53 protein-coding genes, 4 tRNA genes and 1 riboswitch (1 of these 58 running past the window's edge) are annotated in these 56,351 nt (G+C 61.6%); of the genes, 38 read left to right on the top strand and 19 right to left on the bottom strand.

Translation table 11 applies throughout. The annotated features are described in order from the left end of the window. The 4 genes from ACE3SE_RS17340 to ACE3SE_RS17325 form a co-directional block, all read left to right on the top strand. Positions 1-1,212 carry the 3' portion of a heavy metal translocating P-type ATPase gene (locus ACE3SE_RS17340; RefSeq protein WP_374557134.1) on the top strand. 705 nt of this gene lie to the left of the window's left edge, so only the last 1,212 of its 1,917 coding nucleotides appear in the window; the start codon falls outside the window, past its left edge; it ends in the stop codon at positions 1,210-1,212. A gap of 124 nt (positions 1,213-1,336) precedes the next feature. Then, entirely contained in the window at positions 1,337-1,966 is a 630-nt protein-coding gene (locus ACE3SE_RS17335) for a MarC family protein (protein ID WP_045846072.1), read from the top strand. 201 nt (positions 1,967-2,167) lie between these two features. Beyond that, positions 2,168-3,508 (top strand): cytochrome c oxidase accessory protein CcoG, encoded by a 1,341-nt coding sequence (gene ccoG / locus ACE3SE_RS17330; protein WP_374557132.1) that lies wholly within the window; start codon positions 2,168-2,170, stop codon positions 3,506-3,508. Further along, positions 3,505-4,914, top strand: coding sequence for an aminotransferase-like domain-containing protein (locus ACE3SE_RS17325; RefSeq protein WP_374557130.1), 1,410 nt, complete (start codon positions 3,505-3,507; stop codon positions 4,912-4,914). Before ccoG ends, ACE3SE_RS17325 begins: the two co-directional genes overlap by 4 nt. Positions 4,915-4,932: 18 nt before the next feature. Here ACE3SE_RS17325 and recR read toward each other — a convergent pair whose 3' ends face one another. From recR to hrcA, 6 genes are all read right to left on the bottom strand, one after another. Beyond that, positions 4,933-5,562: a recombination mediator RecR gene (recR, locus tag ACE3SE_RS17320; protein ID WP_089085972.1), complete on the bottom strand. Its 630-nt coding sequence runs from the start codon at positions 5,560-5,562 to the stop codon at positions 4,933-4,935. A gap of 45 nt (positions 5,563-5,607) precedes the next feature. Continuing rightward, positions 5,608-6,012 (bottom strand): GFA family protein, encoded by a 405-nt coding sequence (locus tag ACE3SE_RS17315; RefSeq protein ID WP_131359050.1) that lies wholly within the window; start codon positions 6,010-6,012, stop codon positions 5,608-5,610. Positions 6,013-6,186: 174 nt separating this feature from the next. After that, positions 6,187-6,525, bottom strand: coding sequence for a YbaB/EbfC family nucleoid-associated protein (locus tag ACE3SE_RS17310; protein WP_045846077.1), 339 nt, complete (start codon positions 6,523-6,525; stop codon positions 6,187-6,189). Between the two features lies 1 nt (position 6,526). Beyond that, positions 6,527-8,479: a DNA polymerase III subunit gamma/tau gene (dnaX, locus tag ACE3SE_RS17305; RefSeq protein WP_374557127.1), complete on the bottom strand. Its 1,953-nt coding sequence runs from the start codon at positions 8,477-8,479 to the stop codon at positions 6,527-6,529. Positions 8,480-8,554: 75 nt separating this feature from the next. Next, complete coding sequence (gene mltB, locus ACE3SE_RS17300) at positions 8,555-9,598, bottom strand: lytic murein transglycosylase B (RefSeq protein ID WP_045846079.1); 1,044 nt, start codon at positions 9,596-9,598, stop codon at positions 8,555-8,557. A gap of 31 nt (positions 9,599-9,629) precedes the next feature. Beyond that, positions 9,630-10,646 carry a heat-inducible transcriptional repressor HrcA gene (gene hrcA, locus ACE3SE_RS17295; protein ID WP_045846080.1) on the bottom strand — a complete coding sequence of 339 codons (1,017 nt, stop codon included), beginning with the start codon at positions 10,644-10,646 and terminating at the stop codon, positions 9,630-9,632. Between the two features lie 160 nt (positions 10,647-10,806). Between hrcA and recA the strand changes: the two genes are divergently transcribed. The 19 genes from recA to ACE3SE_RS17200 all read left to right on the top strand — a co-directional run bounded on the left by recA (position 10,807) and on the right by ACE3SE_RS17200 (position 29,739). Continuing rightward, the gene (recA, locus tag ACE3SE_RS17290; RefSeq protein ID WP_045846081.1) at positions 10,807-11,853 is read left to right on the top strand and encodes a recombinase RecA; all 1,047 of its coding nucleotides are present in this window, start codon (positions 10,807-10,809) and stop codon (positions 11,851-11,853) included. 15 nt (positions 11,854-11,868) lie between these two features. Beyond that, entirely contained in the window at positions 11,869-12,327 is a 459-nt protein-coding gene (gene recX / locus ACE3SE_RS17285) for a recombination regulator RecX (protein WP_374557124.1), read from the top strand. A gap of 135 nt (positions 12,328-12,462) precedes the next feature. Then, positions 12,463-15,096, top strand: coding sequence for an alanine--tRNA ligase (gene alaS, locus ACE3SE_RS17280; protein WP_374557122.1), 2,634 nt, complete (start codon positions 12,463-12,465; stop codon positions 15,094-15,096). Between the two features lie 96 nt (positions 15,097-15,192). Continuing rightward, positions 15,193-15,933 (top strand): substrate-binding periplasmic protein, encoded by a 741-nt coding sequence (locus ACE3SE_RS17275; RefSeq protein WP_374557120.1) that lies wholly within the window; start codon positions 15,193-15,195, stop codon positions 15,931-15,933. Positions 15,934-16,264: 331 nt separating this feature from the next. Continuing rightward, positions 16,265-17,032 (top strand): MBL fold metallo-hydrolase, encoded by a 768-nt coding sequence (locus ACE3SE_RS17270; RefSeq protein WP_045846084.1) that lies wholly within the window; start codon positions 16,265-16,267, stop codon positions 17,030-17,032. 11 nt (positions 17,033-17,043) lie between these two features. Next, positions 17,044-18,573: a hypothetical protein gene (locus tag ACE3SE_RS17265; protein ID WP_374557118.1), complete on the top strand. Its 1,530-nt coding sequence runs from the start codon at positions 17,044-17,046 to the stop codon at positions 18,571-18,573. Between the two features lie 12 nt (positions 18,574-18,585). Further along, positions 18,586-20,037: a hypothetical protein gene (locus ACE3SE_RS17260; protein WP_374557116.1), complete on the top strand. Its 1,452-nt coding sequence runs from the start codon at positions 18,586-18,588 to the stop codon at positions 20,035-20,037. A gap of 18 nt (positions 20,038-20,055) precedes the next feature. Beyond that, a complete protein-coding gene (locus tag ACE3SE_RS17255; protein ID WP_045846087.1) occupies positions 20,056-20,598 on the top strand; it encodes a GTP-binding protein in 543 nt (180 codons plus the stop codon). Further along, positions 20,598-21,233: a peptidase M23 gene (locus tag ACE3SE_RS17250; protein WP_231588835.1), complete on the top strand. Its 636-nt coding sequence runs from the start codon at positions 20,598-20,600 to the stop codon at positions 21,231-21,233. Before ACE3SE_RS17255 ends, ACE3SE_RS17250 begins: the two co-directional genes overlap by 1 nt. Positions 21,234-21,282: 49 nt before the next feature. After that, a complete protein-coding gene (locus tag ACE3SE_RS17245) occupies positions 21,283-21,645 on the top strand; it encodes a roadblock/LC7 domain-containing protein (RefSeq protein WP_045846088.1) in 363 nt (120 codons plus the stop codon). A gap of 359 nt (positions 21,646-22,004) precedes the next feature. Continuing rightward, complete coding sequence (locus ACE3SE_RS17240; protein WP_131359021.1) at positions 22,005-23,450, top strand: circularly permuted type 2 ATP-grasp protein; 1,446 nt, start codon at positions 22,005-22,007, stop codon at positions 23,448-23,450. Then, the gene (locus ACE3SE_RS17235; RefSeq protein ID WP_374557113.1) at positions 23,444-24,376 is read left to right on the top strand and encodes an alpha-E domain-containing protein; all 933 of its coding nucleotides are present in this window, start codon (positions 23,444-23,446) and stop codon (positions 24,374-24,376) included. Before ACE3SE_RS17240 ends, ACE3SE_RS17235 begins: the two co-directional genes overlap by 7 nt. 37 nt (positions 24,377-24,413) lie before the next feature. Further along, the gene (locus ACE3SE_RS17230) at positions 24,414-25,202 is read left to right on the top strand and encodes a transglutaminase family protein (RefSeq protein ID WP_131359014.1); all 789 of its coding nucleotides are present in this window, start codon (positions 24,414-24,416) and stop codon (positions 25,200-25,202) included. 64 nt (positions 25,203-25,266) lie between these two features. Next, positions 25,267-25,983, top strand: coding sequence for a peptidase (locus tag ACE3SE_RS17225; protein ID WP_374557111.1), 717 nt, complete (start codon positions 25,267-25,269; stop codon positions 25,981-25,983). Positions 25,984-26,054: 71 nt separating this feature from the next. After that, positions 26,055-26,678 (top strand): YecA/YgfB family protein, encoded by a 624-nt coding sequence (locus tag ACE3SE_RS17220; RefSeq protein ID WP_045846093.1) that lies wholly within the window; start codon positions 26,055-26,057, stop codon positions 26,676-26,678. Between the two features lie 112 nt (positions 26,679-26,790). Further along, positions 26,791-27,861 (top strand): alginate lyase family protein, encoded by a 1,071-nt coding sequence (locus tag ACE3SE_RS17215; RefSeq protein ID WP_374557107.1) that lies wholly within the window; start codon positions 26,791-26,793, stop codon positions 27,859-27,861. Positions 27,862-27,913: 52 nt separating this feature from the next. Beyond that, the gene (locus ACE3SE_RS17210; protein ID WP_045846094.1) at positions 27,914-28,741 is read left to right on the top strand and encodes an undecaprenyl-diphosphate phosphatase; all 828 of its coding nucleotides are present in this window, start codon (positions 27,914-27,916) and stop codon (positions 28,739-28,741) included. Between the two features lie 161 nt (positions 28,742-28,902). Continuing rightward, a complete protein-coding gene (locus tag ACE3SE_RS17205) occupies positions 28,903-29,376 on the top strand; it encodes an NUDIX hydrolase (RefSeq protein WP_131359005.1) in 474 nt (157 codons plus the stop codon). Positions 29,377-29,382: 6 nt separating this feature from the next. Next, positions 29,383-29,739 carry a thioredoxin family protein gene (locus tag ACE3SE_RS17200; RefSeq protein ID WP_374557104.1) on the top strand — a complete coding sequence of 119 codons (357 nt, stop codon included), beginning with the start codon at positions 29,383-29,385 and terminating at the stop codon, positions 29,737-29,739. 251 nt (positions 29,740-29,990) lie between these two features. Here ACE3SE_RS17200 and ACE3SE_RS17195 read toward each other — a convergent pair whose 3' ends face one another. The 3 genes from ACE3SE_RS17195 to folD form a co-directional block, all read right to left on the bottom strand. Then, entirely contained in the window at positions 29,991-30,596 is a 606-nt protein-coding gene (locus ACE3SE_RS17195) for a hypothetical protein (protein WP_374557102.1), read from the bottom strand. 9 nt (positions 30,597-30,605) lie between these two features. Then, a complete protein-coding gene (gene purU, locus ACE3SE_RS17190; RefSeq protein WP_062789409.1) occupies positions 30,606-31,469 on the bottom strand; it encodes a formyltetrahydrofolate deformylase in 864 nt (287 codons plus the stop codon). 156 nt (positions 31,470-31,625) lie between these two features. Further along, positions 31,626-32,477, bottom strand: coding sequence for a bifunctional methylenetetrahydrofolate dehydrogenase/methenyltetrahydrofolate cyclohydrolase FolD (gene folD, locus ACE3SE_RS17185; RefSeq protein ID WP_045846097.1), 852 nt, complete (start codon positions 32,475-32,477; stop codon positions 31,626-31,628). A 261-nt stretch (positions 32,478-32,738) separates the two neighbouring features. Here folD and ACE3SE_RS17180 point away from each other — a divergent pair. The 5 genes from ACE3SE_RS17180 to ACE3SE_RS17160 all read left to right on the top strand — a co-directional run bounded on the left by ACE3SE_RS17180 (position 32,739) and on the right by ACE3SE_RS17160 (position 34,004). After that, positions 32,739-32,815 (top strand) — tRNA-Pro (locus ACE3SE_RS17180). A 19-nt stretch (positions 32,816-32,834) separates the two neighbouring features. Then, positions 32,835-32,911: transfer RNA gene (locus tag ACE3SE_RS17175), tRNA-Arg, on the top strand. A 53-nt stretch (positions 32,912-32,964) separates the two neighbouring features. Beyond that, a tRNA-His gene (locus tag ACE3SE_RS17170) sits at positions 32,965-33,040 on the top strand. 50 nt (positions 33,041-33,090) lie between these two features. Beyond that, positions 33,091-33,166: transfer RNA gene (locus ACE3SE_RS17165), tRNA-His, on the top strand. A gap of 166 nt (positions 33,167-33,332) precedes the next feature. Continuing rightward, complete coding sequence (locus ACE3SE_RS17160; protein WP_062789410.1) at positions 33,333-34,004, top strand: GntR family transcriptional regulator; 672 nt, start codon at positions 33,333-33,335, stop codon at positions 34,002-34,004. A 54-nt stretch (positions 34,005-34,058) separates the two neighbouring features. Here ACE3SE_RS17160 and ACE3SE_RS17155 read toward each other — a convergent pair whose 3' ends face one another. Next, entirely contained in the window at positions 34,059-34,979 is a 921-nt protein-coding gene (locus ACE3SE_RS17155; protein WP_374557098.1) for a LysR family transcriptional regulator, read from the bottom strand. 125 nt (positions 34,980-35,104) lie between these two features. Between ACE3SE_RS17155 and ACE3SE_RS17150 the strand changes: the two genes are divergently transcribed. Beyond that, positions 35,105-35,959, top strand: a complete 855-nt coding sequence (locus ACE3SE_RS17150; protein WP_131358997.1) for a pirin family protein — start codon at positions 35,105-35,107, stop codon at positions 35,957-35,959. A 63-nt stretch (positions 35,960-36,022) separates the two neighbouring features. Next, positions 36,023-36,898, top strand: coding sequence for a pirin family protein (locus tag ACE3SE_RS17145; protein ID WP_374557096.1), 876 nt, complete (start codon positions 36,023-36,025; stop codon positions 36,896-36,898). Between the two features lie 5 nt (positions 36,899-36,903). Here the strand turns inward: ACE3SE_RS17145 and ACE3SE_RS17140 are convergent, their stop codons facing one another. Continuing rightward, on the bottom strand, positions 36,904-38,085 hold the full coding sequence (locus ACE3SE_RS17140; RefSeq protein ID WP_374557093.1) for an ABC transporter substrate-binding protein: 1,182 nt from the start codon (positions 38,083-38,085) through the stop codon (positions 36,904-36,906). A 210-nt stretch (positions 38,086-38,295) separates the two neighbouring features. Between ACE3SE_RS17140 and ACE3SE_RS17135 the strand changes: the two genes are divergently transcribed. Continuing rightward, positions 38,296-40,941, top strand: a complete 2,646-nt coding sequence (locus tag ACE3SE_RS17135) for a PAS domain S-box protein (RefSeq protein ID WP_374557091.1) — start codon at positions 38,296-38,298, stop codon at positions 40,939-40,941. Beyond that, a complete protein-coding gene (locus tag ACE3SE_RS17130) occupies positions 40,938-41,546 on the top strand; it encodes a response regulator transcription factor (protein WP_131358983.1) in 609 nt (202 codons plus the stop codon). The genes ACE3SE_RS17135 and ACE3SE_RS17130 overlap by 4 nt, the downstream gene beginning before the upstream one ends. A 231-nt stretch (positions 41,547-41,777) precedes the next feature. Here ACE3SE_RS17130 and ACE3SE_RS17125 read toward each other — a convergent pair whose 3' ends face one another. From ACE3SE_RS17125 to ACE3SE_RS17115, 3 genes are all read right to left on the bottom strand, one after another. Beyond that, on the bottom strand, positions 41,778-42,269 hold the full coding sequence (locus ACE3SE_RS17125) for a hypothetical protein (protein WP_374557089.1): 492 nt from the start codon (positions 42,267-42,269) through the stop codon (positions 41,778-41,780). Between the two features lie 227 nt (positions 42,270-42,496). Further along, positions 42,497-43,564: an alanine racemase gene (gene alr, locus ACE3SE_RS17120; RefSeq protein WP_374557087.1), complete on the bottom strand. Its 1,068-nt coding sequence runs from the start codon at positions 43,562-43,564 to the stop codon at positions 42,497-42,499. Between the two features lie 4 nt (positions 43,565-43,568). After that, on the bottom strand, positions 43,569-44,879 hold the full coding sequence (locus tag ACE3SE_RS17115) for a D-amino acid dehydrogenase (RefSeq protein ID WP_089084616.1): 1,311 nt from the start codon (positions 44,877-44,879) through the stop codon (positions 43,569-43,571). 135 nt (positions 44,880-45,014) lie between these two features. Between ACE3SE_RS17115 and ACE3SE_RS17110 the strand changes: the two genes are divergently transcribed. The 3 genes from ACE3SE_RS17110 to ACE3SE_RS17100 all read left to right on the top strand — a co-directional run bounded on the left by ACE3SE_RS17110 (position 45,015) and on the right by ACE3SE_RS17100 (position 47,485). Next, on the top strand, positions 45,015-45,503 hold the full coding sequence (locus ACE3SE_RS17110) for an Lrp/AsnC ligand binding domain-containing protein (protein WP_045846107.1): 489 nt from the start codon (positions 45,015-45,017) through the stop codon (positions 45,501-45,503). A 245-nt stretch (positions 45,504-45,748) separates the two neighbouring features. Next, on the top strand, positions 45,749-46,873 hold the full coding sequence (locus ACE3SE_RS17105) for a methyl-accepting chemotaxis protein (protein WP_374557085.1): 1,125 nt from the start codon (positions 45,749-45,751) through the stop codon (positions 46,871-46,873). A gap of 102 nt (positions 46,874-46,975) precedes the next feature. Beyond that, positions 46,976-47,485 (top strand): YbaK/EbsC family protein, encoded by a 510-nt coding sequence (locus tag ACE3SE_RS17100; RefSeq protein ID WP_374557083.1) that lies wholly within the window; start codon positions 46,976-46,978, stop codon positions 47,483-47,485. Positions 47,486-47,492: 7 nt separating this feature from the next. Here ACE3SE_RS17100 and ACE3SE_RS17095 read toward each other — a convergent pair whose 3' ends face one another. Genes ACE3SE_RS17095 through ACE3SE_RS17080 form a run of 4 tightly spaced genes read right to left on the bottom strand, consistent with a single transcriptional unit; the run spans position 47,493 to position 51,568 of the window. Next, the gene (locus tag ACE3SE_RS17095; protein ID WP_374557081.1) at positions 47,493-48,446 is read right to left on the bottom strand and encodes an ABC transporter ATP-binding protein; all 954 of its coding nucleotides are present in this window, start codon (positions 48,444-48,446) and stop codon (positions 47,493-47,495) included. A gap of 1 nt (position 48,447) precedes the next feature. Next, positions 48,448-49,995, bottom strand: a complete 1,548-nt coding sequence (locus ACE3SE_RS17090) for an ABC transporter permease (RefSeq protein WP_374557079.1) — start codon at positions 49,993-49,995, stop codon at positions 48,448-48,450. Beyond that, a complete protein-coding gene (locus ACE3SE_RS17085; protein ID WP_374557077.1) occupies positions 49,992-50,561 on the bottom strand; it encodes a GNAT family N-acetyltransferase in 570 nt (189 codons plus the stop codon). Before ACE3SE_RS17085 ends, ACE3SE_RS17090 begins: the two co-directional genes overlap by 4 nt. After that, entirely contained in the window at positions 50,561-51,568 is a 1,008-nt protein-coding gene (locus tag ACE3SE_RS17080) for a thiamine ABC transporter substrate-binding protein (RefSeq protein WP_374557075.1), read from the bottom strand. The genes ACE3SE_RS17085 and ACE3SE_RS17080 overlap by 1 nt, the downstream gene beginning before the upstream one ends. Before the next feature lie 56 nt (positions 51,569-51,624). Continuing rightward, positions 51,625-51,716: riboswitch (TPP riboswitch) on the bottom strand. Positions 51,717-51,895: 179 nt separating this feature from the next. Between ACE3SE_RS17080 and ACE3SE_RS17075 the strand changes: the two genes are divergently transcribed. From ACE3SE_RS17075 to ACE3SE_RS17065, 3 genes are all read left to right on the top strand, one after another. Beyond that, a complete protein-coding gene (locus tag ACE3SE_RS17075) occupies positions 51,896-52,231 on the top strand; it encodes a hypothetical protein (protein WP_374557073.1) in 336 nt (111 codons plus the stop codon). 108 nt (positions 52,232-52,339) lie between these two features. Continuing rightward, entirely contained in the window at positions 52,340-53,782 is a 1,443-nt protein-coding gene (locus ACE3SE_RS17070; protein WP_374557071.1) for a DUF1800 domain-containing protein, read from the top strand. A 21-nt stretch (positions 53,783-53,803) separates the two neighbouring features. Beyond that, complete coding sequence (locus tag ACE3SE_RS17065; protein WP_374557069.1) at positions 53,804-54,991, top strand: DUF1501 domain-containing protein; 1,188 nt, start codon at positions 53,804-53,806, stop codon at positions 54,989-54,991. On the opposite strand, the gene ACE3SE_RS17060 is transcribed toward ACE3SE_RS17065, so the two are convergent. Continuing rightward, complete coding sequence (locus ACE3SE_RS17060) at positions 54,988-55,656, bottom strand: hypothetical protein (RefSeq protein WP_374557067.1); 669 nt, start codon at positions 55,654-55,656, stop codon at positions 54,988-54,990. The genes ACE3SE_RS17065 and ACE3SE_RS17060 overlap by 4 nt on opposite strands. Positions 55,657-56,351: the final 695 nt, after the last annotated feature.

Genomic DNA, 56,351 nt, shown 5'->3' with positions numbered 1-56,351 from the left:
CAACAGGCCGAACAAGCCAAGCCGCCAGTCACCCGGCTGGTGGAGAGTCATGCGGCGTCCTATATGGGGCTGGTGCTGGCCATTGCCGCACTGTGCTGGTTTGTCAGCCACGACAGCCAGGCCATGCTGGCCGTGCTGGTGGCGGCCTGCCCCTGCGCGCTGGTATTGGCCGCTCCCTCCACTGCCGTGGCCGGGGTGGCGGTGGCTGCGCGCCATGGCGTGCTGATTCGCGGCGCAGCCTTTCTGGAAGAGCTGGCCGATGTCAACGCACTGGTCATCGACAAGACCGGCACCCTCACCAGCGGCCAGCTGGCAGTGCAGTCGGTGGACACGCTGGTGAACGACAGCCCAGTGGAAGCAGTCTGGCTGGCTGCCGGGCTGGCCGCCTGCAGCACCCACCCGGTCAGCCGCGCGCTGGCCGCCCTCGCCACCGACCAACCCGCGCCCGCCTTGCGTAATGTGCAGGAACTGCCCGGCATGGGCATGCAGGCCGACAGTGACTGGGGACAGGTGCTGCTGGGCCGCCCTGCCCTGTTGCAGCAAATGGGCGTGCCTGGTGAACGGCCTGCACGCAGCACTGCATCGCTGACTGGACTAGCGCTGGATGGCCGCCTGCTGGCCTGGTTCCATCTGGCCGACAGCCCGCGCGCCGAGGCCGCCGAGGCCATGCAGCAACTACGCCGACTGGGCCTGCAACGGCAAATGCTGCTGACCGGCGACCACCGGCAGGCCGCGGAGCCGGTAGGCCAGGCACTGGCCATGGACCGTGTGGTGGCGCAGGTGCTGCCCGCCGGCAAACTCAAGGAAGTACAAGCAGAAATCAGCGCCGGTTACCGCCCACTGGTGGTGGGAGATGGCATCAACGACTCGCTGGCGCTGAAGGCCGGTGCGGTTGGCGTGGCCATGGGAGCCAGCGCAGCCGATATTGCCGTGGCCGCTGCCGATGTGGTGCTGATCAGCCATGATTTGCGCCGCCTGGCCACCGCCATCAGGCTCAGCCGCCTGTGCCGCCGGGTACTGGCACAAAACGTGGTGCTGGGGCTCGGCTGGGCGGTGGCACTCACCCTGCTGGCCGCCTTTGGCCTGCTGGGCAGTGCCGGCCTGCTGCTGGCGGCTGTGCTGCACAATCTGAGCACCCTGCTGGTGATGGCCAATGCCGGACGCCTGCTGCGCTTTCACGAGCCCTTGTCCGCCGTCACGCACGAGGGCTGAGCGGCAATGCAGCGCGGCAAGGGCTATGCTGCATGCATTGTCCGCCAGCGCTGGCGCAAGCCTGCAGCTTTGTGTCCCGCCGCTGAATGTCAGCCCCACGGCTTTGCCCTAGCATGGATGCACCATGGAACTCGAAATCGCCAAAATCTTTGTCGCCCTGCTGGTGCTGGTCAACCCGCTGGGGGCCATTCCCATCTTCATCAGCCTGACTCCCACTTCCAGTCAGCTGGAACGCAAGCGCATTGCCAAGACCACCACACTGGCGGTGGCGGTGGTGCTGTGCCTGTTTGCCGTGGTGGGCGAAACCCTGCTGCGCTTTCTCGGTATCAGCATCGGTTCCTTCCAGGTTGGCGGCGGCTTGCTGGTGATGCTGATTGCCATTGCGCTGATGAATGCCAAGCCGGCTCCTACCAAGACCACCAAGGAAGAGCAGTCCGAGGCCGAGGCCAAAACCAATATCGCTGTAGTGCCGATGGCCATTCCGCTGCTCACCGGCCCCGGCACCATTTCCACCGTCATCATTTATGCTTCCACCGCCCACTCCTGGGTGCAGGTGGTGTATCTGCTGATCAGCAGCCTGCTGGTAGCCGTTACCTGCTATGGCGCGCTGGTGCTGGCCTCCCCCATCAGCCGCCTGCTGGGCCAGACCGGCATCAATATCGTCAACCGGGTGATGGGCATGCTGCTGGCGGCGGTGTCTGTCGAGATCATCGTCGATGGCCTGTACCGGTTGTTTCCGCAGCTGACGCGCTAAGCCAGCGGTTTGATCTGGCGCAAACAGCTGTACCGAAACTGTATGCATCAGCGGCAGCGCCACCCGGATTCAATACAAATCAAGCCTTTGTTTTTATAGATAAAATAAAAATCTGTACTGATAAAACCAGCTTGATCTGTGCATTGTCTGTCATGGTGACAGCGCCTAAAAAGAGCGGGTTATCCTTCCGGAGCCCGCAGCATGAGCCAGCCCGTCCCCATCAAGATTTACCCCCGCCTGACCAGTGGCCGTTTCAACAACATCCGCGTGGCACTGGTCATCCTCACCCAGCTGGTTTTCCTCGGCCTGCCATGGCTGCAGTGGAATCATCGCCAGGCGGTGCTGTTTGATCTGGAACGCCACCAGTTCTTCGTATTCGGTGCCAGCTTCTGGCCGGAGGACTTTGTCTATCTGGCCGCCCTGCTGGTGGTCAGCGCACTGGGCCTGTTCTGGTGGACCACGCTGGCCGGGCGGCTGTGGTGCGGTTATTCCTGTCCACAAACGGTGTACACCCAGATCATGCTGTGGATCGAGCGGCTGGTGCTGGGCGACCACAAGGCCAGACGCAAGCTGGATGCCGCCCCCAACCGCGCCGGCAAGCTGCTGAAAAAGGGGCTGGCCCACAGCCTGATGCTGCTGTTTTCGCTGTGGACCGGCTTTTCGCTGGTGGCCTACTTTGCCCCGGCAGGCGAGTTGGCAAGCAATCTGTGGCAGGGTCAGGCCGGGCCGTGGGAAGTGTTCTGGATATTGTTCTACGCAGCCTTCACCTATTTGCTAGCCGCGCTGTTACGGGAAAAAGTGTGCAGCCATATGTGCCCTTATGCCCGTTTTCAGGGTGCGATGTTCGACCGTGACACGCTGATCATTTCCTATGATGCCCGCCGTGGCGAACCACGCGGCAAGCAGGCCGACAAATCCGCCGGTGGCTGCATCGACTGCGGCATCTGCGTGCAGGTTTGCCCTACCGGCATCGACATCCGCAACGGCCTGCAATACGAGTGCATCGGCTGCGCGGCCTGCATCGACGCCTGCGACCAAGTGATGGACCAGCTGCACGCCCCGCGCGGGCTGATCCGCTACACCAGCGAGGCGGCACTGGAAGGCAGGCAACACAGCAAACCGGCATGGCAGCGGCCACGCGTGCTGTTTTACAGCAGCCTGTTGCTGGGCATCATCAGCCTGTCGGTATTCAGCTTTACCCAGCGCCTGCCATTCAAGGCCGACATCCTGCGCGACCGCGCCAGCCTGGTGCGGGAAACCGACGATGGCTGGCTGGAAAACAGCTATAGTGTGCGGCTGATCAACAGCAGCGAATCCGCCCAGCGCCTGGCCATCAGCGTGGAAGGCCTGCCCGGCATCCGGCTGGTAGCGGCCACGCCGACAGTCAGCCTGGCCGCCACCGCCACCGAGACCATCGGCGTGCGGGTGCAGGTAGCACCTGAAAACGCAGCCCGCGGGGCCAATGACATCCGTTTTGTCATTCGCTCGCTGGCGCAACCGGCACATGTGCTGCAGGAAAAAAGCAGCTTTATCGGCGAATGAGCACCCCATCCGCGAGTAATCAGTCCATGAGCAAAACCCAGCAACTGGCGCAATTGTTCCGCCACGCCATCGAACAGGGCCAGCTGCGCGCCGGTGACCGCATGCCCTCCTTGCGCCAGCTGTGCCAGGACCATGGCGTCAGCCTGACCACCGCCCAGCGCGCTTATGCCGAGCTGGAGCGGCAGGGATTGCTGCAGGCGCTGCCGCGCTCCGGCTTCCGCGTGTGTCCACCGGCAACACGCGCAGCACCGGCCGAAACCGCAGCGCCGCAAACCCTGCGCATGGAACACCTGACCACCGCCCTGCCCATGCCCTGGGGCTGCCCCTTCATCAACCCGGCGCTGATCAACACCACACCGATGAACCGGGCGCTGGGCCGCGCCTTGCAGGACTACCGCGATGCCCTGTCCAGCACACCGCTGGAAGGTTTTGACGGCCTGCGCCGCGAGCTGGGCCTGCATTACCTGAGTCAGGGCATTGCGCTGGCGGGGGACGAGCTGCTGATTACCTGCGGTGGCATGGAAGCACTCACCCTGGCCATGCGCGCGGCAGTCAGCGCCTCCGGCAGCCAGAGCATGATAGTGGTGACGCCAGCCTTCCCGGCGGCGCTGGAACAACTGCGCCATCTGGGCATTGCCATCCTGCCTGCCGCTCTGTCCGTGCAAGGCAGCCTGGACCTGGCCGCAGTGGAAGAAACGCTGCGCGAGCAACGCCCGGCCGGCATCGTGCTGATGGCCAACTTCCAGCACCCCACCGGCCTGGTGATGCCGGAGGCGCAAAAGCGCGCGCTGGTGGCACTGGCCGAGCAATACCGGGTATGCATCATCGAGGACGACACCTACCGCGAGCTGTACTTCGGCAAACAGGGGGCCAGCCCGCTCAAGGCCTACGACCGTAGTGGCACGGTGCTGCACTGCTCATCGTTCAGCAAATCACTGGCACCGGGCTACCGGGTAGGCTGGATTGCAGCCGGTCGCTTGAGCGACACGGTGCGCGGGCTGAAGCTGTGCAGCTCGCTGGGCACCCCCCTGCCCAGCCAGATGGCGCTGGCACGGCTGCTGGCCACCGGCCAGCACGGCGACATGCTGACCCGGCTGCGTGCCAGCCTGCGGCAGCGGCGCGATGCCATGGTGCAGCAAATCATGGAGAGTTTTCCGGCGGGCAGCCGTTTGCTGCGCGCCGAGGGCGGCTATTTCCAGTGGGTGGTGTTGCCGGAAGGGCTGGACTGTGCGGCCTTGCTGCCACTGGCCATCGAACAGGGCATACATTACGCACCGGCCACGCTGTTCTACCCGCACCCGGTAGCGGCCAATGCCTTGCGGCTTAACTTCAGCTTTTTCGACCCGCTACACCAGCGCGAGGGCGTTGCCCTGTTAGGCGCACTGCTGCGGCAAGCCATGGAGTGACAGCGCTTGCCGTAACGCTCAGCCCGGCGGGGTGGACGGGTCGGACTGGGCGGTCAGCGATTTGCGTTCGTACACCGCCTGCGCCAGCGTGCTCAGGTCGACATATTCCAGCTCGCCGCCCACCGGCAGTCCGCGCGCAATGCGCGACACCTTGGGGCCACGGCCCTTGAGCAGCTCGGCAATCATGTGGGCGGTGACTTCGCCCTCGGCAGTAAAATTGGTGGCAATCACCACCTCCTCCACCACCTCGTCCAGCGCCCGCACCATCAGCTTGTCCAGGTTCACTTCCTTGGGGCCGATATTGTCCAGCGGCGAAATACGCCCCATCAGCACGAAATACAGGCCCTGATAGCATTTGGCCTGCTCCAGCGTCATCAGATCGGCCGGCATTTCCACCACGCACAGCTGGTCTGGCCTGCGCTCCGGGTCGGCACAGATGCTGCACAACGGGGTTTCGCTGAAGGTATTACAGCGTTCGCAATGGGTGAGATGGTTCAGCGCCCGATCCAGCGCCCGCGCCAGCTTGTCCGCCCCGGTCTTGTCCCGTTGCAGCAAATGGAAAGCCATGCGCTGGGCGGTTTTGGGGCCGACACCGGGCAGCACTTTCAGGGCAGCAATCAGTTGTTCAAGCGCGGGTGGGTTTTTCATCGGCAATCCGGAATACGGGTTTGGCAAAGGGGAACAGGCAAGGCATCAGTCGTCCGGCGCGCCCTGCGGGTAACGCGGCAGGTCGTCGTCCAGGTGAAACCAGGGAATGGCACTGGACGTCCATTCATGACAGTCAGGCCGCAATACCGCTGGCGTTTCCAGCGTGGGAATGGTGATTTCCACCCGCCCGCTGCCATCGGTGCATTCATAAAACAGGGTGGAACCGCACTGCCCGCAAAAATGTCGCAGGCCGAGCGCCGAGGAGCGGTAAGCGGTGGTGCTGCCTTGCCAGCGCACGGCACCGGCGGGGTATAGCGCCCCCAGGTACACCGGCGCGCCGCTGGCCAGCTGGCAGGTCTTGCAATAGCAGTAAGTCACGCTCAAGGGGCGGCCATGGCATTGATAGCGCACCGCCCCACACAGACAACGTCCCTGCAATACCTGCTCCATGCCGACTCCCACTCCCACGGGCTGTCAATCATTGGCGGGCCCCGCCAGTTGCAAGGGGCTTGGAGCCGCTAACAAAACCTCGTAGAGCACCCGAGTCAAGGCGCGCCGACGCAGACAGTACAGTGAGTACGGCAAGTCGGCGCAACGCAGAATCGGGGTTTTTATGAGCGGGTCTTAGAACGGCAGTTTCATGCCGGCCGGCAGATTCAGGCCGTTGGTAAAGCCGGACATCTTTTCCTGGGAAGTGGCTTCCACCTTGCGTACCGCGTCGTTGACGGCAGCGGCAATCAGGTCTTCCAGCATTTCCTTGTCTTCCTTGGCATCGTCCAGCAGGCTGTCGTCGATGGACACGCGCTTCACATCGTGAGCACAAGTCATGACGATTTTCACCAGACCGGCACCGGACTGGCCTTCCACTTCCACGGTGGCCAGTTCTTCCTGGGCCTTCTTCATGTTTTCCTGCATTTGCTGGGCTTGCTTCATCAGACCAGCGATACCGTTTTTACCGAACATGTCACAACTCCTGCAAAGGTTGAATCGTTTCCGCCACCAGCGTGGCGCCCATTTCGCGCACCAGTTGCTGGATGACCGGATCGTTTTCCAGGCATTGTCGGGCCTGGGCCAGTTGTTCCTGACGATGACGGGCACCCTGCATGGCCGGTGTTTCCAGCCCCAGTTCCTCGATTGTCACCACCAGTTCGACCGGCTGACCGAATTGCTCGGTCAGCGCAGCCTTGAGTTTTTCCTGATAGTCGCGGGTAGCCATGTGACGGAAGCTGTCCGGCACGGCCAGCTCCAGTCGCGACTGGCTCCAGTTTTTCAGCACGGCATTGTGTGCCAGCATGCGGGCGGCTCCCAGACGGGTACCCAGCAAGCCCACCAGCGCACTCCAGTCGCCATCAAACTGATAGGCCACCGTTTCCGCCAGCTCGGCTTCTTCGGCCATGGCATAGGCAGGCAAGGCATCGTCGGCATCGTCCCACGGCGCCGCGGTTTCCAGTTCGCTGTCTTGCTCGCTGGCCTGGTCTTCAGCTTCAGGCGTCTCTTCAGCAGGCGCGGATGCAGCAACCGGCGCTAGCACAGCAGGCGCAACTTGCGGTTTGGCTACCGCCTCCACCGGCGCGGGTGGCGGTGCGACAGGCTCAGGCCGGGGTGCAGGTTCCGGGTCGGCGTCGGCCGCCGGGGAAGCCTGCTGCTCGGCCAGACGGCTGGCCGGCTTGCGATTGGCCAGGCCTGCCAGCAAGGCACGGGCAGCGGCAGAACCGTCGGTGCCGGGCTCGGCCGCAGTTACCGCCGCCGGCGCACTGGCCGGGGCCTGCGCCGGGCGATGTGCGGCAGGCGCGGCATTGCTGCGCGGCGCGGCTGCACTCTCAGGCTGGGCGTTGACCGGATGGAAGGCCAGCATGCGCAGCAAGCTCATGTTGAAACCGGCATGTTCGTCCGGTGCCAGCGCCAGATCCTTGCGGCCATGAATGGCAATCTGGTAGTACAGCTGCACGTCTTGCGGGGCAATCAGGCTGGCCAGCGCAAACAATGCTTCGCGTTCGGGTTCGTCGTCGGCAATGGCCGTGGGCACGGTCTGTGCCATGGCCAGTTGCTGCAACAGTACGGCCATTTCGGCCAGCACACTGTCAAAACCGATGCCACGCTGCGCCAGCTGTTCGGCTTCGGCCATCAGGCGCGGGCCATCACCGGCGGCCAGTGCGTCCAGCAACACGAACAGGTAGCGGCGGTCCACCGCGCCCAGCATGGCGCGCACGCCGTCTTCCTTCACCTCGCCCATGCCATAGGCAATTGCCTGATCCAGCAGCGACAGCGCATCACGCATGGAACCTGCTGCAGCACGGCCCAGCAGGGCCAGTGCGGCGCTTTCATGCGGCACGTTTTCCACTTGCAGCACATGGGCCAGATGGCCTGCCACCTGCTGTGGCGTCATGTTGCGCAGCGAAAACTGCAGGCAGCGCGACAGCACCGTGACCGGCACTTTTTGCGGATCGGTAGTGGCCAGGATGAACTTGACGTGGGACGGCGGTTCTTCCAGCGTCTTGAGCATGGCGTTGAAGGCACTCTTGGACAGCATGTGCACTTCGTCGATGATGTACACCTTGAAGCGGCCGGAAGTGGGCGCGTACTGCGCGTTTTCCAGTACTTCGCGGATATTGTCGATGCCGGTATTGGAGGCGGCGTCGATTTCCAGCAGGTCGACAAAGCGGCCTGCGTCGATCTGGCGACAGGCAGAACATTCACCGCAAGGCTCGGCCGTGGTGCCGGTTTCGCAGTTCAGGCTCTTGGCCAGAATGCGTGCGATGGTGGTCTTGCCCACCCCGCGGGTGCCGGTCAGCAGATAGGCGTGATGCAGCCGCTCTTCTTTCAGGGCATTGGAGAGGGCGCGTACCACGTGCTCCTGGCCGACAAGGTCGGCAAAGCGTTTGGGGCGCCACTTGCGGGCAAGGACTTGATAGCTCATGGGGGCGGATTTTAATGGCAATCGGCCGGCAAGGCGACTTCTTTTGTCAGTTGCCGCCTGCCGGTCTGGCTGGCCTTACTGGGCCGGATTCGCGCTGTCGGCAGCGGGCTGTGCTGCTGACTGGGCCTGGGCATTCAGGTAGCGCAGGCGCAGCTCGGCTGCCAGCTCTTGCGCCACCTTGGCATACAGGGTGCTCTTGTTGTAGCGGGTAATCACATAGAAATTGTTCAGCCCCAGCCAGTATTCCGTCACCCCCGGCGCAGTTTCCAGCGGCACCAGCACCGCCTGCACGTTGTCGGCCACCTGGGCTTGTGGCAGCACACCGCGTGCCTTGAGTTCGCCCACTGTCAGGTGCAGGTTGAATTTGTCGGCCACCAGGCTGCTCAGATCCACGCCAGGTTGTACTGCTGCCGGGATGACGATGTCGTCGCCATGGCGCCAGCCTTGCAGCTGGAAGTAATGCGCCACGCTGCCGATGGCATCGTCGACGTTATTCCAGATATCGCGGTGGCCGCTGCCGTCAAAATCCACCGCCCACTTGCGGAAGCTGGACGGCATGAACTGCGGCAGGCCCATCGCCCCGGCATAAGAGCCTTTCAGCGTCAGCGGGTCGATGCCCTCTTCCTTGGACAGCTTGAGGAATTCGGTCAGCTCGCCACGGAAGTACTCGGCACGGCGCGGGTAGTTGAAGGCAATGGTGGTCAGCGCATCAGCCAGGCGGAAGCTGCCGGTGTTGCGGCCGTAATTGGTTTCAATGCCCAGAATGGCCACTACCATTTCCGGCGGCACGCCATACACCTGCTCGGCACGCTGCAAGGTGGCGGCATGCTGCTGCCAGAAAGCCACGCCGTTTTTCAGCAGGCGCTCGTTGTAAAAGCTGCCGCGAAACTGATACCAGGGCCGGGATGTCGCCGGCTTGTCCAGAATGGCGATGATATTGGGCTTGAGTTCCACATTGGCAAACACCGCCTCCAGCTCGGGCCGGTTGAAGCTGCCACTGGCCACCTGCTCGTCGATATAGCGCTGTACGTCTGCCCGGCCCAGCAAGGCGGCATCGGCTTGCGCCACAGAAGACACCACGCCACCGGCAAGGGCAGCGGCCATCAAGAATCGTTTCATCGGAAATTCCGTGTATTGCCGCCAGTGCGGCTTAATAAGAGAGCGCGCTGGAAACCAGCCGCGCAGTAATGTCGACAATGGGAATGACCCGTTCGTAGGCCATGCGGGTGGGGCCGACCACGCCCAGCGTGCCCACCACCATGCCGTTGATGCTGTAGGGCGCGGTCACCACCGAGCATTCGTCCAGCGTCATCACGCCGGATTCCTCACCGATGAAAATATTGACGCCCTGGGCATCCTGCCCCTGGTTCAGCAGTTTCAGCAGTTCGGTCTTGCGCTCGAAAGTGGCAAACAGTTCGCGCAGTCGTGACAGGTCTTCGGACAAGTCGCGCACATTCAGCAGATTCATGCCGCCGGCAATCACCACCGCGTCGCTGGGGCTGCCCAGCGAACTCTGGCCAAAGCGCACTGCGGCCGACATCAGTTCGGTGATGTTACCCTGCAGTTCGCGCAACTCCACCGCCACACGGCTGGCAATGGCGCTCAGGCCCTGGCCGGCATAATGCTGGTTGATGAAATTGCCGGCTTCCACCAGTTCGCTCGGGCTGTAATCGCGTTCGGTGGTGAGCAAGTGGTTTTGCACATCACCATCCAGCGTCACCAGAATCATCAGGATGCGCCGCTCGGACAGGCGCAGGAATTCGATCTGGCGAAAAGCGACATCAGAGCGCTGCGGTGTCACCACCACCCCGGCAAAGTGGGTGAGATCGGACAGCAAGGTGGATGCTGCCTGCGCAATGCGCTGCGGGCTGTCCGGCTGCAGGCTGCTTTCCAGCTCGCGCATGGCCAGCTCTTCCAGCGGCTGGATGGTGAGCAGGTGGTCGACAAACAGGCGATAGCCCTTGGCCGTCGGCACGCGTCCGGCCGAGGTATGCGGCGAGGCAATCAGCCCCATGCCCTCCAGGTCGGCCAGGATGTTGCGGATGGATGCAGATGACAGTTCCATGCCGGACAGCATGGACAGGGTTTTCGATCCCACTGGCTGACCATCGGCAATATAGCGTTCGATCAGCGTTTTCAGCAGACGTTGTGCGCGCTCGTTCATCATGCTCTCATTTTACCTGACCGGGCGATTCCGGCCAGCCTCTCCATCAATACCATGTTGCGTGTATTGGTGTCATTTCAAGCCGTCTTTCGCATTTGTCGGCTCTTGCCTTTGTGCGATAATCCCCCATCTATCGATTCCACTACACGCAATTGGAGACAGCATGGCGTCAGAAGACAAGAGCCGCGCATTGGCGGCAGCCCTTGCCCAGATCGAAAAGCAGTTCGGCAAGGGTTCGATCATGCGGATGAGCGACAACCAGATCAACGAAAACCTGCAAGTGGTATCCACCGGTTCGCTGGGCCTGGACCTGGCACTGGGTGTTGGCGGTCTGCCGCGCGGCCGTGTCGTGGAAATCTACGGCCCGGAATCTTCCGGTAAAACCACCCTGTGTCTGCAGGCCGTGGCCGAAGCCCAGAAACTGGGTGGCACCTGCGCCTACATCGACGCAGAAAACGCACTGGACCCGATCTACGCCCAGAAACTGGGTGTCAACGTGGAAGACCTGCTGATTTCCCAGCCGGACACCGGCGAACAGGCGCTGGAAATCTGCGACATGCTGGTGCGTTCCAGCGGTGTTGACGTCATCGTGATCGACTCGGTGGCCGCCCTGGTACCCAAGGCCGAAATCGAAGGCGAAATGGGTGATAGCCACGTTGGCCTGCAAGCCCGCCTGATGAGTCAGGCACTGCGCAAGCTGACCGCCAACATCAAGCGCACCAACACCCTGGTGATCTTCATCAACCAGATCCGCATGAAGATCGGCGTGATGTTCGGCAACCCGGAAACCACCACCGGCGGTAACGCATTGAAGTTCTACGCCTCCGTGCGTCTGGACATCCGTCGCGTCGGCGGCATCAAGAAGGGTGACGAGGTGATCGGTAACGAAACCCGCGTCAAGGTAGTGAAGAACAAGGTATCGCCGCCGTTCCGCCAGGCCGATTTCGACATCCTGTACGGTGAAGGCATCAGCCGCGAAGGCGAAATCATCGAGCTGGGCGTCAAGCACGGCTTCATTGAAAAATCCGGTGCCTGGTATGCCTACAACGGCCAGAAGATCGGCCAGGGCAAGGACAACACCCGTGAATGGCTGAAGTCCAACCCGGCCATCGCGCAGGAAATCGAAGGCAAGATCCGCGAAGCCGTCGGCATCAAGGTGGAAATCACCGAGAACGACGAAGAGCTGGCTGACGACGTACTGGACGTATAAGCACGCGAACGGCTGATGGAAAAAAGCCTGAAGGCGCGAGCCGTCGATCTCTTGTCCCGCCGCGAGTACACACGGCGGGAACTGGAGCGGCGGCTCGCGCCGTTTGCCGAAAGCCCGGAACAGCTGGCCACCCTGCTGGACGAACTGGCCGAGCGCAACTGGCAGTCCGACAGCCGCTTTGCCCGGCAGTTTGCCGACATCAAGGGCCAGAAATACGGCACCCGCCGCCTGCAGCAGGAAATGCGCCAGCGCGGTGTAGCACAGGAAGACATTGCCGATGCCCTGGCCGAGCGTGACGACCTGGCCCTGGCCCGGCGACAGTGGGAAAAGAAGTTTGGCAGCGTGGCCACCACGCCGCAGGAAAGGGCGAAACAGATGCGCTTTCTGGCGGCACGCGGCTTTGGCATGGGTGTCATCCGTCAGGTGATGGCAGGCCGTGAAGAAGACGACTTCCCCTGGGCTGACGAGGACTAGCACGGCACGGGCTTCATCGCCGCGACATGACCCTTGCCAGCCTTGCCGTGGCTTGACACAATCGGGCATGACCGTAATGGCCGCAAGACACTGTCCCACGCCGCTACCAACGTATTCAATCTCGACGAAAACGACATGAAAACCTCCGAAATTCGCCAGAAATTCCTGGATTTCTTCGCCTCCAAAGGCCACCAGGTAGTAGCCTCCAGCTCGCTGGTACCGTGGGAAGACCCCACCCTGCTGTTTACCAATGCCGGCATGAACCAGTTCAAGGACGTGTTCCTCGGCTTTGACAAGCGCCCCTACACCCGCGCCACCACCAGCCAGAAATGCGTACGCGCCGGCGGCAAGCACAACGACCTGGAAAACGTCGGCTACACCGCACGTCACCATACCTTCTTCGAAATGCTGGGCAACTTCAGCTTCGGTGATTACTTCAAGCGCGACGCCATTCACTTCGCCTGGGAATTCCTCACCGGCGAACAATGGCTGGCACTGCCGAAGGAAAAGCTGATGGTGACGGTGTACGCCACCGACGACGAAGCCTTCGATATCTGGAACAAGGAAATCGGCGTTCCGGCTGACAAGATTGTCCGCATTGGCGACAACAAGGGCGCGCCCTACGCCTCGGACAACTTCTGGCAAATGGGTGACACCGGCCCCTGCGGCCCGTGTACCGAAATTTTCTACGACCACGGCGACCATATCTGGGGCGGCCCGCCGGGAAGCCCGGAAGAAGACGGTGACCGCTTCATCGAAATCTGGAACAACGTGTTCATGCAGTTCAACCGCGACGAGTCCGGCACCATGCATCCGCTGCCGAAACCGTCGGTGGATACCGGCATGGGCCTGGAGCGTATCTCGGCCGTGCTGCAACACGTACACGCCAACTACGAGATCGACCTGTTCCAGAACCTGCTGAAAGCCGCTGCGCGCGAAACCGGCGTGCCCTTCAGCATGGACGTGCCGTCGCTGAAAGTGATTGCCGACCACATCCGCGCCTGCTCCTTCCTGATTGCCGACGGCGTGATTCCGTCCAACGATGGCCGCGGTTACGTGCTGCGTCGCATCATCCGTCGCGCCATCCGCCACGGTTACAAGCTGGGTCAGAAGGGTCTGTTCTTCCACAAGCTGGTCGCCGACCTGGCCGAGGAAATGGGTCAGGCCTATCCGGAACTGCGCCAGAAGCAGGCCGAGATCGAAGACACCCTGCGCCAGGAAGAACTGCGCTTTGCCGAAACCCTGGACAAGGGCATGGCCCTGCTGGAAACCGCACTGGCAGCCAACAGCAAGGTGCTGGATGGCGAAACCGCCTTCAAGCTGTACGACACCTTCGGCTTCCCGCTGGACCTGACCGCCGACATCTGCCGCGAACGCGAAGTGGAAGTGGATCAGGACGGCTTCGACAAGGCAATGGAAGCCCAGCGCGAACGCGCCCGTGCCGCTTCGTCCTTCAAGATGGCCGGCAATGTGGACTACAACGGTGCCGACACCGTATTCAACGGCTACGAATCCAGCAGCGTGGATGCCAAGGTACTGGCACTGTACAAGGGCAATGAAGCCGTACAGCAGCTGGACGCCGGCGACGAAGGCATCGTGGTGCTGGACAATACCGCCTTCTACGCCGAAGGCGGCGGTCAGGTGGGCGATGTGGGTGAAATCTCTGCCCAGGGCGGCGTGGCTGCACTGTTCGACGTGGCCGACACCCAGAAGGTGCAGGCTGCGGTATTCGGTCACAAGGGCCGTCTGGCACGTGGCAGCCTGAAGGTTGGCGACAGCGTCACCGCCACCATCGACCTGCACAAGCGTGCCGCCACCGCGCGTAACCACTCTGCCACTCACCTGCTGCATGCCGCCCTGCGCCATGTACTGGGTGAACACGTGGCGCAGAAGGGTTCGCTGGTGAACCCGGAACGTGCCCGCTTCGACTTTGCCCATAACGAACCGGTTTCCACCGAGCAACTGGCCGAAGTGGAGCGCATCGTCAACCGCGTGGTGATCCACAACGTGGAAGTCAGCGTGGGCCACATGTCCTACGACGACGCCATCAAGGCCGGTGCCATTGCCCTGTTTGGTGAAAAGTACGGCGACACCGTGCGCGTGCTGAAAATGGGCGACTTCTCCACCGAACTGTGCGGCGGTACCCACGTACAGCGCACCGGTGATATCGGCCTGTTCAAGATCATCGCCGAAACCGGTGTGGCTGCTGGCGTGCGCCGTATCGAAGCCGTCACCGGCGAAGGTGCGGTGGCACTGGTGCAGGCACAGGATGGCGAACTGAAAGCCGCCGCTGCCATCGCCCAGGCACAGCCGGGCGAACTGCTGTCCAAGCTGGAAAAACTGCAGGCCGAACTGAAGGCCGCGCAGAAACAGGCTCAGCAGCTGAAGGGCCAACTGGCGCTGGGTCAGCTCGACCAGCTGCTGGCCGGCAAACAGCAAAGCATCAATGGCGTGGCCTGCCTGATCAGCAAGATTGACGACATCGATGCAGCCACCTTGCGTGACATGAGCGACAAGGTCATGGACAAGCTGGAAAGCGGCCTTGCGCTGCTGGCCTGCGTGGCCGACGGCAAGGTGAGCCTGATTGCCCGTGTTTCCAAGGACCTGACCGGCAAGGTCAAGGCTGGTGAACTGGTGAATCAGGTTGCCCTGCAAGTAGGCGGCAAGGGCGGTGGCCGTCCGGACATGGCACAGGCTGGCGGTACGCAGCCGGAGAACCTGGCCGCAGCGCTGGAAAGCCTGCCGTCCTGGCTGGAAGGCAAGCTGTAACAAGCCTTGTTTCAACGACAACAGCCGCCGGTGCAACCCGGCGGCTGTTGTCGTTTATAGTGTACTCATTCCTGATGTGATTGCCGGAGTCCCACCATGTCAGTCATCCACCGTGTTCTGTCCTGCCTGTCCCACGCCGGTGCCATACTGTTGCTATCGGCGCTGCTGGCCCAGCCTGCCAGTGCAGCCGAACGCTTGCTGGTGGTAACCGAAAACTCGTCCTGGCTTAGCACCGTCGATGGCCAGGGCAATGTCTCCGGCCCCAGCACGCGTCTGGTAAAGGACATCCTGGCGCACGCTGGCCTGAAGGCAGATTTTCAAGTGCTGCCATGGGCACGTGCCTATCGCATCGCCGCTACCCGACCCAACACGCTGATCTACTCCATTGCCCGTACCAGCAGCCGCGAAAGCCAGTTCATCTGGCTGGGGCAGATAGCCTACATGCAACGCGTGTTCTACCGACTGCACGGCGAAACCGGTATTACGCCGCAGAGCCTGGAACAAGTGAAAAACTGCTGCAAGGTGTGCGTGGGCAATCATGATGTACAAGAAGAATTCCTGGCCAAGGCCGGTTTCCAGGAAAACAGCCAGTACATCATCACCAACAGCCAGCAAGAGTGTCCGCGCCTGCTGCAAAGCGGAGCGGCCCAGCTGCTGATAGCCGACCCGGACCAGCTACGCAGCCAGCTGGCACGGCTGAAACTGCCCGAGCAGCAGTTTGACGCAGTACTCTCCCTGCCACAGGGCGACCCCTTGTACCTGGCCGCCAATCCGGCCAGCGACCCACAATTGCTGCAGGCCATCAGCGAAGCCATCCGCACGCTCAAACAGCGCTGAACCGCGCATTACTACCTGTCAGTCCGGACAGCACCCAGGCACTAGGACAGCCATTCCCCATAGGCCAGCCAGCCCATCTGCTTCTGGAAGTCTTTGAATCTGCTTCCACATTTCACCTGCACGCAAAACTTATATTCCATTCAAATATTCAGCATGCATTTATGCCATTATTGACTCATATCAAAACCGTTTAGAGCCAAATGAAAATAATAAACAGCTTCTCACAAGTCCCAATGACGTTGACAAGCAGACAGCTGCCGATTTTGCCGTAATCGGCTTCTTTCCTTCTGCGTACCACGTCCGGGCGGCAATTTTCACGCAAGGAACAGCCATGGCTCTGGTGCTTTATGATGATGGTAATCACAAGTGCGTTGCATTTACCGAGCTGGTACAGGGAGAAGGCATTCAGTCCAATCAGTTTGCCATCATCGACAAAGGCGACGGCATGCTGCTGGACCCGGGTGGCAACCTGACTTACAAGCACCTGATTGCCGAGCTGGCTGACTACTTCCTGCCATCGCACACCCGTTACATTTTCGCCTCCCACCAGGACCCGGACATCATCGCCTCCGCCAACGGCTGGCTGCTGATCACCGATGCCCAGATCATCATTGCCCAGGAATGGGTGCGCTTCTTGCCGCACTTCTGTATCCGCGGTGCCACCGAAGGCCGGCTGATTCCCATTCCGCCACGCGGCATGGACATCACCCTGGGCGAATCCACTCTCAAGATCATTCCGGCGCATTACCTGCACACCGTCGGTTTTTTCCAGGTGTACGACCCGATCAGCAAAATCCTGTTCTCCGGCGACATCGGTGCCTCGCTGATGGATGGTCACGATGCCGGCAAACCGGTGAGCGACTTCGACGCCCACCTGATCGACAGCCACATGCTGGGCTTCCACAAGCGTTACATGACCAATAACAAGGCCTGCCGCCTGTGGGTGAACATGATTCGCCAGCTGGATGTGGAGTGGATCGTGCCGCAGCACGGCGGCTCGTTCAAGGGCAAGGACATGGTCAAACGCTTCCTCGACTGGTTCGAAACCCTGGAGTGCGGTACCGACCTGATTACCGCTGCCGACTACACGCTGGATTGAGCCACCTTCCCATGGACTCCCTTAGCACCTTGCTTGCCCAATTAAGCGCATCGCCAGAAGCCATGGCCGCCAGCGTCGTCCTGCTGTTGCTGGTTGGCATGCTGCTGGTGGTTCTCTTGCGCCGCCAGCCCGATGCCAGCCCGGCACCGGGCCACACGCCGCCGCAAACAGCGCAGTTGCTGCCGGAAGCCGTCATCCGCCAGCCGCGCTCCCAGGCGGCAGCCCAGCCCGCCATCCAGCCCGCCATTCAAGCTGATGTGCTGGCCGAAACCGCCGCTGACAGCGAAGCCGACAAGGAAGATGACGGCGAGCAGACCCTGTCCTATGCCGTGGACGACCTGGACATCCTGGCCGAGGTCGAGGTGTTCTTGCAGTTCGGTTATCTGGAACAGGCCGCCCTGGCCCTGCGCAGCTATGTGGACGGCAGCTCGGTCAATGCCCCCAGCCAGCTCAAGCGCCTGTCCGAGCTTTATCTCAGCCTGCGCTGGATTGATGACTACAGCGACATGCTCGAGCGTCTGCATGAACGCAGCCTGCTGGACCGGCAGCAACTGACCGACGCCGTGTTCCTAGGCTTGCAGGAAGACCCGCAAAACCTGTCGCTGCGGGTGGTGGCTGAAAGCCGGCTGGGCATGGGCATTGACGCAGTCAACCAGCAACTGGGCGATCATCTGCCCCAGCACAGCCATGAAGAACTGCTGCTGCGCGCCGTCGGCCAGACACCGGACCAGCCGGTGGTATCCACCAGCGAAGCCGTGCAGATTGCCGCACAACTGCCACGCGTCCCGCTGGTGGAAGGCCGCACAGAACTCTCGGCGCTAAACCCGCGCGAACTGGCCACACTGACCACCCTGCTGCCACCCGCCCGCCAGGCCAGCATCCTGCTGGCCTGCCACGAACCGGCCGCCGCCCTGCCCGCCCTGCAAAGCATGGCCGCAGAAGAAGGTGTATCGCTGTCCCGGCTGATCGACACCCTGCGAGCCTGTTACATGACGCGCAAGCTGTCCCTGTTCTGCCGCTATCTGTGGCAGTTCCACGTGGCCATCGGCAACGCCGGGCTCAATCTGAAACAACAGTTGCTGCAACTGGGTTACCGGCTGGGTGAACACCCGCTGCTGCTGGCGCTGGAAGCCCAGCCAGACCGCATGGCACTGGAGGAAATCGGCCGCCGCATGGGTTATGTCAGTACCCCGGCCCCCGTGTCGCCGCGCGTGCCGCTGCTGCTGGTCCGTCAGCCGCAACAGGCCGGACAGGTGCTGGATGATGTGCTGGCCGAAGCCGATCAGTTTGTCGAATTCGGCCAGATCGACATGGCCATCCAGACACTGGAAACAGCAGTGCTGGCCAACCCGGCCGATGCCACGCTCTACCCGCCGCTGCTCAAGCTGTACGAGCATCTGGGCGATCTGGCGCGCTTTACCTCACTGACCCGGCAAGTGCGTGAGCAACTGGCCTGCCCGCCCATCGAAATCACCGCCATGCTGGGCCAGTTTGTGCAAACCATGAAACAACGCCTCAACCAGCAACGTTTTGCGGCCTGAGAAAACCAGACCATGATGCCCAGCAACACTGCACAAGCCCGCTCCATCACCGTCATGCCGGTGGGCATGGATACCCGCAAACTGTCGGTATTCCGCATGGCGTTCCGCATGCACCACTCGCATCAACACTACCAGCTGCTGGACGAGGCTCCGGGCCTGAATCCTGACCTGGCCATTGTCGATGTCGACAGCATCACCGGCTGGAATGCCTGGCATGACTTTCGTGCCGAACACCCGCACCTGCCGGCGCTGATTGTCACCACCACGCCACCCAGCGATGCCCCTGCGGCCGTGCTGCGCAAGCCCATCCGCATTGAAACCCTGTTTCCGCAAATGCGCGAGCTGCTACGCCAGCCGCCGCAAACCAGCCCGTTGCGCAGCATGGCGGAGCAGCCGGCAGCACAGCGCCCAGCGCATCACGCGGCCCCCCCGTCCAGGACAACAAGCCAGGCGGACATCAGCGGCCACACCCCGGTCAGCGATGCCGCGGCCTATGTAGCCAGCGTGGCACCCACGCTGGATGCGGTAATCAGCCAGTCACAGGCCGCCCACCGCGCCGAGGCCGCCGCGCGTCAGCAGGAAAGCCATAGCGCGGCTACATCCGACTTGCCGCAGTTGATGGATTTGCCGGATGAACAGCCCGAGGCAGAGACCGCATCCGCAGAGGACAAAACCGCGCTGGCGCATGAGCATGATGATGTAGTGCGCAGCATGCTGCCGCCGGCGAGCGCGCATCACACCAGTGCCACGCAGCCTGCAACCCAGGCCGAGCCGCACATCATCAGTTATGCCCGCTTCGACCCGCATGCCGGCTTGTTCGGCCTGGTGGCACGCCTGTTGCGCCAGCGCAGCAATGCGGTGGTACGCGTGCGTGAGGTGCCGGTGCTGATTGTGCAAGCAGCCCAGGACAAGGCCTGGCTGCTGCAGCCGCTGGATAGCCTGCAAGCGCTATGCGCCCACACCAGCCAGGAAGTGGACCACCAAGCCTGGAACGACAGCACCGTCCCCGCCAGGGCCGAGGAAATCCGCCCGCAAACCCTGGCCTGGCAGCTCGCCATCTGGACCTGTCAGGGGCGGCTGATGCGTGGCATTTCCGCCGACACCCCCATCCGTCTGCGCTACTGGCCCAATCTGACGCGGCTGGCCCCCATTCCGGAAGCCATGCGCATCACCGCCTTTCTGACGCGTACCCCGGTGAATCTCAAGCTGATCACCCGCTTGCTGAAAGTGCCGCCGGAGCATCTGTTCAACTATCTGGCAGCCGCCTATGGCATAGGCATCCTGGATCTGCCGAATCGCAACACCACCTTGCAGGTAATGAGCACCGAACCGGTGCGCCCACCGCCACGCAAGGAAGCCGCTGCCGCCGTATCTCCGGCGGATGCAGCCCCGGCCAGCATCCAGACCGCACCAGGCAGTGGCAGCCTGCTGTCACGCCTGCTGAAAAAAGTCATTGGCCTGTAACCAGGAAACCCCTTATCCATGCGAGCTTACGATAACAAAATCATCTTTGCCGGCCCGGTAGGCGCTGGCAAAACCACCGCCATTGCTGCCATCAGCGATATTGCGCCGGTCACCACCGATGCCCGTGCATCCGACATGACACTCAACCGCAAGGACACCACCACCGTGGCACTGGACTACGGGGTACTGATGCTGGACGAGGCCACCAAGGTGCATCTGTACGGTACGCCGGGTCAGGAACGCTTTGACTTCATGTGGGACATCCTCAGCCATGGCGGTATCGGGCTGATCCTGCTGCTGGACAATACCCGCGCCAATCCGGTGAAGGATTTACAGTTTTTCCTGAACGCCTTCCGCGACATGCTCAAGGTGGCACCGCTGGTGATTGGCGTCACCAAGACCGATGTGCGCGCCACCCCCAGCATCGAAACCTATGCCGCGCTGCTGGAAAAATTCGATATGCGCCCGCCCATTTTCGAAATTGACGCCCGCTCCCGGGAGGACGTCAAAAAGCTGGTGCTGGCCTTGCTGTTCTCCATCGACCCCGGGCTGGAAAGCTGATGATGTCAGACCACCTCTCGCTCAAGGATGCGCTGTATCCGATCACCAGTCCGGCCGGCGCCTACTATGCGGTATCCAGCCCGGACCAGGATGCCGCGCGCGTGCTGCTCACCCATATCCTGCGCCTGGGCCATGCGGTTCCGCTCACCACCGAATTGCTGGCCGAATGGCATGACAACAATCTGGAACGCGGGCTGGAAACCCTGTATCGCCTGCAAAGACTGGATTTTGTCCACGGCACCACCGAGCCGCGCCCCACGCTGGCGGTGAATCTGGAAAGCCAGCTGCCCACCCTGCTGGCGGCGCTGTCCGATACCGGCCGGGCGCTGCTGGCTGACGACAATGGCCTGTACTACGCCACCGCCGGTTTTCACCACGAGTCGGCCGAGGAAATAGCTGCGCTGGCCGGCGACATCATGTCGCTCAACCGCCGTCATGGCTTGCTGCTGAAAAACAATCTCAACATCCACAGCCTGGCCTGGGCCGTCAGCAACCCGGCCGGTCATAGCGAACTGGGCTTTTTCCCCTTGCATGTGGGCCAGCAGTCATTCGTGCTGGTCATCGGCGGTACGCCGCAATTGCAAGACGAACACTTCGTGACGCTGATCGAGTTGCTCAGCCGTCGTTACGCCTGAACAAGCACCCGCCCCGACACGGGCCACCGAATACCCCCTGGAGAAAACCATGCGTGAACAAATGCTCAAATCCATCCTGAGTGACCTCAACGGTGCCTCGGCCGATATCGAAGCCTCGGCCATCATCTCGTCCGACGGCCTGACCATGGCCGCCCTGCTGCCACAGGATGTGGATGAAGACCGGGTGGGCGCCATGGCCGCCGCCATGCTGTCACTGGGTGAGCGCACCGCCAAGGAACTGGCACGTGGCGAACTGGAACAAGTGATGGTGAAGGGTGACAACGGCTACATCCTGATGAGTTACGCTGGCAAGGATGCCGTACTCACCGTGATTGCCCGGCGTGAAGCCAAGCTGGGCCTGATTTTCCTCGATGCCAAACGCGCCGCGCGCAATATTGCCGAAATCCTCTGATCACACCGGCAACCGGTGGCAGGTGGCCTTCACGCCCGCCTGCCCCGGCATCGCCCGCCCGGACTCTACCGCCCTGCACCATTCTCAGCCACAGCCTGCACCACAGTTTGCACCCGTGTGTCATTAAGGTGCAGCACCGCCATCTTTCTGTATTTTTTACAGCAGCATTAATCAATCAATTTTCAATACCGCGCTGAAGAACTGCGGTCAGCGCCATATTCTCCCATCTGCCCGCCCAGCGTTTTACCTGCTTCAGACCTGCGCCCTGCCTGGGTCACGGTCAAAATGACGGTTGCCCGGCATTTCTGGGCACGCTTATTGCCTTACTCCCTTTACAAGCCAACAAGGGGGAATGCGCGATGCACCGGATTACACCGCTAGACCACACCCACTACGACGAAATGCTGATGCCCGGACAAGATACCCGCCCGTCCTACCAGCGTTTTGCCAACTGGCTGAACCAGGCGCCTCTGGCCTGGCTGCGCGACAAGCAAAGCGAGGCTGACACCCTGTTTCGCCGCGTGGGCATCACCTTTGCCGTATACGGCGACGAAAGCGGCTCGGAACGGCTGATCCCGTTTGACACCATTCCGCGCATCATTTCTGCCAGCGAATGGAAAACCCTGGAAGCAGGCTGCATCCAGCGGGTAACGGCGCTCAACCGCTTCTTGCACGACATCTATCACGACCAGGACATCCTCAAGGCCGGCATCATCCCGCCCGAGCAGATCCTCACCAATGCGGGCTACCAGCTGGCCATGCAGGGCATAGACCTGCCACGTCAGGTATACGCCCACATTGCCGGGGTGGACATCATCCGCCACAACGACGGTGGTTTTTATGTGCTGGAGGACAATCTGCGCACACCATCCGGCGTGAGCTACATGCTGGAAAACCGCAAGATGATGATGCGGCTGTTCCCCGAGCTGTTTGCCAGCCACGACATCACCCCGGTCGAGCACTACCCCAATATGTTGCTGGACACCTTGCGCTCGGTTTCGCCGGCCGAGGTGGACAACCCCACGGTGGTGGTACTCACCCCCGGCCAGTACAACAGCGCCTATTTCGAGCACGCCTTCCTGGCCAGCCAGATGGGGGTGGAACTGGTAGAGGGGCAGGACCTGTTCGTCAAGAACGGTTATGTCTACATGCGCACCACCTCCGGCCCGCAGCGGGTGGACGTGATTTACCGCCGGCTGGACGATGCCTATCTGGACCCGCTGGCCTTCAACCCCGGCTCCATGCTGGGCGTGCCGGGCCTGATGTCGGTGTATCGCGAAGGTCGCGTCACCGTATGCAATGCCGTGGGCACCGGCGTGGCGGACGACAAGTCCATCTACCCTTATGTACCGGACATGATCCGCTTCTATCTTGGCGAGGAACCCATCCTGCACAATGTGCCCACCTGGCAATTGCGCAAGCCGGACGACCTGGCCTACGTGCTGGATCACCTGTCCGAGCTGGTAGTGAAGGAAGTCCACGGCGCTGGCGGCTACGGCATGCTGGTTGGCCCGGCCTCCACCCAGGCGGAAATCGAAGCCTACCGCCTGCGCATCCTGGAAGACCCGGCCAACTTCATTGCCCAGCCCACGCTGTCCCTGTCCACCTGCCCTACTTTTGTCGAATCCGGCATTGCACCGCGCCATATCGACCTGCGCCCCTTTGTGTTGTCGGGCAAGAAAGTGCAGCTGGTGGCCGGCGGCCTCACCCGCGTGGCACTACGTGAAGGCTCACTGGTGGTCAATTCGTCGCAAGGCGGCGGCACCAAAGATACCTGGATCCTGAAGGAGGACATCACATGCTGAGCCGAATGGCAGGGTGCCTGTACTGGATGGCACGCAATATGGAACGCGCCGAAAACACCGCGCGCTTGCTGGATGTCAGCTTGCAGATGTCGCTATTGCATGCGTCCTCGCAAGACGACTTGCTGGTACCGCTGGATGTCACCGGCAGCACGGCGGATTTTCTGCGCCGTCACCACACGCCCACGCCGCAAGCCGTGCTGCACTATCTGGCACTGGACAGCGAGAACCCGGGCAGCATTTACAACTGCATGCGCAATGCGCGGGAAAACGCCCATGTGGTGCGGGTGAAAATCACCACCGAGATGTGGGAGCAGGTGAACGGCACCTGGCTGGAAATGCGTGAATGGCATGCCCGCGGTCTGGATACCCGCAGCGCATCGGCCTTTCTGGAATGGGTACGCGAACGCTCGCACCTGTTCCGTGGCGCGGGTTACGGCACCATGTTGCGCAACGACACCTTCCACTTTTCCCGCCTGGGCACCTTCATCGAACGCGCCGACAACACCGCGCGCATCCTGAACGTGAAGACCAAGCAGATCAGTGACAACGAGCCGGAAGCAGAAAACATCCTCGACTACTACCAGTGGGCGGCACTGCTGCGTTCGGTGTCCGGCTTCGAGGCCTATCGCGACATCTACCGCGACAGCATCACCCCGGAGCGGGTGGCCGAACTGCTGATCCTGCGCCACGACATGCCGCGCAGCCTGCGCGCCTGCTTTGGCGAAATCAACAAGGTGCTGGGCCGCATTGAAGGCCATGCAGGCCGCAGTGCACGGCGGCGCGCCAGTGAAATCCAGGCGCGGCTGACCTACAGCAGTATCGAGGACATCTTTGCCGACGGGCTGGAACAGACACTGGACAGCCTGATCGACGACATCATCCTGCTGGGCAACACCATCCACCACAGTTATCTGGAAGCTGCCTGAGCGCAGACCGGTCCGCATCATACAGAAAGGGATAGCCATGAGACTCGCCATCAGCCATGAAACACTGTATCGCTACGACAGCCCGGTACGTCACAGCACCCAATACCTGCGCCTGACACCGCAAGGCGGCAATGGCCTGCAGATTCTGGACTGGCAGCTGGAGCTGCCGGTGGCCGCGCACCGCAGCACCGACAGCTACGGCAATATCCTGCACGTCCTCACCCTGGACTACCCGCACCAGGAAATCCGCATCAAGGTGAGCGGCACAGTGGAAACCGACGACACCGCGCCCTTGAGCGACGACCTGCCGCCGCTGTTCTTCCTGCGCCAGACCGAACTGACCACACCGGACGAAGCCCTGTGCCGCTTTGCCGCCGCTTACCGCCAGCCAACGCCCAGCCTCGCCCAGCTGCAATCGCTGGTGGAAGGCATTCGCGAGCACATGCCCTTCTTGCCCGGCGAAACCCAAAGCCACACCCCGGCGGCGGCGGCCTTCGCCAAAGGTGCCGGCGTATGCCAGGACCATACCCATGTGTTTCTGAGCTGCGCCCGCCAGCTGGGCATTCCGGCGCGCTATGTCAGCGGTTATGTCTACTCGCCCGCGCATGCGGCAGACCATGTCTCCAGCCATGCCTGGGCCGAAGCCTGGGTGGACGGGGCCTGGCACAGCTTTGATGTGGCCAATGCCGTGGCAGCCAACGAGCATCACCTGAAGCTGGCCATCGGCATGGATTATCTGGATGCCTGCCCGGTACGCGGCGTGCGCTTTGGCGGTGGCACCGAAAGCATGACCGCCCAGGCGCGCGTCTGGCTGGACGGCCAGTGACACAGCAGCTAGATTGATTCAACTCCACCACACAAGTAGCTGCATCATGACTTACTGCGTCGCCATGAATCTTGCGTCCGGCATGCTGTTTGCCTCGGACTCCCGCACCAATGCCGGGGTGGACCACGTGTCCACCTTTCGCAAGATGCAATTTTTCCAGCAACCGGACGAGCGCCTGCTGGTGATGCTGTCCGCCGGCAATCTGGCCACCACCCAAAGTGTGGTCAGCCTGTTGCGCCAGCGCGCCAGTGCCAGCAGCAGCGAGCGCAACATCCTGAATGTTCCGTCCATGTACGATGCCGCCTGTCTGGTAGGCGATACCCTGCGTGAAATTGTCGAGCGCGATGGCCCCACCCTCAGCCAGTCCAAGATTGAAGTCGGCTGTTCCTTCCTCCTGGGCGGGCAAATCCGCGGGGAGGCACCGCGCCTGTTCAACATCTACCCGCAGGGCAATTTCATCGAGGCCACGCAGGACACGCCCTACTTCCAGATTGGCGAAGCCAAGTACGGCAAGCCCATCATCGACCGGGTGGTGAACTACCACACCCCGGTGGAAGACGCCGCCAAATGCGCACTGATCAGCTTTGACTCGACAATGAAGAGCAATCTGTCGGTTGGCCTGCCCATCGACATGCTGGTATATGACAAGGACGACTTCGGCCCCGGCATCCACCAGCGCATTACCGAGCACGACCCCTACTTCCAGCAGCTGCACACCGGCTGGGGCCAGGCCTTGCGCGAAGCCTTTGCCGCCCTGCCACCCATGCGCTGGAAGGAATAAGCGCGACAGGGAGGTGGGCAGTCCGGCCTGCGATCAGCGATAATGGCGCATTGATACCGAAAGACCCGCCGATGAAACACGCTCCGCTGACCGAGGCCGACTACCAGCGCCTGTCCACCACCCTGCAACGCTTTGCACGCCTGCAGTGCATGAACCTGGAAAAGCTGGACGGTTTCTTCACCGCCTTGCTGTGCGGCCCGGAAGCCATCAAGCCCACCGAATGTCTGCCGCTGATTCTGGGTGATGCCTTTGATGACGAGCAGGCATTCCGCAGCGAAAAGGATCTGGAAAAATTTGTCGCCCTGCTGATGGGCCACTGGCTGGACATCGCCCACACCCTGCAACAGGGCGCGGAATTCCAGCCCTGGCTGGATGCGGACGAACAGGGCGTGGTGCACGGCAATGACTGGGCCGAGGGCTTTGTCGAAGGCATGCAGCTGCAGCAGGACGACTGGAACCTGCTGTTTGACGATGCCGAACATGCTGCTGCGCTGGAAGCCATCATGGCGCTGGCCTTCGAACGCCACCCGGACCCGGAAATGCGTCCTTACATCGACAACAGCGACAGCAGCCAGCGCGAACAATGGCTGGCCGCCATCTCCCCTGCCGTGCAGGAAATCCACCAGTTTTTTGCCGCCATCCGCGCCCAGATGGAAGCCGATCTGGAGCAGGACGCCCTCGACCCGGAACACTGAACGCTCAGTGCCGCAGCAAGTGTAAATATTTGCTAGACTCAGCAAATCTCCACCCTTGACGGCCCTGCGTGCATGCAGGCTGGCCACCGCCAGCTGCTGCCAGACTCCAGACATGCTGACTTACTGGCGTTCACTGCCCATCTCCCTGAGCATGCTGCTGTGCTGGCTTGCCGGGACAGGCATGGCCTCTGCCAGCCCGTCGACTGCCTGGTGCATGGCCGGCAAGGCTGCACCCTCCTTGCTGCAAAGGGCGGAAGCCGCGCTCAGGCAAACGCCCGCTCCCTTGCCGCAAATTCATACCGAAGGCACCCTGCCGCATCAGGGCATTTTCGATCAGAGCATCAAGGCCAAGCAGGACTGGTTCCGCATGCGCGACCTGGCGCTGGCCTGGCAAGGCAGCGGCGAGCAACGCTATCTGGATGCCGTGGCACGCCAGCTGGATGCCTGGACACGGGTATATCAGCCCTCCTTCAACCCCATCGACGAAACCGACCTCGAAGCACTGATTGACGCCTATGCCATCACGGCCAATCAGCTACCCGTCGCCACTGCCACGCAGACACGGCAGCTGTTGCGGCAGCTGGCCGAGGGCTATGTGACGCGGATCCGTACCGCCAGACAGCCACTGGGGGCTACCTTCAGGAACAACTGGAACAGCCACCGCATCAAGCTGATCGCCCTGTCGGCCCTGGCCCTGCAGGATGCCGGCTTGCAAAAAGCCGCCACCGAACTGTTCCGCCAGCATCTGGAGCGCAATATCAATGCCCAGGGTGAAACGCTGGATTACCGCGAGCGCGATGCCCTGCACTATGTCACCTACGATCTGGAACCGCTGGTACGCGCCGCCATTGCCGCACGGCAGTGGCAGCAGGACTGGCTGCACGACAAGGCTGCCTCCGGAGGCAGCCTGCAATTGGCGCTGGACTGGCTGCGCCCTTATGCCGAAGGCCGGCTACAACATCAGGAGTTTGTTCACTCCCAGGTCCGTTTCGACTTCATCCGGCGCGAAGCCGGGCTGCCCGGCTTTGCCGGCAACTGGCAGGCCGCCACCAGTCGCAAACTGTATGCACTGGCCTCACGGCTCTCGCCCGACTACGACACCCCACTGCTGACCGGCCCTCACTTGCCGGACTGGATCACGCAATGCTGGGGCAGTGCGCTCAATGACACGTCATCAAACTGACATTTTCATCTGGTAAAACTGGCCATCTTTTTTACCTCACCATCGCTAAACCATGAATCCTGTTGAAGCACTGCTGTTTGCAGTCATCCAGGGGGTCAGTGAACTGTTTCCGATCAGCAGCCTGGGACACGGCATCCTGATTCCGGACTGGCTGCACTGGTCTCTCAATCGCAGTCATCCTGACTTCCTGCCCTTCATGGTGATGCTGCACCTGGGCACCGCCCTTGCCCTGCTGCTGTATTTCCACCGTGACTGGCGCGCACTCATCACCGGCTTCATCCGGGCGCGTGGCGGCAACAGCAATGCCGAAGCCAGGCTGATGTGGCGACTGGTCGCCGGCACCATTCCGGCCGGCCTGCTGGGACTACTGCTGGAAAAGCAATTGCGCGTGCTGTTCAGCAGTGCCACGGCGGTGCTGGTTTTTCTCAGCATCAACGGCCTGCTCCTGCTGTGGGGTGACCGCAAACAACAGGCAGCCAACGCCAGGACACTGGATGAACTGAGTCTGATGGGTGCCATCAAGATTGGCAGCGGGCAGGCACTGGCCCTGTTGCCCGGCATTTCCCGCTCCGGCGTCACCTTGCTCAGCGGCCTGGCACATGGCTTGAACCACGCCGCGGCGGCGCGCTTTTCCTTCCTGCTGGCTACCCCCATCATCCTGGCCGCCGGGGTGCTGGAAGTCCCCAAGCTGGCGCACAGCGGTCATGCCCAGCCCTGGGGCTTGTTACTGAGCTGCGGGCTGCTGGCCGGGGCCTGTGCCTATGCCAGCACCTGGTTTCTCATGCGCTATTTCAAGAAAAGCGAAATCGAATCGCTACGGCCATTTGGCTGGTATTGCCTGCTGCTGGGCCTGGGTGGACTGGCACTGCACTGGCTTTGAGTCCTGCGGAAGCTTCTGGAATACATGGCAGTTCATGCTGTCAAACCGGCTTGGACAGGCATTAAGACGCATTGACTGTTTGTCCCGGCCAAGGGCTTCCATTAGAATAGTCGACAGAACTGGGCCGCCATTTGCGGCCCGTATCTGTTATATCGAGACGCATGAGAAATCAGGACGACAAAAAGCCCGATCAACGCCTGCCGGCTGATCTGGCAAGACGTGCCACCGCCATCATCGAATTGCCCGACGGCGTTCTGGTTACCGCTGCGCGTGGCAGCCGCTACAACCTGCCGGGGGGCAAGGCCAACCGGGGCGAGTTACGCTCCCAGGCACTGATCCGGGAAATCCGCGAGGAGACCGGGCTGCGCATCAACTCCATGCTTTACCTGTTCGACCACATCACACCGCACAATGCCCACAAGGTTTACCTGTGCATTGCGCAGGGTCAGGCACGCCCGCAAGGTGAAATCGAACGGATTGCGCTGGTTTCTTCGCCGGATACCGAGCTGGACCTGTTCGTGGAAAGCCGCGCCATCCTGCGCCGCTATGCCAGGCTGCGTAATGAAGAAACCGCCAAGGGCCAAGCCTTGCGCGCCATTCTGGGCCTGGCACGCTATATCGCCAAGGTAGACTGAACCACCATGTCCGGCATGGACAGCGCCCGCTGGCGACAGCTGGACGAATTCGGTTTTCATCACACGCTGGCAAGCCTGCCCGGCAATACGCTGGTGCTGTTTGGCCAACCCGGCTGCTCTGCATGCCGCGCCTGGCACCAGCTGCTGGAAAGCTGGCAACCTGACTGCCTGCAACAGCTGGCCTATGTCGATGTGCAAGAGAGCATGGCTTTGGCGCACGCCTTCGACATTTTCCACCTGCCCACCCTGCTGCTGTTTGTCGACGGCCAGTATCACGGCCAGCTGCACAGCCCCATGCAACGCCAGGCCATCAACACTGCGCTGGAACAACTGCTGGCCGCACCGGCGAGCGAAGAACCCTGAAATAAGGCAACAAGGGCTGCCCGTGGGCAGCCCTTGTTGTTGGCCCCCCCTCTCGCTTTCCTTTCAGAAAGCGAGGCTCCCTTACAAGGTAAGGGCGGGGGGATAGGGAATAGATGGGAAGGCTGCGGAATCCAAGAGTTAGTCGAAAGGCCCGGCTTTGCCGGGTCCGCTGAAATCTCAGCAAATTACTTTGTCAGCAGCCTGAGCTGCCCCTGGGCAGCCCTTGTCGTTGGCAAATGGTCAGATGCACCCTACAGGTCGCTACTGCCCTTGCCACCTGCCGGCGCAGTGTCTGCAGGAGTGGACACCTCACCCACCGCACTGAGCATGTCCTGCGGAATGGTGACCCAGCCCATGCTGCTGGCCATTTGCAGGCTGATTGCCAGCGTCAGCATGGCCACCGGAGCAAACAGCATCACCCCAAACAGCACGCGTACCCGGGCAACCCCGGACACCACCGCCATGCTGTTCACCATCAGGGCGATGGTCAGCAGGGACAGCGCCAGATCGGCACCGAGAGCCGCGTCGTCCGGCAACCAGCTGGTCAGCGGCTCGACAAACTGCAGGCTGTTGCACAATACGATCAGGCCGAACAGCGACCCATCCGGCCGCCATTTGGCCAGCCGCAACCACACCGTGATGAACTGGGTGAACAGCAAGGTTTCCAGCCAGGTAAACATCAGCATGAACAGCATGCGGCCGAGCACGTTATTGCCCAGCTCACCGGTGCCGCCGCTGGCCACCAGTCCGAGGACCGTCAGCAACAGGGCCGGCATCCAGCGCGGATACTGGTATTGCTCCAGCGGACCAACGCGAAAACGCAGCAGCCCCAGCAAATCATCAATCAGACGGTGCATGATGCCGGCTCAGTCAAAAACAACGGTCTTGTTGCTGTAAGACAGGATGCGGTCATCCACATGCCAGCGCACGGCACGGGACAGCACCACTTTTTCCAGGTCGCGGCCCTTCTGGATCAGGTCTTCCACATCGTCACGGTGCGAAATGCGGGTGACTTCCTGCTCGATGATCGGACCTTCGTCCAGGTCTTCCGTCACATAATGGCTGGTAGCGCCAATCAGCTTCACACCGCGGGCAAAGGCGCGGTGATACGGCTTGGCACCATCGAATGCCGGCAGGAAGCTGTGGTGGATGTTGATGACGCGGTCCGGATAGCGTTTGACGAACTCACCGGACAGTACCTGCATGTAACGCGCCAGTACGATGAAATCGGCACCAGCCTCTTCCAGCAGGCGGAACTGTTCGGCCTCGGCCTCGGCCTTGTTCTCGCGCGTCACCGGGATCACATGGAAGGGAATGCCGTTGAACTCAACCAGACGGCGGCAATCTTCGTGATTGGAAATCACCAGCGGAATGTCGCAGTTCAGTTCGCCAATGCGCCAGCGGTGCAGCAAATCCACCAGGCAGTGTTCGTACTTGGATACGAAAATGGCCATGCGCGGCTTGCGGCTGGACAGGGAAACCTTCCAGGTCATGTTGTGCTCAGCGGCAATCGGCTGGAACGCAGCGGCAAACGCATCCATCGGCAGGGTAAAGCCGTCCAGCTCCCACTGGATACGCATCAGGAACAGGTTCTCGCTGGTATCCTGATGCTGGTCGGCATGCATGATGTTGGCGTTGTAAGTCATCAGAAAATTGGCCAGGGCCGCTACCAGGCCCTTCTTGTCCGGCGCACTGATCAGCAGCGTGGCCGATTGACGGGTATTGCTCATTATTACAGTCTCTTTGTCATTACATGATCAACGGCAGCCTTGCGGCTGTCACTTGCCAATTCCGCGTCGCCGTCACCATCCGGCAAAAGACAAACGCCACACGCCACAGGGATGACTACTCCCTGCAGCCTGTGGCGCTAGTTGCCGGTGACGGGATCAGGCGTTCAGATTGGCCGAATCCAGCGTATTCTGCAACAGCGTTGCCACGGTCATCGGACCGACACCACCCGGCACCGGGGTGATGAAACTGGCGCGCTCGGCAGCGGTGGCAAATTCCACATCGCCAGCCAGCTTGCCGGTATCCAGGCGGTTGATGCCCACATCAATCACCACGGCACCGGGCTTGATCCACTCACCCTTGATGAAGCCGGGAATGCCCACCGCCGCCACCACGATGTCAGCCTGGGCCACTTCATGTGCCAGGTCGGCAGTGGCGCTGTGACATACCGTCACCGTGGCACGTGCCAGCAGCATTTCCAGCGCCTGCGGACGACCAACGATATTGGATGCACCCACGATCACGGCTTTTTTGCCCTTGGGGTCGATGCCGTATTCTTCCAGCAGGGTCATCACACCACGCGGCGTGCACGGACGCAGCAGCGGCATCTTGATGGCCAGACGGCCCATATTATAGGGATGGAAACCGTCGACATCCTTCTTCGGATCGATGCGCTCGATCACGGCTTGCGGATCGATCTGCTTGGGCAGCGGCAGCTGAACCAGGATGCCATCCACGGTGGCATCGGCATTCAGGGTGTCAATGATGTCCAGCAATTCCTGTTGGCTGGTTTCAGCCGGCAGATCGTAGGCAACCGAACGGATGCCTGCTTTTTCGCAAGAACGCTTCTTGCTGCCTACATAGACACTGGATGCCGGGTCGTTGCCAACCAGGATCACTGCCAGTGCGGGGGCACGCTTGCCTGCCGCCACACGCTGTTTCACGCCTTCGCCTACCTTGGCGATGAGTTGTTCTGCTACTGCCTTACCATCAATGAGTTGCGCCGCCATGCCTGATTCCGTATGGAACTTGAAAAGAGGCGGCAATTTTCTCATTTTTTGGCTTTTTACGAAACTACAAAAATACATTAGGAATAATTTCACGTAAAGCAAAATTCACACAATAAGCATCTATTTATCATGAAGTTAGTCGAGACTCTCCTGCACGCTGGCCATCCTGCCGCAGCGGGCAAGCAGGTGGCGGACAAAAAAAGATTGCAAGACGGTGTTGACAGCAAAAGGGCCTATCCGTATAGTTGCGGTCTCTGTCGTCGGGGCGTAGCGCAGCCTGGTAGCGCACCTGATTTGGGATCAGGGGGTCGCGAGTTCGAATCCCGCCGCCCCGACCAGAAAAAGCCCGATAAGTGAGTGCCCGTAGCTCAACTGGATAGAGCACCGGCCTTCTAAGCCGGGGGTTACAGGTTCGATTCCTGTCGGGCGCGCCAGTACCCCAGTTTTTGTAGTCACTGGCAGTTGTAGTAGAATGCAGTACCCTGTGGTGGATGTAGCTCAGTTGGTAGAGTCCAGGATTGTGATTCCTGTTGTCGTGGGTTCGAGCCCCATCATCCACCCCACCCTCTTTCAGACGGTCAGCCCGCGGCTGGCAAGTCAACCCGCTTCGGCGGTGGATGTAGCTCAGTTGGTAGAGTCCAGGATTGTGATTCCTGTTGTCGTGGGTTCGAGCCCCATCATCCACCCCAGTCTTGCAAGAAAAACCCGGCTCCGGCCGGGTTTTTCTTTTCCAATGGCAAAATCTTTCACATTTGCGACAAAAAGCATCGCGATCCCCTCTTGTCTGACAATGGAAGCACCGTATAATCGAATCCATTTGCATTTATCCGATTGACTGACAGATCCTAAAAAACCATGACTACCCTGCAGCCGATCAAGCGCCAGACGCTGACCAGTGCCGTAACCGAATCGCTTCGCCAGCGCCTACTCTCGGGTGAGTTTGTTGATGGCCAGCAATTGCGCCAGGAAGCCCTATCCAACGAATACGGCGTCAGCCGGGTGCCGGTACGTGAAGCCCTGCGTCAGCTGGAAGCCGAAGGACTGATCCAGATCATCGACCACAAGGGCGCAGTGGTGTCCAAGCTGTCGCTGGAAGACGTGCTGGAACTGCTGGAAATCCGCGCCATGCTGGAAAGTGCGGTGCTGAAGGCCTCCATTCCCTGTCAGACCCCGGCCGACATCGTGCTGGCAGAGCAAACCCTGCACGAATTCGAGCTGGCGCTGCAAAAGAATGACGTCCGCCACTGGGGCGAACTCAACTCGCGCTTCCACCTGGCACTGTATCGCGCCGCCAAGCGCCCCAATACCCTGGCGCTGATTGAACAGCTGCACAACAAGACCGACCGCTACACCCGGATGCAGATCCTGTTCACCCGCACCATGGAACGCGCGCACGAAGAACACACCCGCCTGCTGGAATTGTGCAAGCAAGGTGCCGCCGAAGAAGCTGCGGAATTCATCCGCTTTCACATCCTGTCGGCCGGTCATGCGCTGGAGCACTATCTGCAAGGCCAGCAAGGCCATTAACCCCGCCTGCGTTAGCGCCATAAAACGACCAGCCTTGCGCTGGTCGTTTTGCTTTCAGCCTGGCTGATACGGCTGATACGCATCGCGCCAGCGCTCAGCCTCGGCCCGCAGGCAGTCGGCCAGCTGCAAGGTGGCCGGGCCCGCCTGCGAGGGGTCGGCCAGCACCAGATACAAGGCCGCTTTGCGCAAACCGCCATGCGCCAGCGGCAATGGCCGCAATCTGCCCGCCGCCACCGCAGGGGCAATGCGGTGCCAGGCCAGCCAGCCAAAGGCAAAGCCCTGCTCCACCGCGGCAATGGCCGTTTCCGGTTGCGACACCGTCCAGCGCTGCCAGGCACCCAGCCAGCCTTCATCGCGTGGCTGGCGCTGGCCGGAATCGCGCAATACCACTTGCACATGCTGCTGCAAGTCTTCCATTTCCAGCGCCCGCCCCAACCGGTGCAAGGGGTGGTCCGGCGCGGCACAGGCGACAAACTCCGCCTCCAGCAACCAGTCACCCAGAAAACCCTGCGGTACCCGCCCCGCCACCGCCAGCTCCACCTGCTGGCCATGCAGCGCATCATCCGCACCGGACATCACCACCTCGTGCATTTGCAGGCGGGTACTGGGGCAATGACTGGCAAACTGCCCCAGCGCCGGCAACAGCGCCGGGGTGGGAAACAGGCTGTCCACCGCCAGCCGCACTTCGGCCTCCCAGCCTTGCAGCAAGGAACGCGCCTTCTCTTCCAGCCGCAGTGATGCCGCCAGCACGTTCTGTGCATCGCGCAGCAACACCTCGCCTGCCGCTGTCAGCACCATGCGCCGCCCTTGTGCCTGCAGCAAGGGCATGCCCAGCTGCTCCTGCAATTGCGCCACCATATAACTGACCGATGACTGGCTGCGGTGCATGGCCCTGGCTGCCTGGGCGAAACCGCCTTCACTGACAATGCATTGCAAGACCTGCCACTGCTCCCAGGTAGTTCTGACTTGCTTCATTTATTTGATTTTCAGATTGATTACTACTGATTTTTGCGCTTTTTTATTCAAATTTCCACTGCAATAATGCAGTCCATGATCAACGGCCAGGCCCAGCAGCGCCGGCCCCGACAAGGAGATACAAGATGAGCACGCACAACATCAGCCGCGAAGTGGAACGCCTGATCAATGGCATGGAGGTTTCCGATGGTGCCGGTGTCCGCCTGTTGCGGGTACTGACCCACGACCTGCAACGCCGGCTGGACCCCTTCCTGATGCTGGACGAATTCCGTTCGGACAATCCGGATGACTACATTGCCGGCTTCCCGGACCACCCGCACCGTGGCTTCGAAACCGTCACCTACATGCTCGATGGCCGCATGCGCCACCGCGACAGCACCGGGCAGGAAGGCCTGCTAGGGCCGGGCGGTGTACAGTGGATGACCGCCGGGCGCGGCCTGATTCACTCCGAGCTGCCAGAGCAGGAAGACGGCCTGATGCATGGCTTCCAGCTGTGGGTGAACCTGCCGGCCAAGAACAAGATGATGGACCCGTGGTATCGGGATATTCCTTCGGCGGAAATTCCGGAACTGCAAACCGGGCACGGCAGCCGCCTGCGCCTGATTGCCGGTTGCGTGGCCAACCAGCCCGCTGCCATCCAGCGTCTGGATACCGAGCCGCTGTATCTGGACGTGCATCTGGCCGCCGGACAGGAAGAATTCCTCTCCATTCCGGCAAGCCATAATGCATTCATCTATGTTTATCAGGGCGAGCTGGAGGCTGGCAGTCACGGTCAGGCGGTCAAGCAGCGCCAGATGGCCATTCTGGCCAATGATGCGGCTGCCGGTGGCATCCGCGTGACCAGTGACGCACCAGCGCGCTTCCTGCTGGTGGCCGGCAAACCCCTGAACGAGCCGATTGCCCAGTGGGGACCGTTCGTGATGAACACCCGCGCCGAACTGGAAGCGGCGGCTGACGACTTCCGCAACGGTCGTTTCTGAACCAACACGCAGACAGCGGCTGTCGCCCTCACGGCGGCGGCCCTGTCAGCAGGAGCCCACACCATGCATACATGGAGCGAACGCATCAGCGCCAAGGTCAGCGATATCGGCTTTCCGGTGCGCCGCCTGCTACCCAGCCGCACTGCCCGTCATATCGGTCCCTTCATTTTTCTGGACCACATGGGCCCGGCCCATTTCAATCTGGATCAACGCGACAACGATGTGCGGCCGCACCCGCACATCGGTCTGGCCACCCTCACCTATCTGTTCAGCGGCGCGCTGATGCACCGCGACAGCCTGGGCAGCGTGCAGCGCATTGAGCCGGGCGCGGCCAACCTGATGATTGCCGGGCGCGGCATCGTGCATTCGGAACGCATTCCGGAGGACATCCGCAACAGCGGCACCCCGGTGGAAGGCCTGCAACTGTGGCTGGCCTTGCCGGTGGCACTGGAAGAATGCGAACCGGCCTTCATCCACTACGACCGCGACGCCCTGCCCTCATGGCAGCAGGATGGCAGCCGCATACAACTGGTAGTGGGCCATGCCTGGGGCCGCAGCGCACCGGTAGCCTTTCCCGGTGACGCACTGTATGCCGTGGTGGACATGGATGCCGGAGCAACACTGGACATTCCGCCGGGCTTTGCCGAGCGTGGTATTTACCTGGCCAGCGGCAGCATCAGCCTGGGCGATGAAAACCTGGCCAGTGGCGAACTGGGCCTGCTGCCGGACACGGCCACACCGCTGCGCCTGACCGCCCGCGAACCCAGCCGCCTCGCCTTGCTGGCCGGTCCCACGCCGGACGCCCACCGCATTCTGGACTGGAATTTCGTCTCTACCCGGCTGGAACGCATCCGTCAGGCCAGGGACGACTGGCAGCAAGGACGCTTTGCTCCGGTGCCGGGCGAAACCGAGTTCATCCCGCTGCCGGCTCGCGGCTGAGGCGCTTACTGGTGCGGTTTGTCAGCCGGGTAGGCATACACCACCCGGCCACGCTCCACCTTGCCGATGACAGGTACGTTCAGCTCCAGCGCCTCGTGGTCGTTGCGGCTGAATGGCTGCTTGTAGGTGGTGATCACCCCGGCCACCGGCTGATGCAGGTTTTCCAGCGCACGCACAATGGCAATGCCATCCAGCGAACCCGCCTGACGGATGGCCTCGGCCATCAGTTTCATGCCGTCATAGCCTTGCGCTGCCGAGGGTGGTGAAGGAATGCGACGGGTGTGGAACAACCACTGGTAGCCATCCAGAAAGTCCCGCCGTCTGGGGGTGTCATCTTCGGCCGGAATATAGCTTTGCACCATGCGCGCGCCTTCGCCATTGGGGCCGGCATTATCGATGAAGTTGGACATGGACAAGGTCCAGCTGCCGATGATGGGCACTTTCCAGTCCATGCGTGACATGGTGTTGGCCAGCTCGGCCAGTTCCGGGCCGATGGCATAGGTGAGAATGGCCTGACTGCCGGCATTGCGTGCCTGCAGCAGCGCATTGGCCATGTCCCGCTCCTGCAGGTTGAAGCGCGCCACATAGCTGGGCTTCAGGCCGTTCTGGCCCAGCGCACGTTCCAGCTCCATCAGGCCCTGATAGCCGTAATTGGTGTTGTCGGCAAAAATGGCCAGCTTGCGATAACCCGAACGCTGCACCGCCTCGCGCACAATCAACGGCGCTTGCAGGTCGTCCGCCGCCGCCACCCGGAAAATATAGTTGTCGGTATTGCCATGCAGTGGAAACTGCCGCGTCAGGATGGCGGCGGTGGCCACCGCCAGCATCACCGGAACCCGCGCATCCTGATAGTTCTTGCTGGCTGCCAGCGCCACCCCGGTATTGACGAAGCCCACCACCGCCACCACCCGGTCCTGGATGAGCAATTGCTGCGCCACCTTGATGCCACGCGCCGGGATGCCGCCATCGTCACGCTCCACCAGCTCGATGGGCCGCCCCAGCACACCACCGGCCTTGTTGATTTCGGCCGCAGCCAGACGGATGCCGTTGCGCATGCTCAGGCCCATGGGGGCAGAACCGCCGGTAAAGGCGCCGGGCACACCAATACGGATGGGTTGTGGTGCAGCCAGCACCAGGCTGCACAAAAGGCCCAACCCTATCCCACAGATGATGCTGATGCTGCGCATGCCGCTTGTCTTCCTGCCTGATCAAAACCAGCCGCGAGATTACCCCCGGCAAGGGCATGGACTCAAGTAGCACGCGAATTTGCACCAGCAAGCGCCACAACTGCGGGCCAACCCTTACAGTCAGGTTCTCCCGCTTGTCGTAAACTGGAGAAAATCATACCGGCCAGTATGTATTGCTGGCTTTTGCCACCTCTAGCCTACCGCCTTCCTATGCGCACACCCCGCTTTTACGCCTTACGCAAACGCAGTGGCTGGTATCAGTTGTTTCCCAACACCACCATCGTGCTGTTCTTCCTCACCATGGGCGTGATGCTGTGGACGCTGGACGCGCGCGAGGCAGAGCAGCAAAAAAGCAATCTGGCCCGCGATGCCTTGTGGGCCGAACAAACCCTGCAACTGAAGCTGGAAGACAATCTGGCCCAGTTGACCGACCTGGCGCGCAGCATGGGTAGCGGTGAAACCGACGAAGCCGGCTTCCAGACCCAGGCATCGCAACTGCTGGCCAATACCCCGGAAATGCTGGCGCTGGCGCGCAGCGACAGTCACGGCATCCTGCGCTGGACCGCCCCTTATGAAGATGGCCCGCTCTCCCCCGGTGCCAGCATCCAGGCACCGGCCGCTTTCAAGCTGGCCCAGCAAAACGGACGCTTTGCCTACAGTGCGCCGTTTCAGCGCAGCAACGGCAGCTGGCGCTACGAACTGGATATCCCGCTGTACCAGAACGGCCAGTTCAACGGCATGCTGGTGGCCATGTTCGATGCCGACAATGTGGTACGACGGCTGCCACCGGCCTGGTTCAGTGAAAAATACCAGCTGGAACTGCAAACCCGCGACGGCAAAACCATTGCCGCCAATGCCCAGAACCGCCTGCGTAGCGGTGTGGCGGAAAAACTGGAACTGCCCGGCACCGGGCTGGTGATTACCGCCCGGCCGGTAAAGGGTGCGATGACCCAGGCCCGGCTGCTGCAACTGGGGCTGATTGCCGGCATGGTACTGCTCACCCTGCTCAGCCTGCTCAGCCTCAACCGCCATATCCGTGGCCGGGTGGAAGCAGAACGCGAACGCGACCGGGTATACCGGCTGTCGCAGGAAATGCTGGGCGTGGTGCGGCGCGACACCACCATCCTGCAACTGAACCCGGCCTTTGAAAAAGGCCTGGGTTATAGCGCAGACGAACTGTTGGGCACGTCCTTCCTCAACTACCTGCTGCCCGAAGAGCGTGAAAGTGCACGCGACAGCTTCGAGCGGCTGTTTGATACCGGCGGGGCCGACCGCTTTGTGCAAACCCGCATCCTCACCAAATCAGGCGAAGTGCGCTGGATCGTATGGGCGCTAAGTCCCTTGGCCGACAGCGGCGTGGCCTATGTGTCCGGCCGTGACATCACGGCAGAAAAACAGGCTGAACAGGCGCTGCGTCAGGAGTCCGCCTTCCGCAAGGCGATGGAAGACTCCCTGGTGGTGGGCATCCGTGCCATCGACCTGCAAGGCCGCATCACCTATGTCAATCCGTCGTTTTGTGCCATCACCGGCTACAGCGAGCAGGAGCTGATCGGCCAGGCCGCCCCCTACCCCTACTGGCGGCAAGGGGTACTCAGCGAAGGCAACCGGCGCGACCTGGAAGACACGCTGGCAGGCGAAGCGCCACCGGAAGGTTTCCAGTCCATCCTGCAACGCAAGAATGGCGAAGTATTCGACGCCCACATCCTGGCTTCGCCGCTGATCGACGCCCACGGCCACCATACCGGCTGGATGGCGGTGCTGACCGACATCACCGAGCGGCTGGAAGCCCAGCGCCGGCTGGAAGCCTCGCACGACCGCTTTGTCACCGTCATCGAAGGGCTGGACGCTGCGGTCGCCGTAGTGGACCCGGCCTCGCTGGAATTGCTGTTCTGCAACCAGCGCTATCAGCAGTGGTTCACGCCGGACCAGCCGGCCGACAGCCAGCTGGGCTATTGCGACCTGCGGCTGGTGGAGCTGATGCGCAGCGCACGCGACGTGGACATGGAAGTGTGGATGGACCCGCCCTCGCGCTGGATTTCCATGCGCCGCCGCAGCATTCGCTGGGTGAATGGCCGCATTGTCTCCATGACCATTCTCACCGACACCACCCAGCAGCACGACGCCGAAGAACGCTACCAGCAGCAGATGCAGCAGCTGCAATCCACCTCGCGCCTGGTCACCATGGGCGAGATGGCCTCCACCCTGGCGCACGAACTGAACCAGCCGCTATCCGCCATTGCCAACTACCAGGCTGGCTGTATCGAGCGCATCCGCCAGGGCAAGGCCACACCGGAAGCGCTGCTGCCGGTGATGGAAAAGATTACCGCCCAGGCCGAGCGCGCCGGCACCGTGGTGCGCCGCATCCGCGAATTTGTCAAACAAAGCGAGCCGGACCGCAAGACCTGCCAGCTGCCTGACATCATCGAAGCCTCGCTGGCCATTGCCGATATTGAAGCCCGCCGTCAGGCCGCCACCATCGACATCCGGCTGGACAAGGACCTGCCGCCACTCTATGTCGACCCCATCCTGGTGGAACAGGTGCTGCTCAACCTGATCAAGAACGGCATCGAAGCCATGCAGGACTGCACCCCGGCCGAACGCGTGCTGCATGTGGAAGCGCGCCAGCTGAACCCGCGCCGCATCGAAGTGGCCATCAGCGACCACGGCCACGGCGTGCCGCTGGATCTGAAAGAACGCCTGTTCGATGCCTTCTTCACCACCAAGGCAGAAGGCATGGGCATGGGCCTGAATATCTGCCGCACCATCATCGAGTTCCACGAAGGCCAATTGTGGGTGGAAGACAAGCCCGGTGGTGGTAGTATTTTCCGATTCACGCTACCGGTGTCCGAAACATGAGTGCCAGCTCTCCCCAGGTTCACATCGTCGATGACGACGAAGCATTCCGTGACTCGCTGGTTTTCCTGCTGGAAAGCCACGACTACGCCATTTCCTGTCATGCCAGTGCCGAAGCACTGCTGGAAGACTTCCAGCCGCGCGGTGCCGGTTGCCTGATCGTGGATATCCGCATGCCTGGCATGAGCGGATTGGAACTGTTTGATGAACTCAGCGCCCGCCACAACCCCTGGCCGGTCATCTTCATCACCGGCCATGGCGACGTGCCGATGGCGGTGCAGGCGGTCAAGCGTGGCGCGCATGATTTTCTGGAAAAGCCGTTCAACCAGCAGGCGCTGCTCAATACCGTCGACAGCGCACTGGCGCTGAGCCAGCAGCAGCAGGCCAGCAGTGCCGCGCGCGACCGTTTTGCCGAATGCCTGGCCTCGCTCACCATCCGCGAACGCGAAGTGCTGGACAAGGTGGTGGAAGGCAAGATGAACAAGGTGATTGCCGACGAGCTGGGCATCAGCATCAAGACGGTGGAAGCCCACCGGGGCAAGATGATGGACAAGATGAAAGTGCGCTCGATTGCCGACCTGGTGCAGGCGGTGATGGCCAACCGCTAGAGGCTGGTCCGGGGCAGCCCTGCGGAATCAGGATAATCCCTAATGGAAACAGAGCTTTCCATTGCGTAACATCTCAGTTCACCCTGCCTGTTTCCGCACCCTTGACCGCGGATGCAGGCTGCGCTTGCACGGCGTTGACATGGGGTGAAAGTTAACCCTCCGTCGGAGCCTGGCTCTGACCCTGCAGACCCCGACCAGTCAGACTGGCGGGGTGTTTTTTTGTCTGTACCCTCACTCCGGGTCCCCAGGCAGCGCCGCACCAGGCGGGACTGCGCGCGAACTCCACACCATATACAGGCCGATAGCCCATACCAGAGGGGCAATGGGATAAACCTGCGAGGAATACCACATCAGCATCATCCTGTTCTGGTCGTGCAACAGAGTCGACAGCAGCATCGGCATACCAAAGGCAAGCACTACCAGCACGTTCATGCTGGCCAGCAGCCAATGCCCACGGCGATAGCGCTGTTCACGCGCCGGTTGCCGGACCAGGGGCAAGACATTGTATTTGGCAAATACAAACAGCACACCGATACATATCAGCAAATAAGACAAAAAAGATGACAGTGTATATGGCAGCATTCCATAGCCATCTTTTAACTTCAGCAACAATACCAGCACACCGGAAACCACCGTGAGCGGCAACTGCAAGGCTTGCGCGAACAACAACTCCGCCAGTGCCAGTACCGGTATAAAAAGATTCCATTTTGCCAGACGCATCATGCCCCCGTATTCATTGCGATCCGCCCTGCTGACAATGACAGGCCGGCCATAAGCACCGCCAGCCATAGCCCAAACGCAGTGAGTGGCAGCACAGGTAATTTAAATTTATTTGTCATTAAATGGCAGCATGTCACAGGGCAATGACAAGTGCAACAATGCGCGGCAGGCAAAAAAATGCCCGGCAACGCCGGGCGAGAGACAAAGTACTACACAAAGCACAAGGAAAATCAGTCGTAGCTAAAGTGCGCGCGTTTCACATTGCACAGCACTTCGTAGGAAATGGTGCCCGCCTGGGCCGCCACCTCATTGATGTGGATGGTGTCGCCCCACAGCTCCACCTCGCTGCCGATGCCCGCCTGCGGCAGATCGGTCAGGTCCACCGTCATCATGTCCATCGACACGCGGCCGATCACGCGCGAGCGCACGCCATCAATCGCCACCGGGCTGCCGGTGGAAGCAAGACGCGGATAGCCATCGGCATAACCACAAGCAATCAGGCCCACGCGGGTGGGACGCTCGGCGACAAAGCTGGCGCCATAGCCCACCGGTTCGCCAGCGGCCAGTTCGCGCACACCAAACACGCGGGTGCTCAAACGCATTACCGGCTGCAAGGCAGCGCCCTGATCGAAACCGGCCGGCAGCGGCGAGGCACCGTACAGCATGATGCCGGCGCGGTTCCACTGGCGGTGCGAGCGTTCGTGGCACAGGATGCCTGCTGAGTTGGCAATGCTCTCCTCGCCGGACAGATAGCGGCATACGCTGTCAAACGCTTCCAGCTGGGCATGGGTGGCAGACAACTGCGGTTCGTCGGCACGGGCAAAGTGGCTCATCTTGACGATCTTGCCTACCTTGCCACTGGCCATCAGCTTGCAATGCGCGGCAGCGTAGTCCTGCGGGAAGAAACCGGCGCGATGCATGCCGGAATCCATCTTCAGCCACACGGTGTAAGGCTTGGCCGGATTGGCCTGCAGCACCATCTCCAGCTGTTGCTGGCTTTGCACCACAAACCACAGATCATGCTGTTCGACATCGGCCAGTTCGGCCGCTTCGAACACGCCTTCCAGCAGCACGATGGGCAAGGTCACCCCGCCTTCGCGCAGCTGGATGGCCTCTTCCAGACAAGCCACGGCAAAACCGTCGGCCACATCGGCCAGCGCCTGGGCACAGCGCACCGCGCCGTGGCCATAGGCATTGGCCTTGATTACCGCCAGGGTCGGGCCACCGGCCTGCTGTTTGGCCTGTAGGTAGTTATGGCGCAGCTTGTCCAGACGGATACTGGCAATCAGCGGGCGCATGCGCTTACGCTCCGGCGTTGGCGGTGCGGGAGTGCATCGGCACTACCAGGGTTTCGCCCTGCTTGGCGTAACGCTGGATGGACAGGCCGTCCACGCTGATTTCCGGCTGTACGCCGACAATCTGGTCGGCCAGCACCTTGCCGGAACCGGCGCTCATGGTCCAGCCCAGCGTGCCGTGGCCGGTATTGAGCGACAGGTTGGCATAGCGGGTGGCACCGATGATGGGGGTGCCATCCGGGGTCATCGGACGCAGGCCGGTCCAGAAGGTGGCTGCCGGAATGTCGCCACCATCCGGGTACAGGTCGCCCACCACCAGCTCCAGCGTTTCACGACGACGCGGGTTGAGGTCCAGGTTGTAACCGGCCAGCTCGGCCATGCCGCCCACGCGGATGCGGTCGTTGAAACGGGTGATGGCTACCTTGTAGGTTTCGTCCAGAATGGTGGAAACCGGGGCCATGGCCGGGTTGGTGATCGGCACGGTCAGCGAATAGCCCTTGACCGGGTATACCGGAATATCAATGCCCAGGTTTTGCAGCAGATCACGCGAGTAGCTGCCCAGTGCCACCACGTAGTGGTCGGCGGTCAGCATTTCGTCGCCGATGCGCACGCCGGTGATGCGGCCGTTATGGGTTTCGATGGCGCTGATGTTGACGCCAAAGCGGAACTTCACGCCCTTGGCGGCAGCCAGCTCGGCCAGACGGCTGGTAAACAGGTTGCAGTCGCCGGTTTCGTCGTTCGGCAGTTGCAGGCCGCCGGTCAGCTTGTGCTTTACCTTGGCCAGTGCCGGTTCCACACGGGCGCAGCCGTCCGGGTCCAGCACATTGAAGTCCACGCCACACTCCTTGAGCACGGCAATATCCTTGGCCATGCCCTCTACTTGTGCCTGCGAGCGGAACAGCTGCAGGGTGCCGCCCTGACGGCCTTCGTAATCCAGGCCGGTTTCGGCGCGCAGTTCCTTGATCTTGTCGCGGCTGTATTCCGCCAGGCGCATCATGCGGCCCTTGTTGATGGCGTAGGATTTTTCATTGCAGTTGGCCAGCATCTTGGCAATCCACTGCAACTGGTAAACGCTGCCATCCGGCTGAATGGCCAGCGGCGCATGGCGCTGGAACATCCACTTGATGGCCTTGGTCGGGATGCCGGGAGCCGCCCACGGTGCGGAATAACCCGGGGAAATCTGGCCTGCATTGCCGAAGCTGGTTTCCAGTGCCACACCGTCCTGACGCTCCAGAACAGTCACGTCCACACCAGCCTTGGCCAGATACCATGCAGTGGATACACCCACCACGCCACCACCCAGAACGATTACCTTCATTTCCTCTTTCTCCGTGCCGCGCATCATGCGCTTAGTGATTTTGTGTAGTATATTTATTTCAATGCAGTTTTTTTCACCAAATTAATACAAAGTCACATTCAATTTTCCTGCGAAATTACACTTTGATAGTGAATCATGAAAGTAAAACACACGCACGCCAGAGAACTGGACAAGATCGATCTTAAGATATTGAAATGGTTGCAGAAAAACGGCCGCATCGCCATGACGGAGCTGGCGGAAAAGGTGGGCCTCTCCACCACGCCCTGCACCGAACGGGTAAGGCGGCTGGAGCGCGACGGCGTGATCGAAGGCTATTACGCCCGGCTCAACCCGCACGCCATGGGCGCATCACTGCTGGTATTCGTGGAGATCAAGCTGTCGGCCAAGTCGGGCAATATCTTTGACGCCTTCCGCCGTGAAATCCAGAACATCCCGGAAATCCTGGAATGCCACCTGGTATCCGGTGAATACGACTACCTGATCAAGGCGCGCATTCCGGACATGTCGATGTACCGCAAGCTGCTGGGAGAAATTCTGCTGCAACTGCCCAATGCCAATGAATCACGCAGCTATGTGGTAATGGAAGAAGTCAAGGAAACCCATATGCTGGCCCTGCCGGAGTAATCCCTGCCTTGCCGGTCCACAAGTCCCGCCCCTCGGGCGGGCTACCTGTACTTGTGGGAAGGAGATGATAATCATTCTTGCTTTTCAAGCATCCCGCCGTTTATACCTGATTAATTTTTCTGGTTTCCCGGTAACACCTGGCTCGTTCCCTTTTGCATTCAGTCCTCCAGCACTTGCGCTTGCCCTCCTGCCGCTACACATGGCCGGCACAAGCGCTTGGCGGACCCCACTGACAGGAGTGCATCATGTTCGGATTCGGCAACAAAAATCAGGTTCAGCAGGATTGCGAGAAACAAATCTACCAATTCACCGCCATGCTGGACCATGTGGACAACCTCATCATGCTGGCTGATACCAGCGCCGATAACGTCATCTTCTACATGAACCGCACCGCGCGGGATGTACTGGCCCATCACCGCAGCGCAATGAACGAGAAATTCCGTGCCGGGGTTGATGTCAACAACGCCTTCCAGCACAGCATTCACCAGTTTCACCGCGACCCGGAACGCATCCGCCGCATCCTGAACGACATTGCCGCACGGCGCATTACCCATCATGAAGCCTTGATTCCCGTGGGTGGTGTCACCTTCAAGACCAAGGTGTTTCCCATCTGGGATGCACAGGACAACAACAAGCTGCTCTGTTTCATGGCCAGTTTCCAGGACATTTCAGCCGAAGTGGAAGCCCAGAGGCTGCGCGATGCCAACGACCAGCGCCGCCTGTTTCTGGAAGATCGCATTGGCGAGCTTTCCGGCAATGTCCAGGCCATGACGGCCACCATCGAAATGGTAGCCGTACGCACGGCATCCGCCTCGGACTCGTCCAATGAAATGCTGAACCGGGCACGCAAGGGCAAGAGCATGATTGAAAACAACTCATCTGCCATGCGGGCCGTGAGCGAGCTGGTGAGCGGCACAGCGGACAATCTGGGTTCGCTGGGCAAGCAATCGGAAACCATTGGCCAGATCGTCAGCGTGATCAAGGACATTGCCGACCAGACCAACCTGCTGGCGCTGAACGCCGCCATCGAAGCGGCCCGTGCGGGGGAAATGGGCCGTGGCTTTGCCGTGGTGGCCGATGAAGTGCGCAAGCTGGCCGAGCGCACCACCAAGGCAACGCAGGAAATCGGCAGCATGATCCGGGATATCCAGCAGGAAGTGCACAGCAATATCAGTTCGATGGACAAGGGGCGCGATCAGGTAAAAGCCACCGAGCGCGACTTTGCCGAAGCCGAAGCCGCCATTGTTGACATTGTCGATCAAATCAACCATGTGCGCGATTTTGTCATCGAAATCGCCAATGCCGCAGAAGAACAGGCCGCCACCGCGCAGGACATCAGCGACAAACTGGCAGACATCGCCAGCCACTGAAGCCTTGCCGACAAGCCAGCGGGGATGACACCGCACACGACTTGCCAGCCAGCCAGTCAGCGTTTAGTGTGATGTGCCATCCCAACCTTCTCCGTCTGCCCCATGAGCCTGCAATCCGTCCGCGACTTTTTTGCCGCCCGCAATCTGGATATTCCCATCATCGAGCTGGAAGTCAGCACCGCCACCGTGGCGCTGGCCGCCGAAGCCCACGGCGTGGAGCCGGGGCGCATTGCCAAAACCCTGTCTTTTCGCCTGAATGGCGGTGAGGTAATCATTCTGGTCACCCGTGGCGATGCGCGCATCGACAACCGCAAGTTCAAGGAAGCCTTCGGCAAGGGCAAGATGCTGGCCGTGGAAGAAGTGGTGGAGCTGACCGGCCACCCGGTAGGCGGTGTCTGCCCGTTTGGCCTGGCTCAGCCGCTACCGGTATATATGGATGCCTCGCTGCGCGACTTTGACGAGGTTCTTCCGGCAGCCGGGGCCATTCACAGCGCGGTACGCATCACCCCGGCACTGATGGCCGAGATTACCGATGCCCGCTGGGTGGATGTGTGCCAGCCCAGCGCCGATAGCGGCAGTACCTGCACGCTCAGCGCGACGGCCACCAGCTAGGTGCGGCTCAGGCGGCGGCGTAGCGCAGCATGGCGCTGCGGTCTATGCCCACCGCCAGCGTGCCACCCACCTGCAAGTTGGCACCATAGCGTGCCAGCTCTCGCGCTGACAGGGTCAGCGTCAACTCCCCGTCCATGCTGGCCACCGTCACCCGCACGCCGTCCGCCAGCTGGATGATGCGTTGCACCTGTGCCAGCGGCTGGTCCGCGCCCAGGCACAGGGCCTGCTCCGGCACCACGCCCTCCTCCAGCACGTTTTCATAGCCGATAAAGCGCGCCAGCCAGGGCGTGGCCGGTGCCGCCAGCAGTTGCGCCGGGCTGGCGCATTGCACAATGCGACCATCCTTGAGCACGGCCACGCGGTCGGCCAGGGCAAAAGCCTCTTCCCGGTCGTGGGTCACCAGCATGGCCGGCATGCGCTGGCGCTGTAATTGCTGGCGGAATTCCAGCTGCAACTGGCGGCGCAAGTCGGCATCCAGACTGGAAAACGGCTCGTCCAGCAACAGCAGCCGCGGTGCTGTCACCAGCGCCCGCGCCAGTGCCACGCGCTGTTGCTCGCCGCCGGACAAGGTCCACACCTTGCGGGTTTCCATACCGGCCAGACCCAGTTGCTGCAAGCAGGCGCGCGCCTGCTGCTGTGCCGCCGGGCGGGCCAGGCCGCGCTCACGCAGGCCGAAACAGACATTGCCCAATACGTCCAGATGCGGAAACAGGGCAAAGTCCTGAAACATCAGCGCAAAGCCACGCTGCTCCACCGGCACGGCAGCCAGGTCCTGCCCGTCAAACAGCATACGGCCGCTATCTACCGGCTCCAGCCCGGCAATCATCTTCAGCATGGTGCTTTTGCCGCCGCCGGACGGCCCCAGCAAGGCCAGTACCTCGCCCTTGGCCAGTTGCAGGCTCAGCCTGTCGGCCACCAGCTTGTCGCCAAAGCGCTTGCATACCCCATCCAGTTGCAGCATCTCAGGACTCCTTCTTCAATGGGCGCTCGGCAGCCGATGGCCATTCGATCGCCACAAACGCCAGCAAGGCCAGCAGCATCAGCACAGCGGACAACAACATGGCCAGCGCGGCATTGTCCGGACCGGGCCGCCCCAGCCGCTGGTAAATCAGTGTGGTGAGCGTCAGCCACTCCGGCCGGGACAAAAACAGGGTGACGGCAAACTCGCCCAGCGCGGTGGCAGCGGCAAAGGCCAGGCCACGGCGGAAAGCCGGTTGCAACAAGGGCCACAGCACGCGGGTAAAGGTTCGCAGCGGCGATGCGCCCAGACTGCGCGCTGCCTGCGGCCAATGCGGCGGCAGGCTGTCCAGCGCACCGGCCAGGCTACGCGCCACAAAGGGATAGGCCAGCAAGGCATAGGTGGCCAGCAGCAAGGCCAGGCTGGCCGTCCATTTCGGATAAAGCAGCAGCAGGCCAAACGCCAGGCACACCGGCGACACGATGAAGGGCAGAAAGGCCAAGGCCCGCAAAGCGAGGCTGGTGCGCGCAGCCAGCGCATGCAGGCAGCCCAGTCCCGCCGCCAACAGCACAGCCAGTGCGCTGAAGCGGGCCGAATTGAACAGTGCCAGACGCACATCTTCATCCGCCAGCATTTCCGGCCCCAGCAGCCACAAGGCCTGGGCCGCCTTCCACAGCACGGCCAGCAGCGGCAAACCGCCAAACAACAGCAGCACCGCCAGTGCCGCCAAGAGTTGCAGCCATTGTGCGCCTTGCGGTGGGCGCGGCGGCAGCGGGTCCACCTTCAGCGGTGCGGCCAGGCTGCGTTCCAGCCAGGCATACAGCGTGGCCATCAGCCCGGTCACCAGCAGCATCAGCACGGCCAGTGCACCGGCATCGGCCAGATTCAGCTCGTAAGCCACCAACTGGTAGATTTCCACCTCCACCGTGGCATAACGCTGTCCGCCCAGCAGCAGCGCCAGACCAAAACCGGAGAAGCAATACAGAAACACCAGACACAACGCAGACCACAACCAGGGCCGCACTGCCGGCCACTCCACCCGCCAGAACACCCGCCACGGCGTGGCACCCAGCGTGCGCGCAGCGGCAATCCGGCTGGCCGGTATCAGGGACAAGCCTTCACACGCGGCACGAATCACCAGTGGCAGATTGAAAAACAGATTGCCGTACAGCAGCAGCCAGGGCGTGTCCTGCAGATTGATACCCAGCAAGCCTTGCGGGCCGAACAGCGCCAGCACGCCCATGCCGGCCACCAGCGTGGGCATGACAAAGGGCAGCATCAGCAGGCGCAGTGTCAGGCTGCGCCCCGGAAACTGATAGCGCGCCAGACACCAGGCCAGCGGCAGGCCCACCAGCAGCGCGGCCACACAGCTGGCGGCTGCTTGCAGCAGGGACCAGACAATACGCCATTGCAGGTAGGAATCGGCCAGCAGGCCAACAGAAAATTGCCCCTGCCCCTCGTGCAGCAAACGCAGCAAGGGCAGGATGGACATCAGCAGCAGAAAGGCCAGCGGCAACAGCGCCAGCGCAAGGGCACGGCGACGCGCTGTCATGCATGGTCCTGCTGGAAGGGCCAGTCGGCCACCAGCACGTCTTCCGGACCGTCCTCCGGGTCTTCCACCCGCTCCAGCCAGCGAAAGCCCAGCCGGGCCGCCAGTTGCTGCGAAGGCAGATTGTCCGGGCTGATGGACAAGACAAAACGCTTTACCCCGGCGGTGTGTACCGCCCAGTCGGCGCAGGCGGTCAAGGCTTCGGTGGCATAGCCCTGACGACGGAATTCCGGCAGCACGGTGTAGCCCAGCTCCACATCACCGCGTCCGGCCAGATAAGGATGACCGGGGCAGGTATGGAAATTGATATGCCCCACCAGCTGGCCGGTTTCGCGCAACAGCATGGCGCGCATCGACCACGGCGCGTAGTCCGGTTCGTTTTCCATCTGCTCCAGCCGCAGCGACATCACGGCCGCTTCTTCCAGCCAGTCCAGCGGCACCTCACTACCCAGTGCCACGGCCGCCTCGGCCAGGCGCGCATCAATACAGGCCCGCAGCATGTCCGGCGTCAGATGACGCAGGATCAGCCGCGGGCTGAGGATGTCGGCAATCGCGGGGCTGGTGTGCATTACTGGCCGGACTTCAGCACGATGCGGGTCCACTTGCCTACCCAGGCGGTGGTCTTGGCGGCAATCTGGCGGCTATCCGGCGTGGTGTGCGCCGTCGGTTTTTCCGCATGCTGGAATACCGGGTCCAGCGCGATGCGCGGCTGTACCGGGTACATCCACATGCTGGTGGGAATATCCTTCTGCACCGCGTCCGAACGCAGGAATTCGACAAACTTGCGCGCCAGCGCCGCTTCCTTGCCGCCCTTCACCAGCGCCGCGCCTTCCACTTGCTGGAACACGGCACCGGGCAGCAACAGGTTACCGGTCGGCGAGGCCGTCAGTTTTTCCTTGCTGTAGAACACTTCCGCCGCCGGGCTGGTGGCATAGCTCACCACGATGGGGCGGGCACCGCCATTGCGGGAGAAGTCGGTGTAATAGGCTTCGGTCCAGCCCTTGCTCACCTTCACGCCGTTATCGCGCAGCTTGCCCCAGAAGGCCATGGCCTTGGCTTCGCCCATGGCGGAAATGGTGGACAGCAAGAATGCCAGACCGGGGCTGGAGGTGGCCGGGTTTTCCACCACCAGCAGGTCCTTGTAGGCCGGACGGGTCAGGTCATCCAGGGTTTTGGGCAGCGGCAACTGCTTTTTGGCAAACCAGGCCTTGTCGTAGTTGAGCGTGACATAACCGTAATCGATGCTCACCGCGCCGGGCAGCGACACCGCGCCGCCCTTGTCGCTCATCGGCAGCAGCACACCGGCCGTTTCGGCCTTGCCAATCAGGGTGTTGTCGATGCCGTACACCACGTCGGCAATCGGGTTGGCGCGGGTCAGGATCAGCTTGTTGACCATCTCCCCGGCATCCCCCGCCTTGATGATGCTCAGCTTGACGCCGTTCTGCTTCTCGAACTCGGCCAGCAGCGGCTTGGCCACGGCAAAAGAACTATGGGTGAGTACGCGCAACTCGGCAGCGTGGGACAGTCCTGCGGCCAGCAGCGCGGCCAGCAAGGTGGTGGTTTTGAACAATTGCATGACATTCTCCGTGCGACAAAGCGCAATCGCAGGAGCAAGCGAAACAACAGACGGGTTGGCCTTCTGCATCACGCTCCCTCCGCTGGCATTATCCAGTTCAGGTTCTAGGGTGTTTCTCAGCCCGCGCGGGGCACCCCTGGTGATTGGCGGCATCCTTCAGATACCTGCCGACATGTCCGCTTACAAGGCGTTACCCGTTTTTCACGAAAATTAACACCCTGCCGCCAACAAACAATGGATTGTACACACTTTCCCGCCATGATGAATTCACAACAACAGCACGCTTGTTCAACCGCAGCAACAACAGATAACCCAGGGAGCACCACCATGAAACTGTCTACCCGCATCATGCTGATCAGCCTGTCCGCCGTCACCTTCGCCAGCCTGTCCGCCACCGCATCGGCCGAAACCGAATGGCAAAAACAGCACCCGCGCCGCGCCGAAGTGAAGCACCGTCTGGCCAATCAGGACAAGCGCATCCATCAGGAACGCAAGGAAGGCGAAATCAGCAAGCAACAAGCGCACGAACTGCACCAGCAAGACCGCGCCATCCGCCAGCAGGAACGTGCCGATGCCCGCCTGCACCACGGCCACATCACCAAGCAGGAACAAAAAACCCTGAACCAGGAAGAAAACACGGTCAGCAAGGAAATCGGCAAGTAAAATCCAGCCATGGGCAGGCCGCCCGCCAGCCCATTCTTAGCGCCTCCCGCAGCACTGGCAGCAGCTACCACGCCGTGTTGCGGGCCGGTTTTTGCTGCGAGGCCATCCGTGAACATTGTCATCCGTCTGCTTCTGCTTGCCATGCTACCGCTGCAAGCCTGGGCCGGTATCGGCGAGGCTGGTGCGCGTCATTTGCTGTCCCGTACCGGTTTCGGGGCAAATCCGGCGCAAATTGCCCTGTATGCACCGCTCAGCCGCCAGCAGGCGGTGGACCGACTGCTCGATCACGTCAGCTACACCGCCCTCACCGCCCCGCCCGCCTGGGTCAACGAACCGTTTGAACGACCGGGCAAGCCCAATCTGACTGAAGACGAAAAGAAAGCCCTGCAAAAAGAGCGCAACGAACATGCGCTGGAACTGCGCGGCTGGTGGCTGGAAGAAATGCGCATCAGCCCCAGCCCGCTGACCGAAAAAATGACCCTGTTCTGGCACAACCATCTTGTTTCCGCCCTGGACAAGGTGGGCGTGCCGCAGCTGATGTATCAACAGAATGTTTTGCTGCGCAAGCAGGCGGTGGGCAACTTCGGCCAGCTATTGCATGCCATCGCCCGCGACCCGGCCATGATGCGCTACCTGGACACGGTGAATAACCGCAAGGGCCAGCCTAATGAAAACTTTGCCCGCGAGGTGATGGAACTGTTCACTCTTGGCGAAGGCCATTACAGCGAGCAGGACATCCGCGAAGCCGCCCGCGCCTTTACCGGCTGGTCGCTGGACAAGGACTTCCAGTTTGTCTACCGGCCGAACCTGCATGACAACGGCGACAAGACCATCTTTGGCCAGCAGGGCAATTTCGACGGTGACGACGTGCTGGACATGCTGCTGCGCAAGCCGCAAACCGCCCGCTTTGTCACCCTCAAGCTGTGGAAATACCTGGTTTCTCCCACACCGAACGAGGCCGACATCCAGCGCCTGTCCGCGCTGTTCTACCGCGACAATTACGAAATCCGCCCGTTGCTGCGTGCCATGCTGCTAACCCCGGCATTCTGGAACAGCCAGGGCCAGCTGGTGAAATCGCCGGTGGAACTGACCGTAGGTACGCTGGTGACCTTCGACCTCACCCCGCCGGACTGGCGCGCGCTGGCCGGACTTAACCGCCAGCTGGGGCAGGACGTGTTCAACCCGCCCAATGTCAAGGGCTGGCCCGGTGGCGATAGCTGGATCAACAGCACCACCCTGCTCACCCGCAAACAGTTTCTCGACCGCCTGAGCCACGACGCCGCCCCCATCCGCAACAGCTTTGTCATGGCCGATGGCCAGATGGACGAACAACGTGGCCGCGAAGCCCGCATCCACCGCCTGGTGCAGGCCGGTCTGCGCCCCATCAAGCTGCAACCGGACGAATGGGCCGCCATCTACCACGTCAACACTGCTGCCGATGCCACACGCCTGCTGCTGGCCGTCCCCCCGGCCCAGCCGCTGCCTGCCGACATGAATGGCGCACAGGCCATTGCGCCGCTGCTGCTGGACCCGGCCTACCAGGTGCACTGAACCGCCCACAAGGACACTGCCATGTTTCAACGCCGCGAATTTCTCAAAGCCATGAGTGCCGGCCTGCTGGTATCGGTACTGCCCAATCTCAGCTATGCACTGGCCCCGGCCGGCTACCAGCGCCTGCTGGTACTGGTGGAACTCAAGGGTGGCAATGACGGGTTGAACACCGTCATCCCCTACAGCAGCGACGACTATTACCGCCTGCGCCCCAGCATCGGTATTGCCCGCCCGCAAGTACTGCAACTGAGCGAACAAGTGGGCCTGCACCCGGCCATGCAAAGCCTGCTGCCGCTGTGGCAAAAGCAGGAAGTGGCCGTGCTGCAAGGCGTAGGCTACCCGGAGCCCAATCTGTCCCACTTCCGTTCCATCGAAATCTGGGAAACCGCCTCGGCCAGCAACCAGTATCTGGGCGAAGGCTGGCTCAGTCGCCTGTTTCGCAGCCAGCCCACCCCGCCCGGTTTTGCTGCCGATGGCGTGGTGCTGTCCAGCCAGAACCTGGGCCCGCTGGATGGTGGTGCCCGCGCCGTGGTGCTGAACAATCCGCAAGACTTTGCCCGTCAGGCCAAGCTGGCGGCGGACCAGCAAGCCGGCGCGCACAGCAGCGCGCTGTCCCACATCCTGAAAGTGGAAGGCGACATCCGCACCGCCGCCAGCGCCCTGCAACAACCGGTGATGAAGCCGCCAGCCAACCCGGCCGACGCCCCCACCGCTCCCCCCAAAGCAGTCGGCGGCTTTGCCCAGGCCATCAACACCCTGGCTGATATCCTGCAAAACGGCACCCGCATTGCCGTGGCGCGCATCACCCTTACCGGTTTTGACACCCACGGCAGCCAGCAGCCCACCCAGGCCCGCCTGCTGGGCGAACTGGCCGACGGACTGGCCCTGCTCAAAGCCCGCATGCAGGCCCAAGGCCGCTGGGACGACACCCTGGTATTGAGTTATGCCGAATTTGGCCGCCGCCCGCGCGAAAACGGCAATCGCGGCACCGACCACGGCACCGCCAACAGCCACTTCCTGCTGGGTGGCCGCGTCAAGGGCGGCCTGTACGGTCAAACCGCCCCGCTGGCCGGGCTGACCGACGGCAACCTGCCCTACGCCATCGACTTCCGCCAGCTGTACAGCACCGTGGTGCAGGACTGGTGGGGGAAAGACGCCACCAGCCTGTTCGGCCAGCGCTTTGGCCGGCTGCCGCTGCTACGCGCCTAAGCCCGCAGCGCCTGCTTTTGCATGCGCTCGGCCAGGCGCAAATGGCAAGCTGCCGCCAGTTTGACCAGCTCGCGCGTGCTGACCGGCAGCGCCCCGCCCGCTGCCACGCGCTCAGCCAAAGCCGCCAGCGTGCTCACCTCGGTCTGCAAGGCCACCGTTTTGCCGGATGGCCTGCGCTGCCCCTGCTCGGCCTGATAGTGCAGGGAAACCAGCCAGCGCGACTGCTGCCACTCCGCCTCCCCTGCCAATACCGATTCCCACACCGCCTGCCCCACCTGCCGCGCCGCTTCATCGGCCAGGGCATAAGCCAGTTGCAGCTTGTCGTGGCCGGGCGGCATGTCCTTGTGCAAGACGGGCAGCAGGGTGTGCTCCAGCCAGTGTTGCAGCTGTTGGGCCTGTGGTTTGCCACACGTGCGCAGGACATCGCGCAGTTCTGTTTCGCTCAAGGTAAGCAGGGCCGGGCCGCTGGCGGGCGTCAGCAGGCAACCAGCCTTCTTGCCCAGCGCGGTTTGCAGGGCGGTTTCATCCCGGTATTTGAGCAGTTTGGCGATATCGGCCGCGACAAAGCGCGGGCCTTGTGCCAATGGAAAGACACCAAGGGTTTTCTTGTTGAAGCGCAACTGGATGGGCGGGGAGGTACTACTGAGAGGTGGTGCTTTTTTCATGTCAGAAGCTCCATGTGGCAAACGAGTCATTGCCATCCTTCGCCAGACGGGTGGCAAGCCAAAGCGGGGCTGGCGAACCGGCACATGGACCCGGCAGACCGTAAGGTCTCCCCACCCGGCCCGCCATTGAAGACATGAAGGTACACGAGTGCAACAAGCAACTACCGGAGCAGTTGCGTGCCATATGCCAGGGTCGCCAGACCCATGCTGTGTTGTTACGCACAGGAGGCCAAGACTAAGAACCTGACAACAGGAGAACAAGGGTAAGGACCGCCGCAAACACTGGCAAGATGTGCAGGTATGTCAGCGTTTCGGATTTACCGCTGACACCTCCGGGCACATGCCTGCACCTTGCAGGAAAAATCCTCACCGCACATGGCGTTGGCAAAGTACCAGTCCGTAGGGCGGAAGCCCCGGCGTCACCGGGGCGTTCCGCCATGGTGCGAGTAGATACACCCTGCTTATGTGATCGAAATCACAGCGTTTTGCATCCGCTCACGCGGATGATGTGTTGAGTGCCGCTTCCGCGCGGCAGACGGGAAAGGGATCTTTGCTTGGCCAAAGATCCCTTTCATCCCTAAAGGCCACCCAGCAAGCATGGCCTGCGGCGTCCCTCCGGGGCCTGACACTGCTGCGGCAAGGCTGGAACTCGCGATTGGCTAACGTCCAATCGCTCAGACAGCCAGCCGCTTAAA

Origin of the sequence: Aquitalea pelogenes, assembly GCF_041914625.1 — a bacterium.
GTDB classification, from domain to species: Bacteria; Pseudomonadota; Gammaproteobacteria; order Burkholderiales; family Chromobacteriaceae; genus Aquitalea; species Aquitalea pelogenes.
The sequence above is the reverse complement of the archived record's forward strand: the minus strand, read 5'-3'. Positions and strand labels throughout refer to the sequence as shown.

Coding starts and splice junctions, on each gene's coding strand:
- ACE3SE_RS17240 (WP_131359021.1), top strand. CDS start 22,005: ATGCACCGGATTACACCGCTAGACCACACCCACTACGACGAAATGCTG.
- alaS (WP_374557122.1), top strand. CDS start 12,463: ATGAAAACCTCCGAAATTCGCCAGAAATTCCTGGATTTCTTCGCCTCC.
- ccoG (WP_374557132.1), top strand. CDS start 2,168: ATGAGCCAGCCCGTCCCCATCAAGATTTACCCCCGCCTGACCAGTGGC.
- ACE3SE_RS17155 (WP_374557098.1), bottom strand. CDS start 34,979: ATGAAGCAAGTCAGAACTACCTGGGAGCAGTGGCAGGTCTTGCAATGC.
- ACE3SE_RS17130 (WP_131358983.1), top strand. CDS start 40,938: ATGAGTGCCAGCTCTCCCCAGGTTCACATCGTCGATGACGACGAAGCA.
- ACE3SE_RS17080 (WP_374557075.1), bottom strand. CDS start 51,568: ATGCAATTGTTCAAAACCACCACCTTGCTGGCCGCGCTGCTGGCCGCA.
- mltB (WP_045846079.1), bottom strand. CDS start 9,598: ATGAAACGATTCTTGATGGCCGCTGCCCTTGCCGGTGGCGTGGTGTCT.
- ACE3SE_RS17075 (WP_374557073.1), top strand. CDS start 51,896: ATGAAACTGTCTACCCGCATCATGCTGATCAGCCTGTCCGCCGTCACC.
- ACE3SE_RS17230 (WP_131359014.1), top strand. CDS start 24,414: ATGAGACTCGCCATCAGCCATGAAACACTGTATCGCTACGACAGCCCG.
- ACE3SE_RS17215 (WP_374557107.1), top strand. CDS start 26,791: ATGCTGACTTACTGGCGTTCACTGCCCATCTCCCTGAGCATGCTGCTG.
- ACE3SE_RS17090 (WP_374557079.1), bottom strand. CDS start 49,995: ATGACAGCGCGTCGCCGTGCCCTTGCGCTGGCGCTGTTGCCGCTGGCC.
- ACE3SE_RS17275 (WP_374557120.1), top strand. CDS start 15,193: ATGTCAGTCATCCACCGTGTTCTGTCCTGCCTGTCCCACGCCGGTGCC.
- ACE3SE_RS17150 (WP_131358997.1), top strand. CDS start 35,105: ATGAGCACGCACAACATCAGCCGCGAAGTGGAACGCCTGATCAATGGC.
- ACE3SE_RS17100 (WP_374557083.1), top strand. CDS start 46,976: ATGAGCCTGCAATCCGTCCGCGACTTTTTTGCCGCCCGCAATCTGGAT.
- alr (WP_374557087.1), bottom strand. CDS start 43,564: ATGCGCCCGCTGATTGCCAGTATCCGTCTGGACAAGCTGCGCCATAAC.
- ACE3SE_RS17135 (WP_374557091.1), top strand. CDS start 38,296: ATGCGCACACCCCGCTTTTACGCCTTACGCAAACGCAGTGGCTGGTAT.
- ACE3SE_RS17195 (WP_374557102.1), bottom strand. CDS start 30,596: ATGCACCGTCTGATTGATGATTTGCTGGGGCTGCTGCGTTTTCGCGTT.
- ACE3SE_RS17220 (WP_045846093.1), top strand. CDS start 26,055: ATGAAACACGCTCCGCTGACCGAGGCCGACTACCAGCGCCTGTCCACC.
- recR (WP_089085972.1), bottom strand. CDS start 5,562: ATGAAAAACCCACCCGCGCTTGAACAACTGATTGCTGCCCTGAAAGTG.
- dnaX (WP_374557127.1), bottom strand. CDS start 8,479: ATGAGCTATCAAGTCCTTGCCCGCAAGTGGCGCCCCAAACGCTTTGCC.
- ACE3SE_RS17115 (WP_089084616.1), bottom strand. CDS start 44,879: ATGAAGGTAATCGTTCTGGGTGGTGGCGTGGTGGGTGTATCCACTGCA.
- ACE3SE_RS17085 (WP_374557077.1), bottom strand. CDS start 50,561: ATGCACACCAGCCCCGCGATTGCCGACATCCTCAGCCCGCGGCTGATC.
- purU (WP_062789409.1), bottom strand. CDS start 31,469: ATGAGCAATACCCGTCAATCGGCCACGCTGCTGATCAGTGCGCCGGAC.
- ACE3SE_RS17125 (WP_374557089.1), bottom strand. CDS start 42,269: ATGATGCGTCTGGCAAAATGGAATCTTTTTATACCGGTACTGGCACTG.
- ACE3SE_RS17200 (WP_374557104.1), top strand. CDS start 29,383: ATGTCCGGCATGGACAGCGCCCGCTGGCGACAGCTGGACGAATTCGGT.
- folD (WP_045846097.1), bottom strand. CDS start 32,477: ATGGCGGCGCAACTCATTGATGGTAAGGCAGTAGCAGAACAACTCATC.
- ACE3SE_RS17260 (WP_374557116.1), top strand. CDS start 18,586: ATGATGCCCAGCAACACTGCACAAGCCCGCTCCATCACCGTCATGCCG.
- ACE3SE_RS17315 (WP_131359050.1), bottom strand. CDS start 6,012: ATGGAGCAGGTATTGCAGGGACGTTGTCTGTGTGGGGCGGTGCGCTAT.
- ACE3SE_RS17335 (WP_045846072.1), top strand. CDS start 1,337: ATGGAACTCGAAATCGCCAAAATCTTTGTCGCCCTGCTGGTGCTGGTC.
- ACE3SE_RS17310 (WP_045846077.1), bottom strand. CDS start 6,525: ATGTTCGGTAAAAACGGTATCGCTGGTCTGATGAAGCAAGCCCAGCAA.
- recA (WP_045846081.1), top strand. CDS start 10,807: ATGGCGTCAGAAGACAAGAGCCGCGCATTGGCGGCAGCCCTTGCCCAG.
- ACE3SE_RS17095 (WP_374557081.1), bottom strand. CDS start 48,446: ATGCTGCAACTGGATGGGGTATGCAAGCGCTTTGGCGACAAGCTGGTG.
- ACE3SE_RS17250 (WP_231588835.1), top strand. CDS start 20,598: ATGATGTCAGACCACCTCTCGCTCAAGGATGCGCTGTATCCGATCACC.
- ACE3SE_RS17265 (WP_374557118.1), top strand. CDS start 17,044: ATGGACTCCCTTAGCACCTTGCTTGCCCAATTAAGCGCATCGCCAGAA.
- ACE3SE_RS17255 (WP_045846087.1), top strand. CDS start 20,056: ATGCGAGCTTACGATAACAAAATCATCTTTGCCGGCCCGGTAGGCGCT.
- ACE3SE_RS17325 (WP_374557130.1), top strand. CDS start 3,505: ATGAGCACCCCATCCGCGAGTAATCAGTCCATGAGCAAAACCCAGCAA.
- ACE3SE_RS17270 (WP_045846084.1), top strand. CDS start 16,265: ATGGCTCTGGTGCTTTATGATGATGGTAATCACAAGTGCGTTGCATTT.
- ACE3SE_RS17140 (WP_374557093.1), bottom strand. CDS start 38,085: ATGCGCAGCATCAGCATCATCTGTGGGATAGGGTTGGGCCTTTTGTGC.
- ACE3SE_RS17065 (WP_374557069.1), top strand. CDS start 53,804: ATGTTTCAACGCCGCGAATTTCTCAAAGCCATGAGTGCCGGCCTGCTG.
- ACE3SE_RS17210 (WP_045846094.1), top strand. CDS start 27,914: ATGAATCCTGTTGAAGCACTGCTGTTTGCAGTCATCCAGGGGGTCAGT.
- ACE3SE_RS17225 (WP_374557111.1), top strand. CDS start 25,267: ATGAATCTTGCGTCCGGCATGCTGTTTGCCTCGGACTCCCGCACCAAT.
- ACE3SE_RS17245 (WP_045846088.1), top strand. CDS start 21,283: ATGCGTGAACAAATGCTCAAATCCATCCTGAGTGACCTCAACGGTGCC.
- ACE3SE_RS17145 (WP_374557096.1), top strand. CDS start 36,023: ATGCATACATGGAGCGAACGCATCAGCGCCAAGGTCAGCGATATCGGC.
- hrcA (WP_045846080.1), bottom strand. CDS start 10,646: ATGATGAACGAGCGCGCACAACGTCTGCTGAAAACGCTGATCGAACGC.
- ACE3SE_RS17205 (WP_131359005.1), top strand. CDS start 28,903: ATGAGAAATCAGGACGACAAAAAGCCCGATCAACGCCTGCCGGCTGAT.
- ACE3SE_RS17160 (WP_062789410.1), top strand. CDS start 33,333: ATGACTACCCTGCAGCCGATCAAGCGCCAGACGCTGACCAGTGCCGTA.
- ACE3SE_RS17235 (WP_374557113.1), top strand. CDS start 23,444: ATGCTGAGCCGAATGGCAGGGTGCCTGTACTGGATGGCACGCAATATG.
- ACE3SE_RS17060 (WP_374557067.1), bottom strand. CDS start 55,656: ATGAAAAAAGCACCACCTCTCAGTAGTACCTCCCCGCCCATCCAGTTG.
- ACE3SE_RS17105 (WP_374557085.1), top strand. CDS start 45,749: ATGTTCGGATTCGGCAACAAAAATCAGGTTCAGCAGGATTGCGAGAAA.
- recX (WP_374557124.1), top strand. CDS start 11,869: ATGGAAAAAAGCCTGAAGGCGCGAGCCGTCGATCTCTTGTCCCGCCGC.
- ACE3SE_RS17110 (WP_045846107.1), top strand. CDS start 45,015: ATGAAAGTAAAACACACGCACGCCAGAGAACTGGACAAGATCGATCTT.